Source organism: Methylobacter sp., assembly GCF_004322395.1.
Taxonomy (GTDB): Bacteria; Pseudomonadota; Gammaproteobacteria; order Methylococcales; family Methylomonadaceae; genus Methylobacter_A.
The window spans coordinates 1-46,619 of the sequence record NZ_SCTW01000039.1; the positions used below are offsets into that span (position 1 = coordinate 1).

Sequence of the window (46,619 nt, forward strand, 5' to 3'; positions counted from 1 at the left end):
GGTAAAGGCGTATTAACAGCTGTTAACAATGTTAATACTGAAATTCGCAATGCGATTGTCGGTATGGACGTTGCCGATCAAGCCGGCATCGATAAAAAAATGATCGCGCTGGACGGCACTGAAAACAAAGGCCGTTTAGGCGCTAACGCTATTTTGGCGGTATCAATGGCGGCGGCTCACGCAGCAGCTAAGGAAGCGGGCGTACCTTTATACCGTCATCTGAACACCAGCGGCAAATTCGTCATGCCGGTGCCGATGATGAACATCATCAACGGCGGTTCACATGCCGACAACAGCGTTGACCTGCAAGAATTCATGATCCTGCCGGTCGGCGCGCCGACTTTCCGTGAAGCGATCCGTTACGGCGCTGAAGTTTTCCATAACCTGAGCAAAGTTTTAAAAGCAAAAGGTTTGGCAACTACAGTCGGTGACGAAGGCGGTTTTGCACCTAATTTATCTTCTAATGAAGAAGCTATTGAAGTTATTTTGGAAGCGATTGAAAAAGCAGGTTACAAAGCCGGTGTCGATATTTTCTTAGGTATGGATGCAGCCAGCTCCGAATACTACAAAGACGGCCGTTATGAGTTATCGGCAGAAGGCAGAAGTTTCAACTCAGTTGAAATGAACGATTTCTTCGTTGAATGGGTTAATAAATACCCAATCATTTCTATCGAAGACGGTTTGGATCAAAACGACTGGACCGGCTGGAAAGATCAAACCGAAAAATTAGGCAACAGAGTTCAATTGGTCGGCGATGATTTATTCGTAACTAATCCTGCTACTTTAAAAGAAGGTATTGAGAAAGGCATTGCGAACTCAATCCTGATTAAAGTAAACCAAATCGGTACCTTAACTGAAACATTGGACGCGATTAACACTGCACACGCGGCAGGCTATACAGCTGTTGTATCGCATCGTTCAGGCGAAACTGAAGACACTACGATTGCCGACTTGGCCGTTGCCACAGGCACAGGGCAAATCAAAACTGGTTCTTTAAGCCGTTCGGACCGTGTTGCGAAATACAACCGCCTGATGAAGATTGAAGAAGAATTAGGTAGTTTGGCAGTTTACGCAGGTCGTAGCGCGTTTAAAATGCTGTAAAAAAGCAGGCGAAGGGCGAAAGGCGAAAGACAAAAGATGGAAACCATGAGTCTTGTGTCCTTAGCCTTTTGCCCTTAGCCTTTTGCCTCGTCCATGAAAATCTTCATTGCGATCATTATTCTGTTAATTATCCATTTTCAATATCGGATATGGATTGGCGACGGTAGCGTTGCGCAGATCGATGCTTATCAACAACGCCTTGATGATTTAAAAAAGCAGGTGGAAGAAAAAAGACAGCGTAATGAAGCGCTTTACGCCGAAGTGCTGGATTTAAGGAAAGGACAGGAAGCCATTGAGGAACGGGCAAGGGATGAATTAGGGATGATTAAAGAGGATGAAACGTTTTTTCATGTGCTTGAGTGATGAGACGAAAGGCAAAAGGCTAAGGGCGAAAAAAGCATGCGCCTTTTGCCTTTTGCCTTTCGTCTTTTATCTTTTTTCCAAATGACCAATTCAACAAAATTCTGGGCTATCGTCCCCGCTGCCGGTGTCGGCAAACGTATGCAGGCCGACCGGCCTAAACAATACCTGGAACTTGCCGGAAAAACGGTTATCGAGCATACCCTGCTGCGCTTGTTGCAGGCCGATGTTTTTGCCGCGATCGCCGTTGCGGTTTCAGAAGAAGACCCTTATTGGCCTGATCTGGCAATATCGCAGCATAAAAACATCATCACAGCTCCCGGCGGCAAAGAGCGGGCGGATTCCGTGCTTTCTGGATTAAAGACTATCAGAGAGCAAGCATCCGATGACGACTGGGTACTGGTGCATGATGCGGCCAGACCCTGCATTACGGCGGCCGACATTCGTCATCTTATCGATACGCTGGTTAACGACGACGTGGGCGGGATTCTGGCTTTGGCTTCTCCGGATACTTTGAAACAAGTTCAGGGTAACTCCATTACCGGAACGATGGATAGGAGCCATATCTGGCGTGCATTGACGCCGCAGATGTTCCGTTACGGCATGTTAAAAACTGCATTGGAACAAACTCAAGGCAACCCTGCCATCACCGATGATGCCAGTGCTCTGGAGTTACAGGGATTGCGGCCAAAAATCGTCGAGGGCCGTCCCGATAATATTAAAATCACCCGCCCGGAAGACCTGGCACTAGCGCAATTTTATATGGAGCAGCAATGATTAGAGTAGGCCAAGGTTACGATGTACACCGCTTCAAAGACGGCGGAGAAGTTATTTTAGGCGGCGTGAAAATAGACTACGAACAAGGCCTGGAAGCGCATTCCGACGGCGACGTGGTTTTGCACGCACTATGCGATGCGATATTGGGAGCTGCGGCCCTGGGCGACATAGGCAAGCATTTTCCCGATACCGATCCCGAATTTAAAGGTGCCGACAGCCGCGTTTTATTGCGCCATGTTTACGGCATCGTACAGGACAAAGGCTACAAACTGGTCAATGCCGACATTACCATCATTGCCCAGGCGCCGAAAATGTCGCCGCATACCGCCGCGATGTGTCGTAATATCGCCGATGATCTGCATGTAGATGTCGATTGCATCAACGTCAAAGCGACCACCACCGAAAAGCTGGGCTTTGAAGGACGCAAAGAAGGCATTGCCGTACAAGCGATAGTCCTGATCGAAAAATAGCCGGGCTATTTCCCCTAATTTAAAAATCGCAATTGTCCACGAAAAACACGAAAGGCACGAAATAAAACAGGGCGTTGCATTGACTGTACTTGCCCCCTTGGCGATGACCTCTAAAGGTTGCTAATTGAAAATTTTCGTGATTTTCGTGTTTTTCGTGGACGAAATGATTTATCTAAGCATATGCAAAACATTGAAATCCCCGTCTGGCCTTATGTTTACGGTGGGCCGTCCGGCACCGGCAAAATCCGAAGCTTGCCCGAAGACTTTATCGTTAAGGAAAACCTGTCCTTTGAGCCGTCAGGCGCTGGCGAACACGCTTTCTTGCAAATAGAGAAAAAAGGCGAAAATACCGAATATGTCGCCAGACAATTGTCCAGGTTTGCGAATGTCAGACAACGCGATGTCAGTTACGCGGGCTTAAAAGACCGGTACGCAGTCACGACTCAATGGTTCAGCGTCTGGTTGCCCGGTAAAGCCGATCCCGACTGGACACGGTTCGAATCGGACAGCGCCAAAGTGTTGCACGCTGTCCGCCATGCCAGAAAACTGAAGCGCGGCGTGTTGTCAGGCAACAGCTTTAAACTGAATATCCGCAACTGGCAGGGCGATCAAGCAGAAACTATTCAGCAACTGGAGCAGATTAAAGTCAACGGCATCGCCAATTATTTCGGCTCGCAACGCTTTGGAAATGAGGGCCAAAATGTTAGTAGGGCTTTGGCAATGTTTGAGGGGGCAAAAGTGGGTCGGGAGCAACGCAGCATTTATTTGTCGGCGGCTCGGTCTTATTTGTTCAACCTGATTTTGGCTGAGCGGGTTACACAAAATAGCTGGAACCAACCGGTTGCGGGCGATACTTACCAATTCGACTTGTCGCACAGTTGTTTCCAATCGTATCAGCCGGACGCGGAAATCATACGTCGATTAACGACAAAAGAAATTCATCCTACCGGGGTGCTATGGGGCAAGGGAGATGCCGATATTTCGGCTGATGCACTTGATATTGAGCAAGCTGTCATCGATGCCCACCAACAATTGGCTAAGGGTTTGATAGCGAGTGGTGTTGACCGGGACAGGCGCGCGTTAAGGGTTAATGTGCAGGATTTATGCTGGCAGTTCGTTGACAGCGCAACACTGGAGCTTTGTTTTACCTTGTCTGCGGGAAGCTACGCAACGTCGGTGCTGCGCGAACTTATCGTATGATAAGGCTATAAGCAGGGCTGTTACTGTTCTGGTATTTCCGTCTTGAGCAATCGCTCTTTATCGTTCACTTGAAAAAAGCAGTAAAATAAAATATTTAACTTAACCGTTTTGGCTGGTTTTGAATAAAAGATCCTGCCAACTCATCTGCGTTAGCAAATTGAAAGGGAAAATATCTTTTTTATAATATTTTTTAATAAAATAGTCAGGTTACTTTTTCTGTGCAATACTTGAACTGGTCATATAAAAATATATGAGTAATACATATAGGATCATGCGCTAAAAATTAAATTAAATTAAATTAAATTAAATCAATATAAATAAATTATGATTATGTACTATTATTTATTTTATTGATTTTTATCATTTTTCTGATCGTTTTTGGCAAGGGAATCGATTATGCCAACTCAGCTTGAAGTATTATTGGATAAAATGAAAGCCTTGGAAAATGAGCTGGTTGGTGAGTTACAAAAACAGCAAGAAGAATTTTTAAAAGAATATTCCAAACAATTATTAAAATATATAACTGATGCAAAATTAAAAAACATCATCACTATCCCATTTATATGGGGCTGTATTATTCCTGTAGCATTAATGGGCATAACTATCAGTCTATACTAAGCAATTTGTTTTCCTCTGTATGGTATACCGAAAGTAAAAAAGCATGACTATATTGTTTTCGATAGACAATATCTTAATTATTTAAATGCCATAGAAAAAATTAATTGCGCTTATTGTAGTTATGTTAATGGTTTGTTTGGTTATTTACAGAAAATAGCTGGGCGCACAGAGCAATTTTGGTGTCCAATTAAACATGCTAAACGTATTAAAAGCCTGAATAGCCGTTATCGCCGTTATCAAAAATTTTTCGATTATTGGAGATGCCAAAACATATCGATTTAAAATTGAAGAAACCCGGCATGATTTTAAAGATTTAGAGTAAAAATCAATCATACCGAGGATGTATTGGCAGCATAAAAACATAGAAAGTGTTCAGTAACATCCTGATTATGGATAAACAATGCTGGCTTTGGGCCCTTGATCGTCATCTTCTTCAATATAGCGTACTTCATCGCCAACTTTCAACGCGTCAAATCCATCTCCCGTGACACTGTTTCGATGGAAATAAACGTCATGACCGTCTTCTGCTGTAAGGAAACCGTGATCTTTTTCCGGCAACAACCGAATAACAGTTCCGGTAGATTGCAAGTCATGCGATTTAACTTTGCCTCGCTGAACTCGCGCGTAATCTTCCAGCTGTCTTATCGCCGCATTAAAGGCATCGCGTATGGCTATATAAATATCCTCGTAGGCTTTTTTGTCATGATGTTCCCTGCTGATGACCAGTTCTTTATGCGGAGTAGTGAGGTCAATACGAATATGATATTGATTACCTTGATGGTGGCGGTGGTGCTCGGCTTCCACCGCAACCCTGCAACTCATAATATGCGAATGGAATCTATCCAGCTTGCTTACTTTTTCGCGGATTTTAGCCTCAACAGCGTCAGAGTGGGGTATTCCGCGGAAAGTAATTTGTAACGGGATTTGCATAATTTAGCTGCTATATTAAGGTTAAACATGAGGATGAGTTGTCTATTGTGATATTAAAGAATTATTAAATCCTCAGCTTGCGGGCCTTTTTTTCCTTGCGTTATATTGAATTGCACCTTTTGCCCATCGCTCAATGATTTGAACCCCGTGGTGGTGATGTTGCTGTAATGAACGAAAACATCAGGGCCTTTTTCCTGTTCGATGAAACCAAAGCCCTTGCTAGCGTTAAACCATTTAACTGTACCGGTGTTAGATTTTGTAGACATAATAATATCCTAAATAATAATTTGTAATTGAGAAGTTGATTAATTTTGATTTTCGGTAAATGAAATATATTTACTCGACAGATAATAGAGCAGTATTATTTGGTTTTCATAATATCTCCAAAAACATATAAGTTAATTGAAAGAATTTAAATAAATTGTGATTAATGGGTATTTTTAATCTTCATTTCTCTAAATTCCAGTTCAGCCTCTATCCAGTCATCAAATTCATGGCCCGGTTCAAAACCTCTTTTCTCCGCCTTGTAAAAGGCAAGCTCAGCAATTTTGGTGTAACAGTCTGGAAGATTGATCGGCGTAGAATCCCCTTTGGGATTTAAATTTACTTCTTTAACAGCCGCTCTCATTTTCTTTCCCATTCATAGCTAAATTGCTTGATTAATCTAGCGTTTTAGACAAAGCGTAGAAAAATCTAACGGTAAGCATTTAAACAAAAAATCTACAATAAATATATTAGTGCAAATACTTAGTTTGGCCGTAATTTTACAAAAAATAAATAAATTAAACTTTATCTATGCAGTCTAAAGTTTGATGGGAATGATGCAAAATACGCGATTTTATATTGTGTAAGTAATTATACGTAGGCGGATTATGTAAGTAGTTATTCGTAAGCTGATTAAGATAAAACATAAGCAGGAATAAAGCTTTGTTAAAGGTTACAACAATGTTCTGGAAACATAGTTAAATTGCGGTTATGATCATATTATGATTTTATAATTATTATTAACTTAATAGTTATAGATAATTTTAATAAGGTATATTTTTTCACCAAGTGCAGATAGCGTACATTTAACGCTATCAATTATGAACTGAGTTTTCTACCTAGAGTATATAACTATGAAAAATACACCATTAAATCCTTCAGAACTCTATAAACCATGCAATGTTGAGCAATTAAAATTCAATTCCACCGAGGAGTTGGAAGACATCGATATTACCGTTGGCCAGCAACGCGCTGTGGAAGCTGTCAAATTAGGCATGCGCATGCATAAAAACGGTTACAACATTTTTGCAATGGCCCCTTCCGGCACCGGTAAACTGACTACCATACGACAATTAGTCGAACACGAAGCGAGTCGGCAAGACATTCCTTCGGAGTGGTGTTATGTAAATAATTTTAGCCAGCCGGCTAAACCGAAGGTTATTAACTTCACGCCGGGGCAAGGCAAGATTTTCCAACACGACATGACGCAGCTGATCGACGAGCTGAGCATTGCGATCCCTTCGGCGTTCGACGGTGAAGAATACCGTTCCAGAGCGGGCGAGCTTGAAAGCGAATCGCGGCAACGGGAAATAAATGAACTCAGTCAATTACGTGAAGAGGCAGCGAACGCCCATATTCTTCTCACAGAAACCGCAACCGGCTATGCGTTTTCACCTGCGAATGAAAATAACGAGATTATCGGCCCAGAGCAATTCAATAAGTTTGATAAAGACAAGCAGCACGAAATACAAAAAACCATTTTCGACTTGCAGGAACGCTTGGCAAAACTGTTAAAAAACTTTCCCATCTGGCGTAAGGAAACCAAACGTAAACTGCAAGCCCTTAATCGGGAAGTTGCGGAACAGGCTGTCAATCATTCCATAGACGACCTGATTGAAAAATACGCCAAACAGGAAACCGTTCTTAATTATCTGAATGATGCTCAAAAAGATATTATTGAGCATGTCCTGGATTTTCTTCCTCGTAGCGAAAAAATGCTGCCTTTTATGGAAATGGCCCAGGAATCCAATCCGTTTAAACGCTATTACGTTAATCTAATGGTGGATTTTAGCGGCAAGAAATCGGCGCCGGTCATTTATGAAGATCATCCGAATTACAACAATCTTGTAGGACGGATAGATCACCAAGCTTACATGGGATCGTTAGTCACCGATTTCACGATGATCAAGCCCGGTGCGCTACATAAAGCCAATGGCGGTTATTTGATTATCGATGCCCGGAAACTACTGTTTCAGCCATACGCTTGGGAAACTCTTAAAAGAACCTTGAAGTCGGGCGAAATCCGTATTGAATCGTTGGAACATACACTTAGCCTAATCAGCGCCACCTCGCTGGAGCCGGAACCTATACCACTTAATGTAAAGCTCATCCTGATGGGTGAGCCGCTAATTTACTATTTGTTAAGTCAATATGATCCTGAGTTTCACGATCTTTTTAAAATAGCGGCTGATTTTGACGAAACAGTTGCAAGGCAAGAGGGTGATCATGACTACGTCCGGTTATTGGCGACTATCGCCCGCCGCGAAAAATTGCGCCCGCTTAGCCAAAACGCTGTCGCCAGGGTTATAGAACATAGTTCAAGAATGGTCGGCGATGCGGAAAAACTGATAACCCATCTGCGTAGTATAAGAGACTTGTTAACAGAGTCGGATTATTGGGCGGGGCATAATGGGCACGAGCAAATTACCAACAGCGATGTGCAACAGGCCATTGATCATAAAACTCACCGTTTGGATAAAATCAGGGAAAAGCTGTACGAAAATATTCATCGAGGCACGGTATTAATAGATACTGAAGGCAAGGTTACCGGACAGGTTAACGGTCTTTCGGTAATGCAACTGGGTGAGTTCAGCTTTGGGCAACCTTCCAGGATTACCGCAACTACCCGTTTAGGCAGTGGAAAAATGGTGGATATCGAACGTGAAACTAAATTAGGCGGGGCTATTCATTCAAAGGGCGTATTGATATTGTCGAGTTTTATCGCCGCCCGGTATTGCAGAAAAACGCCGTTTTCTTTAGCGGCCAGTTTGGTTTTCGAACAATCCTACGGGCATGTTGAAGGCGACAGCGCATCTTTGGCTGAACTTTGCGCAATTTTATCCTCAGTCGCCCAAATTCCGTTACGGCAGGATCTGGCTATCACCGGTTCAGTTAATCAACTGGGGAATGTTCAGCCAATTGGCGGAGTTAATGAAAAAATTGAGGGATTTTTCGATATTTGCGTCAAAAAAGGCTTAACCGGTACCCAAGGCGTCATTATTCCCGCCACCAATATTAAGCATTTAATGCTGCGTTGGGATGTGGTGCACGCTGCTCAATCCGGTCATTTCAATATCTACGCAGTAACAACCGTGGATGATGCCGTTGAGCTGCTTACCGACATGAACTCGGGCGCTCTTAATGAACAAGGCGTTTACCAGCATGATTCGTTTAACGGTCAGGTTGAAGCTCAGTTATTGCAATTTACCAGAATTAAAAAAGAATTTATTGGTAGAGAGGATTATAAGTCAGGTAGTTAACGACTTAACCGCGATTTGAGAATGGACTGGTAGGGTGATGCTGGTGGGCTTTTAAACTTAGCAAGCGCTTAATTCTTTCTTCGGTGCCTGGATGCGTTCTAAGAATTGAAGGGGTTGATGGGTTATAGCCTCGGCCCAATAGAATGGCGAAAATTGAAGCTTCATAGGCATCCAACTTACTTAATGCCATCGCCAAGCCTTCGGGATCGCCGGTTAATAAAACGGCTTGACGGTCGGCATCGAACTCTCTCATTCGAGATAAGGAAAGTTGCAGGAAACTCATAATTGTCGGAGCCACAATGAGTATACCTAATGCAGACCAGGAAATCGTAACCATATTCAAAAAATATAGCGGCAAGTTTATAAGAATTAACAAAAATCCTGTTATGGATAAAGTGTTGGTGATTCGGCTGATCACATCGGCATAGGTCATCACACGCACATCATTATGCTGGATATGACTGATTTCATGTGCCAGTACCGCAATAATTTCCCGCATGCTTAGCCCATTCAGCAGCGCATCGCTAAGACCGATTGCCGAATTTGCGGAGGTGCCAACAGAAAAGGCGTTCATCAGTCGACTGGGCAGGTAGTAAAGCTTGGGCTGTGCGGGTAAGTCGGCGCGAACGGACAGATCCTGCATTATCTGGTAAAGGCCCGGTGCATTATTTTCAGATAGTAATTTGCCGCGGTACATCGAAAAAATAAAAGATGGCGGTATGTTCGGACTGATGATCAGTATCAGGACACCTAAAAAACCAGCCCATAAAATGCCTTCTATTCCGGCTAAAATAAAACCTACTAACGACAAAATGCCCCCCATACAAAGAAAAAGCACCAACGTATGTAGGAGGTTTTTTAATGTGTGGTTAACTGCCATTAAGAATCTTTTGCGGAAAGCGCTTCCGCATTACGTTTAACTAGCCCATCAATAACGGCGCTTAATGAACCTTTTGTTTGAATTTCGTCGTTAAATGTTGAACGGTAATTTGTCACTAAGCTCACGCCGTCAATTAAAATATCGTAGACTTTCCAGTCGCCTTTGCTCAGAAACATTCGGTAATTTACACTGACAGGCTGTTGACTTGGTTGAATAACTTCTGTTTTTACGATGACTTTGGTGGTTTCATCCGCCATTTCAAGAGGCAGGAAGCGTATTGTCCAGTCGTTATATTCTATAAATGCTCTGGAATAGGTTCTTACTATCAGTGTTTGGAATTCATGTTTAAAACGCTCCTGTTCGTCGGCCGTTGCTGCTTTCCAGTGTTTTCCAAGCACTAGAGGCGCAATTTTGTCGAAATCCGTATGTAAGGAAATAACGCCGTTAACGAACTCTGTAACCTGAGCAAAATTTTTGGTAAAGGTTTTGTCCTTCAGTTTTTGCTGTAATTGTGTTGAAACACTTTGTATGACTTGTTGTGGAGGCTGCAAAACTTCAGCAATTCCTTTATCAGTAAATATTAAACCGAATAATAAGGCAAAAAATAAAATAAATACTGTAGATTGTTTAGTTCGATTTTGCATAATTACCCGGTTCTCAAATAATCATCTGGATTAGTCTATTGAATAACGGCAAATAAGGAGAGTTATTTTATTTTTGTCATCTTTGCATGACTTTCCGCTGCTTTTTATTGTATTTCCAGTTTATATCATGATGCCGATAGATCTGATAGAGCGTCAAGCTGGGGCGATTGCGTATTGACAATTAGCTGCCGAAATGGTGGATTTATATTATGAGATATAGCGCTATCCTTTAGCATACTGTTTACCATGACAGTGAACTCAGCACGACAAATATCGCCAGTCCAAATGAAGTCATCCCCAATCCGGCCATAGCTAAGCGTGAACCGTGCAGCTTAGTCCATAACAAAAGGCCGGTCAGGGAAAGAAACACCAAGCCGCCGGCCAGCGTATCGGCCAGCAATATCCAAGCAGTTCCCATGCCGACGCCTTTATGCAATCGAGTAATGAATGCGAAAATGTTTGCATCCTGACGCTTTACCGAAACATAAGTATTACCAACCCAGTATTCGGCGTTCACTGAATGTTGCGGACTGTGAAAATCCACTCGCCACTGGCTGGGTTGTTGGATATTTTGACCAGCCCAAGTCACTGTTTTTGCCGGTTCAGTAGAAATCTTGCTGGGTTCCCGATTGATGTTTAACTGCGCTTGCAGCCATGTCGCCAAGGCTTTTGCGTCATTCGGAAGCGGCGTGGGTAAAGCCAGTTCGACTTGCGACTGTTCCATTTGCGCTGCCGGAATCTTCATCACCGTACGGTGGTTAAGTAAAATGCCGCTAACGCCGAACAACAAACCCAACGCCGCACCCCACAGCCCGACCCAAGCATGGATGCGGCGCAGCCATTTGAGCCATGGCAGTCGTTTAGGCTTCTGAACCAATGTCCCCGGATTTTGCACATTCATTATTATCATGATCTCCATAGATTAAATAAGACCGGGCGTTACGTATCCCGCCCGGCTGAAGAAAAACATCTGTACCGCGAAGCCGCTTTTATCGGACAACGCATTAGTACTTCCTAGAAAATGACAGAATTTGTTTTCTAATCCATTATCCTCGATTTTTATGAGGTTTGCGCTGATCATAAAAGACAGAGTCTCAGAACTTCACACTGATGCCTGCATTGACAGCGATCGGTGATCCCGGTGTGATATTGGTGTTGCTATTGGCCGAAGCGTAATACTTTTTGTCGAACAGGTTTTCGATATTCACTTGTAGTTGAATATTTTTATTGACCTTGTAATAAGTGGCTGCATCGAAGCGGAGGAAGCCGGGCAGGGTGACTGTATTATCAGTGGCCGCAAACATTTTACTGCGGTATACCGAGCCCAAGCCTACACCCCATTGCGATGTGATGTCATAACGATTCCACAGCGAGAAGGTATGTTCCGGTACTTGTGCCAAGGTGGCGCCAGCCAACGCGGAGCTTGAAATACTTTTGGTGATTTCGCCATTTTGGTAAGCATAGCCCCCGAAGACTTTCCAAGCGTCGGTAATGTTGCCGCTCAAACCCAGTTCTATGCCGCGTGTGCGCTGACCGTCGACTAAAAACGATACCGCCGGATTATTGGGGTTGGTAGCAAGGGCGTTTAGGCGGTCAAGCTGATATAAGGCCAGCGTTGCCGACAGATCGGGACGAATATCCCATTTTGTTCCCACTTCGTAATTTCTGAATTCTTCCGGTTTTAGCGCCGCGTTCGTCAACGAAAGCGATGCCAATTGTTCGCCCGCCCTCGGTACATAAGCGATGCTGTAGTTGGCATATAAGGAGAAGTTGTCGCCGAACGGTTTGTAAATTAAGCCTCCGCGAGGCGATAAAAGGTCATCGGTCGTGCTGATGATTTGGTTATTGCGATTATTGGTGAAGTCGACATTAAAACGGTCGTAGCGTAAACCAAAAATAGCCTGCCAATGTTTGGATAATTCGACTTGATCCTGCATATAGCCCGCATAGATATCCGTCACGCCATGGTTATTCGCGTCCGTAGCGTTTTGGCGAAATGTAATTGGGCCTGTATATCTTGGATTGGCCAACGGAACATTGACCGACGTAGCGTTAGGGCCCACAGCGGTAAAAAAGCCGGTTTCCCGGAAGTTATCGGTTTCCTGGCTGCCGAACTCGGCGCCGGCCAGCAACTTGTGCTTAAAAGGCCCGGTGTCCAGCGAAAACGTTAAATCGGTTTGGTTGAAGAAATTCTCGCGCTGGGTATCGTTGTTGTAAGCTGAGATTGCGACTTGGGTGCCGGTAGCATTGACCGCGCCCGGAAATATGTTCTGGTAGAACTTATCATACATGGCGTAACGGGTGCGGTTGCGAACCGAAACGCCGCCGCCGAAGTCGTGATCCAGAACGGCATTGAAAGAATCGACTATTGCCGAGGTTGGGCTGCGGTCCGGGTCGCCGAAAAAAGTAGATGGATCGGTGTCGACAGGACGGCCTCCGAACGAGGAAATGCCTCGGTCTGCGGTTCTGCTATCCTCATAATGTTCATAGCCTAACGAAACTTTGGTTTGCTCGGTGGGCATCCAGGATAAGGTTGGGTTGACGCCCCAGCGTCCTGCATCAAAATTGTCGCGGTAACTGCGGGAGTTCTCCCACATGCTGGTAAGGCGTACGGCGACGTTATCGTTAACGGCTTGGTCGAAGTCGCCGGTAAGACGGTATTTATCGAAGGAGCCGATCTGAAAGCTCATTTCGCGATTATTCTTCCAATCCGCCTGCTTGGTGGCGCGGTTAATCAAGCCGCCTGATCCGCCGCGACCGAAAATCATCGCGTTAGGGCCTCTAAGTACGTCGACCCTTTCGATATTGTAAAGATCGCGAAAATACTGCACGTCGTCGCGTATGCCGTCGACATACATATCTGAAGTCGAGCTATTGCCGCGAAAAATCGGGGTATCCCGATTACCTTCTCCTTGAGCGATGCCGACACCGGGTACATAGCGAATCGTATCGGCTATGCTCTGCATGTTTTGATCCTTGATCAATTCTTGCGTAATAACGGTGATTGACTGCGGGAGGTCGATCAGGGCCGTGTTGGTTTTGACTGCGGTTGAGTTACTTTTGGCCAGATAGCCTTTGGTTTCATTAGGTTTTTTCGCGCGCGCCGCTTTGACTTTGACAGTCGGCAGGGTGATTTCCTTTTTTTCTGTTGCAGGTGTTGCAATGGTAGGTTCGGCAGCCATCACTATACCGCTCAAAGCGATGCCCATTGGCAATGCAGTACACCGGACTAGGCGATGCTTGGTTCTTTTAATCATGTCTATTCTCGCAATTTTTGATGAAAAAAAATGGCTGCCTGGCTAAAACTGCTGGGTGGCTAAAGATATTCGCGGGCTCATTGAATCGGTTTGAAGGTTGAGCTTCGGTTCAAATAGTTGATGATAGGTTCAATGTAGGAGCCGCTATTTTTTAAGTTGAGGTTATGAATACGCTTGAAGCATTATTTTTTCTGCGTCGGATCGGTAATGAAGCCGATTTTGGCTATCCCGGCGCTCTGTGCAGCCGACATGATCTCTGCCAGTTTCTGGTAGGGTGTCACGCGCTCGGCGCGAATGTGCAGCTCAGGTTGGGGCTGTTTCTGCGCCTCTTGTTCCAGCCGTAAGGCAAGCTCCGTATCTTCAAATGCCGCATCGTTCCAAAACAGTTTGCCTTCCGCATTAATCGACAGGCTGACGATGTCGGGTTTTTCAGGGGTGGACTGGCTACCGGCTTGCGGCAGGTCGATTTTGATTGAATGGGTGAGCAGCGGCGCGGTAATGATGAAGATAACCAGCAATACCAGCATGACGTCGACCATCGGCGTCGTATTGATTTCCGCCATAGGCTGCGTATGGTGATTATCGCCGCCGAATCCGCCTGAGCCCATCATAATGACACCTCCACCGGTGTCATTTCCGCCGTATGCGCGGTGGCTAACGGTACGCCTGTGGTCAGATACGTATGCAGATCGTGGGCGAAAGTCTCTATTTCTCCCATTAACAGGCGGTTTTCGCGTACCAGAGCGTTATAGGCGAGTACGGCTGGGATGGCTACTGCCAGACCGAATGCGGTCATGATCAGTGCTTCGCCGACCGGGCCCGCGACTTTGTCTACCGTGGCTTGGCCGCCGACTGCGATAGTGCCGAGCGCATGGTAAATCCCCCAGACTGTACCGAATAATCCGATAAAAGGTGCGATGCTACCGACTGAAGCCAATAAGGTGAGGCCGGTTTCCAGTTTCATGGCTTCCTGGCCGATAACGCGACGTAAGGCCTGGGCAATAAATTCATCATGCCGGGAATGTTGCTGCAACGAGGCATTTCCACTCTCTGTGGCGGTAACTACGCGCTTCGCCAAGAGTTGTGCTGTGTAATGTTTATGATGATTGGCCGCGTTAATGCCTTGTATGGCAAGACGCGCAAACGGATTTTCCGCTTTTTGCAAATCTTCGTTTATGGCGGTCGCCATTGATGATGGGGTTGCCGCAGAGGCTTGCCAAAAACGTTCTAAAAAATTTGCGCTACTCCTTTTTATGCGCCGTGCCTGGATGACTTTTATGACCATTAAAGTCCAGCTTCCGATGGACATCGCCAACAGAGCCACCGCTACGGCCATGGATACTGCACCGCCCTGAGTGATGAATTTCAGGTTGTCTAAGAGATATTCGGCTTGCATGATGATTTTATCCTTCTTCTATTGAAAATCTGACCGGCACTACCACCGATGCGCTGACCGCTTGGTCGCCGCGTTTGGCAGGAACAAACCGCCATTTTTTGACGGCTTCCAACGCAGCCTCGTCAAGTCTGTCCGAGCCGCTGCCGGTTTGCAGTTCTACGGAACCGGCTGCGCCGTCCGCCGTTACCTGTACGTTCAGCAATACCAGGCCTTCTTCGCCCAATCGCCGTGAGACTGACGGATATTTCGGAGCCGGATTATTTAAATAAGCCGCATTGAAGTTAGGCGACTGGTATGACTGCGTTTCTGCCGGTTTGTTGCTTGTTGCTTTGGTTTTTTGTTGGGCAACAGGCGAATCTGTTGTTGCAGCGGGTGCGGATGTTTGTTCCACCGGCGGAGTTACTGGCTGACTTGTTTGTTTTACTAGCGGTACAACAGGTTTAGTAACCGGTTTGACTTTTTTCTTGACCGGTTTTTGCTCCTTTGCTACAGGCTGGGCGGTCGGCATCGGCTTTTCCGGCGTTGTTTGCGGCGCGCTCACCAAGCTAATCATAATGGGCACTGCAGGCGTCTCAATCGATAAAGACTCCGATTGCGGACGTAATGCCGCAAACACTGCCAAATGCGCGCACACCACCAGACCCAGTGCGGCCCATGGACGGTCATTGACGCGTGTAACCCCGCCGTAATTAATATTTCCCAGCCTGGGTGCCTGACTGTTTTCCAGCAAATAGAAAGTAGTTGCCGGGAAGATTATTTTAGTGAACACGGCCGAGCCTCATAGGATGGCTGCCATTTGCCGATGATGAATCCTGCATCTGGGCAAGTCGCACTTTGGCATGGTTTAAGACTGAGCTGAGTATGTGTAACGATTCGGAATTGGTGCGTATTGTCGATGTGCCCAGATTTATCTCTAATGTGCCGCAATCAGGACAAAATACCACGCGACAATCCCCGTTACCTGAAAGCCCTACTTTCTTGTGTCGTTTATTTGAATTCATTGATTTCGCCACCCAAATGTTAGGCAACTGCTATAGAGCAGTGCGCATCTTTGACATTGGCTGGCTAACAACACGTGAAAGTGTTGGGTGGCTGGCTATTCTTTATTTATTAGTTGCACTTTATTGTCGGCATGCTCATTCCTCAATATCAGGAGAGAGATGACGGCAAGAAAATAGCCTGCCGACAATAAAGTGCAATAACTAAATTATTTGGTCAGGATTAATTTACCCTGACGTGTCAAACGCAAACGGTATTCTTCACCGGCATGTTCGATGACAACCTCACGCCCGGTACCAAATAATTCCGCGCTATGTAATCGCTGTCGTAAAGCCGGTGTTATATCCTGCTTTGCAGAAAGCGCTAAATTCGGAGATTCGATAGTGTCGGATAGTTTTTTGTTCATGGATACAAATAATAATGATTATCATTTGGCGAGTCAACATTTGTTGGCTTTTTCTGCAAATCACTCAACAATTAGTATGTAATCCTATATCGGATAGCACATGTTTAATCGGTCATTGATGTCAATCAGTGTCGGAAAATAGTCAGATAATAGAGTGATAAACAGGAAATTCGACGACTAGCTTATTTAACACTTAATAATAATTATATATATGATTTATAAGTAAAATTTATAATATTTCTGATTTTAAGCCTATAGAAACAAAATCTAAGAGTATTTACGTATTGCCAAACTCTGAACTTTTCTTACAAGTTAGAATATATAAAGGTGGCTGTATCTTGCCAACGCGAGTATTTTAGTTTGAAATTACTTCCTGACTGGGCCATTGCAAGTTACACACGGCAATAATTATAAAAATAACCAAGAGTTAAGCGCATATGAACTATCAAGATATGACCTCTCCACCGGATCTGACATTAAGCACCGGAACTGGCCCGCTGCAACGGCGGGTGCCTGTTTATGAAGACTATCTGCCGCCCTGCAATAATGCTTGTCCGGCCGGTGAAAATATTCAGGCTTGGTTGGATTTGGCGCAAGCAGGGCGTTATCAGGAAGCCTGGAACCAACTGCTGGAGAATAACCCGATGCCCGCCGTGCATGGCCGTGTTTGTTACCATCCTTGCGAGTCGGCCTGTAACCGTGTTGTGGTAGACGGCGCGGTCAGCATTCATGCGGTTGAGCGTTTTTTGGGGGATATGGCTTTTGAACAGGGTTGGACGCCACAAATCGTCGGCGAAAAATCTAACAAGCGCGTGTTGGTAGTTGGGGCAGGCCCCAGCGGATTGTCGGCGGCTTATCATCTTGCCCGGTTTGGGCATGAAGTTGAAATCAGGGACGCGCAACCGATAGCAGGCGGCATGATGCATTTTGGTATTCCGTCTTACCGGTTGCCGCGAGAAGTGTTGGCGGCCGAAGTTAAGCGTATTGAGGATATGGGTGTAAAGATCACGCTGAATCGGAAAATTGAAGATTTAAAAGCTGAAAAAGAAGCCGGGGGCTTTGACGCGGTTTTTGTCGCGGTAGGCGCCCATATCGGACGCTCGATTGACATACCTTTATATAGTGAAAGCGACACCAGGGATGCGGTCACTTTCCTGCGCAATATCGGTTTGGGCAAACCGTCCAAAATCGGTAAACGGGTTGCCGTATATGGCGGCGGCAATACCGCAATGGATGCGGCGCGAACCGCTAAACGGCTAGGAGCGGAAACCATGGTCATTTATCGGCGCGACCGCAAAAACATGCCGGCGCATGATTTCGAAGCCGCCGAAGCAATGGAAGAAGGCGTGGTGTTTCACTGGTTGCGTTCCATCGTAGGCATTGATGGCAGTCACATTCAGGTTGAAATCATGAACCTGGACGATAAGGGGCGTCCACAACCCAGTGGCGAGTTTGAAATCATTGAAGCCGATACGCTGATTCTGGCACTGGGGCAAAATATCGATTCCGAGTTGTTAAAAACCTTTCCGGAAATTGAACCGCAAAGCGACGGTGTGGTTGCCGTTAACGAAAACATGATGACTGCTGCGGAAGGCGTTTTTGCCGGAGGCGATATGGTGCCCAGCTTGCGCACCGTTACCATTGCCACCGGACACGGCAAAAAAGCCGCCAGGAATATCGACGCATACCTGCGCGGCACCCAATATCAGCATCCCGGCAAAAAACACATTGTCCTGCATGAAGAACTCAATCTTTGGTACAGCACCGATGCCGACCAGTCGGAACAACCAACCATGTCGCCGCTAGTGCGAAATAAAAACTTCGACGAAGTGCTGGGCGGTTTAACTCAGGATGAGGCAACCTACGAAGCCAGCCGTTGTTATTCCTGCGGCAATTGCTTCGAATGTGATGGTTGTTACGGCGCCTGCCCGGAAGGCGCTATTATCAAACTGGGTAAAGGTAAATTCTACGAAGTGAATTATGCCCTTTGCACAGGTTGTACGGCCTGTACTTTGCAGTGTCCGACCGCTGCAATCCACATGATTGACAAATAGTAACTAAAGATAGAACGCGGATGGGACGGATAATCGCTGATTTCAAGAGCGCAAACTGCTTTAAAAATCCGTGTAAATCCGCTTAATCAGCGTCATCCGCGTTCATATTATTGAATAGTTACAAATAAACTTTAGTTGCTAGGAAATTCACCATGACCAAACAAGTTACTATCGATGGCGGCGAAGCGGCTGCCTATGTTGCGTACAGAACCAATGAAGTCTGCGCAGTATTCCCTATCACCCCTTCCTCATCCATGGCCGAGTTTTGCGAGCAATGGACGACGGAGCATAAAACCAATCTTTGGGGGGCCGTTCCCACTATCGCCGAAATGCAAAGCGAAGGCGGAGCTGCCGGAACCTTGCACGGTGCCTTGCAAACCGGCGCATTAGCCACAACTTTCACCGCATCACAGGGATTGTTGCTGATGATCCCCAATATGTACAAGATTGCCGGTGAGCTGACTTCGACCGTCATTCATGTCGCGGCGCGTTCGTTGGCGACACAAGGCCTGTCTATTTTCGGCGATCATCAGGATGTGATGAGCGTGCGCATGACCGGTTTTGCGCTGCTGGCTTCCTGTAATGTCCAGGAAGCTCACGATATGGCGTTAATCGCTCAAGCTGTTACTTTAAAATCACGTGTTCCGTTTTTGCATTTTTTCGATGGTTTCAGGACTTCGCACGAAATCAACAAAATCACCCTGCTGGAAGATGAGCAAATCAGGGCCATGATCGATGATGACTTGGTTTTTGCGCATCGGGAGCGAGCGTTAAACCCTGACCGGCCGATGATGCGAGGTACTGCGCAAAACCCTGACACTTATTTTCAGGGCCGTGAAAGTTCGAATATTTATTACGAACGCACTGTTGAGCTATTCGACCAGACATTAAAACAGTTTGAGCAGGTTACAGGCCGGGCCTATAAAGCCTTTGAATACTTTGGTTCCGAAACGGCCGAGCGCATTATTATCATGATCGGTTCCGGGGTTGAAACTGCTGTCGCTACCGCGGAAAAGCTTAACGCAAAAGGCGAGAACGTCGGCGTACTGAACGTGCGTCTGTATCGACCATTCAGTGCCAAAAATTTTCTGGCGGCGCTGCCGGAATCGGTGCGCCATATCGCGGTACTCGATAGAACCAAAGAGCCGGGCAGCAGTGGCGAACCGTTATATAAAGATGTGATTGCAGAGTTAAGCCAAGCTTTTGCCAATGGTCATCTTAAGACCATGCCGAAAGTGATAGGCGGCCGTTACGGTCTGTCCAGTAAGGAATTTACGCCATCGATGGTGGCTAGAGTTTACCGGGAACTGCAAGCCGAACATCCAAAGAATGGTTTTACGATCGGTATTAACGATGACGTGACTTTTACCAGTCTTGCAGTGACAGAGCAGATGGATATAGAGCCGGACAGCGTGGTGCGAGCGGTATTTTACGGTCTGGGTTCCGACGGCACCGTTGGCGCCAACAAAAACAGCATCAAAATTATCGGCAACGAACCTCAGTATTTCGCCCAGGGGTATTTCGTTTACGATTCGAAAAAAGCCGGTTCGCAAACGGTATCGCATTTGCGATTCGGCCCGGAACCCATCAAAGCGCCTTACCTGATTGAATCGGCCAACTTTGTTGCTTGCCACGACTTCAATTTTATCGAGACTACCGATATGTTGGAGCGGGCCAAACAGGGCGCAACGTTCCTGTTAAACAGCCCGTTCGATGCCGAGCATATTTGGCGGCATTTGCCCGCTTCCGTGCAAAAACAACTGATCGACAAAGACATTCAGTTTTATGTGATCGATGCGGTCAACGTAGCTCGGCAAACCGGCATGGGCAGACGCATTAACACAGTGATGCAGACCTGTTTCTTTGCGTTGTCCGGGGTTATGCCTAAAGATGAAGCCATCAAAAAAATCAAGCAATACGCCGAGAAAACTTATGCCCGTAAAGGCCCGGAAGTCGTACAGAAAAATTTTGAGGCGATAGACCAGTCGTTGGCGCATTTGGAAAAAGTAACGCTACCTTCAACAGTGACCGCGTTGGCCGATACCGGCCTCGGGAAATTCGCCAACGCGTCGCGCTTTGTGCAGGAAGTAACAGCAGAAATGACTGCCGGCCGGGGCGACTGGATTCCGGTCAGCTTTTTGCCGGTCGACGGCACTTATCCGACCGGCACTACCCAATGGGAAAAGCGCAATATTGCCCAGGATATTCCGATCTGGGAATCCGATGTGTGCATACAATGCGGCAACTGTTCTGCAGTTTGTCCGCATGCCGCTATTCGCGCCAAGTTTTACGCAAAAGATCTTCTGGAACAGGCGCCGGAAGGCTTTAAAACCACGAATGTCACCTCGCACGGCTTCCCCGACACCCGCTACACGCTGCAAGTTTTCCCGGAAGATTGCACCGGTTGCGGTTTGTGCGTAAAAGCTTGCCCTGCTGTTTCGGAAAACGACGCCAATATCAGAGCAATCAATATGACACCCAAGGCCGAGCATTTTGAAATCGAGAAAAGAGCCGTGGCTTTCTTTGAAAGCCTGCCTTACAACGACCGCGCTCGTGTCGATTTCTCGAATGTTCGAGGCGTGCAATTTCTACAACCGCTGTTCGAGTTTTCCAGCGCTTGTTCAGGCTGCGGCGAAACGCCTTATTTGAAAATGATCAGCCAGCTATTCGGCGACCGCATCCTGGCGGCCAATGCCACCGGGTGCTCGTCCATATACGGCGGTAACCTGCCGACCACGCCGTGGTCGCAGAACTCCGAAGGCAAAGGCCCCGCCTGGTCCAACTCATTATTCGAAGATAATGCCGAATTCGGCTACGGCTACAGGCTGACTACCGACCAACACGTTGCGATGGCGCATCGGCTATTAACTGAATTAAGGGATGAATTAGATTCAACGCTGGTAGATGAAATACTCGCAGCGCCCCAAAGCAAAGAAAGCGACATTCGCAAACAGCGCGCTCGGGTTACGCAACTGCGTGTGCAATTGGAAAAGCTGGGCAATCACAAGGCTAAGGAATTGTTATCGATCATCGATCATTTTGTACGTCGCAGTATCTGGATTATCGGCGGCGACGGCTGGGCGTATGACATTGGCTATGGCGGCATCGATCAAGTGCTGGCAACCGGCTCGGACATCAACATTCTGGTCATGGATACCGAAGTTTATTCCAATACCGGCGGACAGGCTTCGAAGTCTACGCCTATCGGCGCAGTCGCTAAATTCGCCACGGACGGTAAAGTAACGCCGAAAAAAGACCTGGCGCTGCAAGCCATAGCCTATGGAAATGTTTATGTCGCTAGGATTGCGCTGGGCGCGAGTCCGCAGCAGGCGCTGCAAGCTTTCCGTGAAGCCGAAGCTTACAACGGCCCGTCTTTGATTATTGCCTACAGCCCCTGCATCGCTCACGGTATAAATTTGGAAAACGGCTTGGAACAACAGGAAATGGCCGTAAAATCAGGCTACTGGCCACTATATCGCTACAACCCAACCCTGCGCGGCGAGGGCAAAAACCCGTTTGTCCTGGACTCCTTGCGTCCGACTATTGCATTGAGAGACTATGCCTACAACGAAACCCGCTACAGTAGCTTAAGGCGCACTAACCTGGAGCAAGCCGACCGGCTGATGGATTTTGCACAGAAAGTGGTCGATCAAAAATGGGCGCTTTATGAGGAAATGGCCACTCGCAGCGAGCATGAGTTTATGCCGGATACTCGGATAGCTAGGAAATTATAAGTCGGGTAAGTAGGACATAAAATGCATGTCATGCCTTAACTGTTTCGCTTTGGTTGGAACAGTTAAGGTAGGGTAAGCGATTTTATCGAGTTCGATTAGAAAGTTTTGGAGTTGTATTTTTAGCCTCCCTAAAAGGTTGCTATCAAATTTCAAATGCTATAGCATCAGGTCTAACGGATTGCTGGGGTGGCATTATACACCGGTAATTGAAATTTAATATCACCTAAAAAGGTGTCTACTTTACATTAGCTGACCAAATGATTACCTCATGGCTATCTTTAGCATTTGATGCTGCAAGGCATACGTTCGCAATCGTCTGTGTCTTTGAGGGTGTTCGCCGCATCAGCACCTTTGGCGTATCCAAAATTGCGGTGTTCTCTGCAGTATTTGGGCTTCTCTATTGCATTGGGTATGCTGGCTTCAGCTATTGGGCTCATAATTTCCAGCGCGACGCGTCAGTTCTTTTGCATAAAGGGGTGGTCGTTCCAGAGCTTCCAACTGATTGGGGTACAAACCTTCCTCCGCAGCAAAGAGCCAACTCAAGCCTTATGCTTGCCCGTGTGGCATTCAGTGAGTATGGCCAGCTTAGGTACTATTTCGACGAAACAGGAAAAAAACTACTGTTTTTGCCCACTCAAGCCGACCTCGACCACCGAGAACAAAAGGTCGCACAACTCGCACAGCTTGACTATGCCGCAAAGGAAAATTCAGAAAATCCTGCGCGGTGGTTATTCTTTGCTATCGCTGCAGCCCTATTTGGTTTTGGTTGGTCGCGGGGCGGGTCAGCAACCCTGCGCTAAATCGCGCCCCTTAGCTCCATGTGTGTGCCGGGCATGGCACGTTTAGTGAGACGGTTTTAACAGTAGGGCAGAGGAGTGAATTTGCAAACACACCCTCCGCCATTAATGATACTTACGGCGCGTAATGCGTTTCAATATACCGCTGTACGATTTCCTGAAACTCTTCGGCGATTCTGTCGCCTTTCAGCGTAACCGTTTTTTCGCCGTCTTCATAAACCGGCGCTACCGGGGTTTCGCCGGTGCCGGGCAGGCTGATGCCGATATTGGCGTTTTTACTTTCGCCGGGCCCGTTGACTACGCAACCCATAACCGCGACTTCCATGGTTTCAACACCCGGATATTGGGTGCGCCATACCGGCATTTGATCGCGTAAATAGCCTTGTATGTCCATCGCCAGTTTCTGGAAATAATCGCTGGTGGTGCGGCCGCAACCGGGGCAGGAGATAACCATCGGAGTGAATGAACGAAAGCCCATGGTTTGCAGGATTTCCTGGCCGACAATGACTTCCTGGGTTCTGGATGCGCCGGGTTCCGGCGTCAAGGAAATGCGGATAGTGTCGCCTATGCCTTGCTGCATTAACACTGATAAAGCCGCAGCCGATGAGACGATGCCTTTGGAGCCCATGCCCGCTTCGGTCAGTCCCAGATGCAATGCGTAATCGCAACGGCTGGAAAGGTCTTGATAGATTTCGATTAGTTCCTGCACATTGCTGATTTTGCAAGACAGGATGATTTTGTCTTTGCCGAGTCCAAGTTCCTCGGCTTTAGCGGCGCTTTCAAGTGCGGACAGCACTATTGCTTTGCGGGTGACAGCGGCTAAAGGCTCGGGTGTTGCAAGACTCCTGTTTTCATCCAGTAAACGGGTTAACACCGATTGATCCAAGCTGCCGCCGTTGACGCCGATGCGTACCGGTTTGTTGTATTGGCAGGCAAATTCAATCATTTGCTGAAATTGCGGGTCACGGCTTTTGCCGCGTCCTACGTTGCCTGGATTAATGCGGTATTTGTCCAAAGCCTGTGCGCAGTCCGGGTATTTTTCCAGCAGTTTATGGCCGTTGAAATGAAAGTCGCCGACTATCGGGGTCGAGTTACCTTTTTTGTCTAGTTGATTGCGGATTTCGGCGACGGCTGCTGCCGCTTCTTCGGAATTGACGGTGATGCGGACAAGCTCGGAACCGGCTGCGGCCAATTCGATAATTTGGTTGACGGTTGCAGTAACGTTGGCGGTATCGGTATTGGTCATCGACTGAACAACGATAGGCGCGCCGCCGCCGACTTTAACATCGCCGATTAAAACTTGATGGGTGATTTTTCTAAGGCTAATAGACATATACGAAATCTTTTTGAAAAAGGTTACAGTTATCTGGATAAAATTTTGTTAAATTATACGCCGATACAGGCTATTAAGTAGAGTTTAGTGTGAGGATTAATTATTTTTCAGATGTACATTTGGAGTTTGGGTCGCTGGAAGCGCCGAATAATGACGCCGACATCATTGTCGCAGCTGGCGATATTGGCGTTGGTACACAAGGCGTTGACTGGCTGAAGGCATTAAATAAGCCTGTTATTTATATTGCGGGTAATCACGAATTTTATAATCATGAATATCGGCAAACGCTACAGTCGATCCGTAGGCAATGTGTAGGCAGCAATATCCATTTTCTTGAAAACGACAGCTTTATATTTCAAGACGTGCGTTTTTTGGGTTGTACGTTATGGACCGATTTGTTTGTTGAAGGTGATAATAAAGCGGAGGCTTTAGGCAAGACTTTAAATGATTTCAGGCGGATTCGATTCATCGAAAAATCTTTTGATTCGGTAGAGTTTAGTCATTTGCATCAAAGTTCGAAAGAGTGGCTGAAACAGCAATTAGCTCAGCCGTTTTCAGGAAAAACTGTCGTCATAACGCATCACGCTCCTTCCTTGTGGAGTTGGAATGATTTGGCTTATGAGCTAAAAAAACTGGCTTATTGTAATGACTTGAAATCGTTGCTGCATGAATACGAGATTGCGGCCTGGTTCCACGGTCATGTGCACAGTCCGGCGGATTATCGCATATCCGGCGCTAGAATATTGTGCAATCCCAGAGGCTATTTCGGTAAAAAAGTTGTACCCGGTTTTGACCAGAACAAAATTGTGGAGGTTTAGACTTATGCAAAACTGCTTTGATAATTTTATAGCTTGTTTTATGAGTTAATATTAAAAAACATTGACTTATAAAGCCTGTTTTTCTACTGTTCGACAAATAGCTTTCAGCGACGGGCGGACGATATGAAATCGGAGTATACAGCTGAGTTTCGTTTCTATGGAGAACTGAACGATTTTTTTCCGCCTCAGCAGCGTAAGCGAACTATCCTTTATCGCTTTAGCAACCATCCAGGAATCAAGGATCCCATCGAAGTCTTCGGGGTGCCTCACACCGAAGTAGAGTTGATCGTCGTCAATGGTCAATCGGTAGGATTCGGCTATCAACTGCAGGACGGCGACCGTGTTGCCGTTTACCCCGTTTTTAGTAGTTTGGACATCAGTTCATTAATCAGTTTGCGCGAAAAAACTTCGCACAATCCCCGCTTCATTTTGGATGTGAATCTGGGCAAACTTGCCAAACTCATGCGTTTGTTGGGTTTCGATAGTCTCTATCGCAACGACTACCGGGATGCGGATGTAGTGAATATTGCGGTGAATGAGCAGCGCATCGTGTTGACCAGAGACCGCCGCCTTTTGTATGTCAAGCATATCAGTCATGGTTATTGGGTGCGTGCGGTAGACGTTAAAAGTCAGATCGATGAAGTTCTGCGCCGCTTCGACCTGCACGGCTTGATCCATCCTTTTGCCCGATGCCTGATTTGCAACGGTGTGATAATGCCGGTTGCTAAAGCGGATATTTTAGATCACCTCAAACCTAAGACCCGGCTTTACTATGAGGTCTTCCATCAATGCGCAAATTGTCGACGAATTTATTGGGAAGGTTCTCATATGGAGGATATGTGGCAACGCTACGCCGGGTATCTGGTACCGAAAGATGCAAATGCGATATTTTAATAATTGATGTTACGCGGTTAATCGAATTTAGCCGTTATTAATATTTATTTAAAGTGTCGCTAGCGCGACGATTTATTTAAATCGGGTTCTCGCACGCGAAGGCGAGTTACTTTCTTTTGCGTCGCCAAAAGAAAGTAACCAAAGAAAAGGCGAGCCGGGTTGCCGCTTAGCTCCTGCGCTCCTCGCTTTTGCCGAGGGTCAGCAGAAGGGGCTCCTGCCCCTCTGCTGACGTGCGGCATCCCTGCCGCACCCCTCACGGGCTGTTCTCGGCAAAAGCTCCGGTGCTCGGCGCGGCAAACGGGAGAGATACCGTCCGTGCATACATCAATGAATAATTTATTACTTGAAAAATTGTAGTTAGTCCACGAAAGGCACGAAAAGCACTAAATTTCGAGGTTTAAATTATTTTATAGATTTATGTGAGCATTCAACGCAATAGAAGATAAAAGTGACGAACTTTTGAAAGGTGATGAGTATAATCAAATTATGGCGTTAAAAAGTTCAGAGGTTGTGGATTATGGATAAGATCAATAAAACTAAAACTGAAGATCGAAGAGGTTTTTTTCGGATTAATGATGAAGTTAATCTTTTTTATAACAAAATAGATGAAAAACTGGTGACTGAACCGCACCATGTTTCCGACAATATCTTGAATAGCTGTTCATTGTCTACAGCGCTTGAAACGGTGTCCCAGGATTCCCTTGTACTGTTGCGCAGACTGGAAAAGAATCTACCGGATGTAGCGGATTATTTAAGATTAATGGAAACTAAAATCGACCTTCTTGCTCAGGCCATTATGATGCAAGGCTTTCAATTCAAGGAAAACGATACTCGCAACGTAAACATCAGCGCAACGGGCATGGCTTTTAATTGCGAAAAAGCGCTTAAACAAGGCGATTATCTGGAAATCAAGATGATGCTGGTATCCAGCATGATTGTGATTGTGACTTACGGCAGGGTTGTTTACTGCACAAGCAGTCAATCAAGCGATAGTCAGTATAATTATTTTGTTGGCGTTGATTTTATCAATATGAAGGATGATGATAAGGAATTATTAATTAAATATGTTATCAAAAAACAATTGAAACAGATCAGGGATAAAAAACAGGTTACCAATAATTCATAAGCGAATTGTGAATATTTCAGATAAGCAAAAAAAAATTCTTACCCTATTGGCAGACGGAGAATTTCATTCCGGCACTGAGTTAGCCGAGGCCTTGGGTATCAGCCGGTCAGCCGTTTGGAAGCAGCTGAACGGCTTGGCCGAATTTGGTCTCTCGCACTCGGCGGTTAGCGGTAAAGGTTATCGGCTCGATAAATCGCTGGAGTTGTTAGTAACGTCAAAAATCAATGAAGCCGTCAGTAGTCAGGCCGGCGCGCTGATTTCATCGCTGGAAATTCACGATCAAATCGATTCAACCAACCGCTATTTAGTCGAATGTTCTCAAAATAATGCGCCTTCAGGCTCGGTCTGTTTCGCCGAATATCAAACGGCGGGCAAAGGCAGGCGAGGACGCCAATGGGTTTCGCCTTACGGGTGCAATATTTATATGTCGATACTCTGGCGCTTCCAGCAGGGGCCTGCTGCCATTTCAGGCTTAAGTCTGGCTATCGGAGTAGCGGTCATCAGGGCTTTAAAGCAGCATCAAATAGACGATATAAACCTCAAATGGCCTAATGACATCTATAGCCAAGGCAAAAAACTGGGCGGTATTTTGGTTGAGGTTTCGGGCGAGACTGAAGGTCCGTGCGCCGCTGTTATCGGCTTGGGATTAAATTTGTTTGTAGCGGAAGCGGAAGCTGAAAGCATCAACCAAGCCTGGACTGATTTAAGTAAAATCACCGGGCGAACCCGGCTGTTCAGGAACAAGTTGGCCGGCACTTTGTTAAACCATCTGATGCCGGTTATTGCCGAGTATGAAAGCGTCGGCATTGCCGCTCATCTCGATGAATGGCGCAGCTACGATTGCCTGACCGGAAAATCCGCAACTTTGTTTATCGGCCAGCAACAATTTGAGGGCATCGTGCAGGGTATCGACGATAACGGCATGTTGTTGATTGAACGTCCCGATGGCAGTGTGCAGACTTTTGCCTCCGGCGAAGTCAGTTTTAACGGTTCATCGCCGCAATGAATTTGCTGATTGATATGGGCAACACCCGGTTAAAGTGGGCGATGACGACCGCCGGTAAAATCATGACCGGATCGACTTTAATGAATGACCAGATTAATCGGGATAATCTGTTTCGGCTTTGGAAAGGCGTCTACCGCCCTAGGCGTATTGCCGTTTCCTGTGTAAGTGCAAACCGGCTGTTCGAACTTGTCCAGTCGGTAGCGCATGAACTTTGGCTTGATGTGGATATTATTCCGGTTAAATCCCAAGCCCAAGCATTTGGCGTAATTAACGCTTACCAACAGCCTGAAAAGCTGGGCGTTGACCGTTGGCTGACTTTAATTGCCGTTTGGCAGAAATATCAGAGCCAGGCCTGCATTGTCGATTGCGGAACGGCGTTAACCGTGGATTTAATCGACGCCTATGGCAAGCATCAAGGAGGTCTGATTTGCCCCGGTTTGACACTGATGAAAAAATCTCTCGGTCAAGGAACCGAGGCGTTGCCATATAGCGAAGCAAGCCATGAACTCGGTCCGGCTAACTTTACCGAAGCCGCAATTTACAGCGGCACCTTAATTGCTGCGCTTGGTTTGATTGAACATGTGCTGGCAAAACAACCCAAAAATATGCAACTGATTTTAACCGGCGGCGATGCCGGACTTGTCGCCGGACAGCTCGGTAGAGCATCCATCGTTGAGCCGGATTTGGTGTTGCAGGGATTGCTGTGCGTTTTGGAAGGACACCTATGAAGATCCTGTTTTTTCTGGCGGTATTGGCTAACGTTGTGCTGTTTATGTGGGAATTCAAATACGGCGCGTTTGAACGGGCTAACCGCGCTTCGCAACAAGAAGGTCAAGAGCGGATCTTATTGATCAGTGAGTTGCAAGTTGACCGAGCGGTTTCGGATGGGTCTATAACGGATGTTGATTTTACCTCATTATATCCGCCGGATTTGGATCCGTTGGCCGATAATTTATTGACTGAGCAATTAGAACTTGAAGATTTCACCGGCGAACTTATGTTCTCCGCTCAATCGCAAAACGAGATAATCGTCCCGCCAAAGCCCTAGAACTTAATTTACTTATCGTGCTAAACATCATCTGGATTTGCTTTTTCCTCGCCGCTTTTTGCACCGCGCTGTTCAAACTGGTTTTTTTAGGCGACCAACAGGTTTTTGCGCAAATCATGGAAGCCATGTTTGCGTTGTCGAAATCGGCTTTCGAAATATCGCTAGGCCTGACCGGCGTACTGGCTTTATGGCTGGGCGTTATGCGCATCGGCGAAAAAAGCGGTTTTATTTTGCTGTTAACCAAAGGCCTCACGCCGCTATTTAGCCGGTTAATGCCTGATGTGCCTAAAGGCCATCCTGCTTTGGGCGCTATCGTGATGAACATTTCCGCCAATGCGCTGGGCCTGGATAATGCCGCAACGCCCCTCGGCATCAAGGCGATGCAGGAACTGCAAATGCTCAATCCCAATCCCGAAACCGCCAGCAACGCGCAAATTCTGTTTTTGGTGATCAACACCGCGGGCGTTACGTTGTTTCCGGTGACGATTTTTACTTACCGCGCCCAACTGGGGGCTGCGAATCCGACCGACGTATTCATCCCAATCCTGATCGCCACCTATGTCGGTACGATGGTAGGGTTGTTTACCGTTGCCTATGTGCAAAAAATCAACCTGCTGGATAAGGTTATCCTGGCTTATCTTGGTGGCTTTTCGTTAGTTGTCGGCGGCATACTGGCTTATTTTTCAGGCTTACCGCAACAGCAGATGCTCGAGCAATCCGCGCTTATCAGTAATTTCATCTTGTTTTCTTTGGTCATCACTTTTATTCTCGGTGCGATTAACAAAGAGATTAATGCCTACGAAGCTTTCATTGAAGGCGCCAAAGAAGGCTTTCAAACCGCAGTTACGATTATCCCTTATCTGGTTGCGATGCTAGTTGCGATAGGCGTGTTCAGGGCCAGCGGCGCCCTGGATTTACTGGCCGATTTAGCACGAGCTGCCGTGCATTATTTCATGCTCGACGACCGCTTCGTCGATGCGCTGCCTACCGCATTAATGAAGCCGTTCAGCGGCAGCGGGGCCAGGGCGATGATGATCGATACCATGAAAACCATGGGCGCTGATTCATTTGCCGGGCGCTTATCATCGATCGTGCAAGGCAGCACCGAAACTACGTTTTATGTACTGGCGATTTACTTCGGTTCGGTCGGCATCAAACATATTCGCCATGCGGCCGCGTGTGGGATAATAGCCGACTTTGCGGGCATTGTTGCGTCCATTTTTGTCGCATATTGGTTTTTTGGCTAAAGGCTAAAGGCTAAAGGCTAAAGGCGAAAGGCGAAAGGCGAAAGGCGAAAGGCGAAAGGCGAAAGGCGAAAAAACCATCCTTTGCGCTTTGCCTTGTGCCTATAAAATTTTATGAAAAAGCCCGGTTTTATCCGCGCCATCCGTATTTTAATTTTTATCATTATTGCTCAATGAAAGTACACCTTAAAACCCTCGGTTGCCGTCTTAACGAAGCGGAACTCGAAACTTGGGCGCAGGCGTTTCAAAAATCCGGCCATCAAATCACCAAGCAAGCCGAAGCCGCTCATCTAATAGTAATTAATTCCTGCGCGGTGACCCAGGACGCCGCCAGAAAATCGCGCCAGCTGATACGCCGTATCCACCGCGATAACCCGCAAGCCAAGCTTGTCGTCAGTGGTTGTTACGCGACTTTAAACGAAGATGAAGCAGCGTCTTTACTGGGCGTTGATTTGATAGTCAGCAACAAGGACAAGGATCAACTGGTCGATAAAACTCTGACGGAACTGAATATGGACAGCATGCCTGTCCTGTCCACCGAGCCTGGAGAAATTTCGTTGTTCACGCGCGGCAGACAACGCGCTTTCGTTAAAGTTCAGGATGGCTGTCGTTACCGCTGCACATTTTGTATCGTTACTGTGGCGCGCGGCGAAGAAAACAGCCGTCCCGTGCAAGCGGTCATTGATAAAATCAATGCGCTGCATCAACAAGGCATCACCGAAGTTATTTTGACCGGCGTACATTTGGGCGGTTACGGTAGCGATTTGGGCAACAACCTGTCCGACTTAATCAAAGCCATATTGGCCGAAACCGATATTCCGCGACTCAGGTTAGGTTCGCTGGAGCCCTGGGAATTGCCGGATGATTTTTTCGAATTGTTCCGCAATCCGCGCTTGATGCCGCATCTGCATCTGCCTTTGCAAAGCGGCTCGGACACTGTGCTGCGCCGTATGGCAAGGCGTTGTAAAACCGAAGAGTTTTCCGCGATAGTCAACCAGTTGCGGGCGCAAATCCCGCACTTTAATATCACCACCGATATTATCGTCGGCTTTCCCGGCGAGACCGAGCAGGAATGGCAGGACAGTTATAATTTCATCAAGCAGACCGGTTTCGGGCATATCCACATCTTCACCTATTCCAGCCGCGAAGGCACCAAAGCCGCGGGCTTGCCGGATCAGGTGAACAATGAAGTCAAAAAGCAGCGCAGCAGGCAGCTGCATGAGCTGGCCGAAGAAATGAAGCTGAAGTTTTTTGCGGACAATGTTGGCAATGAGTTCCCGGTGCTATGGGAAGGCTACAGCGAAGCTCTGACAGATGACAAGCAACGGGTGTTCGGATACACGCCGAATTATCTTCGGGTTGGCTGTGTGATCGGCAACGATGTGCCGGTGGAAAATCGGACGATTAATTGTATGGTAACAGCGGTTGAGGAAGGTTATGTTGTTGGGGAGCTTGTGATGTGATTGAAAGTGCGGTTTTTAGAAGATTATCACCCCGCATCTATCTTTTGAGAGTTTCGTCAAAAACAACCTTATCGTTCCCACGCTCTGCGCTCGTCGTTATACATAAGTATCTGCGGGCTGTCATCATTCCGACGGTTCCTTACCTGGTGTTAGGCGGGAAACATGCGGAGATGTAGACCTTCCAGGTTTTTAAAACCTGGAAGGTCTAACTTGCAACGTTCTGAACAGGTGGGACGTTTCGAATGGAACAATATGCCCCATCTTGCTTGATTCGAAAGAAACTTGTGGAGTAATTCAAATTACATGGCTATCCTAAAAACAGCAAAACGCGCTCTGCAATTCTTCCATATCGGACTCGCGGCCAAAAAACTTCAACGCACCCAAGACGAGACCGAACATCTGCTCGCCAAACAGGCGCTCGCAGGACTATTTGCCGATGCGCGCGGAATTACGATGAAAGTCGGCCAGTTGTTTGCGGGCAACGATGGCACGACTCCGTTTCAGGAGCTTGTCGAAGGCATAGAGCCTTTGCCGCTAAAAGCGATGATCCCGTTGCTTGAAGCGGAACTCGGACAAAAAGTCAAAAGCGTTTTTCGTTCTATCGAGCCAGCCATCGCGGCGGCGTCCTTAGGACAAGTGCATCTTGCGGTGCTTAAAAACGGCGACCAGGTCGCGGTAAAAATCCGCTATCCCGATATAGCCGATGCGGTCGATGCCGAATTGCGTCTGGTCGGCTTGATGCCCGGTGTTGGGCCGGTCAATCGCTGGGGTTTTGATCTTGATGCGTATAAAAAAAGCCTGCGCGATAACATGCGCCGCGAGCTCGATTATCGCTCGGAAGCCCAAAGGCAGGACGTTTTCGGCCGCAGCGTACAAGTTCCTGGACTGAAAGTTCCGAAAGTATATAGCAATTTATGCAGAGAACGCGTTCTGGTGCAAAGCAGGGCGCAAGGCGTGTTGATCGACAAGGCCGCTAGCTGGTCGGAACAGGATCGTTTGGCTATCGGTCAAACGCTGATGATGACGCTGTTTAAAAGCCTGTTTGTCGCAGGCGAAGTGCATGGCGACCCGCATCCGGGTAACGTCTTTTATAGCCATGACGAGTATGGTCAACCGCAAGTTACATTGCTCGATTACGGCTGTACAATCAACATTGCCGAACAGCGCAGATTGGCGCTGCTCAAGTTGATTGTGGGTTGTCGTGAACGAAGCTCTACTAAACCGCTGGATTGTTTTGCGGCGCTGGGTTTCGACAGCAAAAAACTCATCCCTATCAGCGGCTCGTTGCCGGCTTTATGCCAAATATTGTTCAGGCCTTTTTTAATAAACCATCCGTTTGATCCCGAGCAATGGCAACTGGGTAAGTCATTTAACGACCTGCTTGGCGATTACCGCTGGTGGTTTAGGTCTGCCGGGCCTTCCGACCTGTTTTTACTGATGCGCGCCTTTCAAGGGCTGATCCAGCAGTTGCAACAACTGGATGTTAATCTGCCTTGGTGGACGCTGCTGCAACAAGCGGTCGGTAGGGAGTTTATTCAGCAGGCGATGGCTTTTGAGTTGCCCATAATCAAGTGTGCCCCGACAGCCAAGGCGCTGAGTTTTGATCAGCAAGCAACCGTGCTCTGTGTACGCGTCAGCGAAGGCGGCGAGCAGCGTATTTCTATTAAAATGCCGGCCGAAGCGGTGCTGGATTTGGAGCATCTGATTCCTGAAGATGTATTGGAGCGAATTATAGCTTCCGGAAAAATCGATCTTAAACAATTGAGCGATTCAATCCGCGCTAATGGAATTGTTCCTCAGCAATTGTTTACTTTTGAAGACGGCAGAAAAACCTATAGGGTATGGCTGAGCAATTCAGATTGAAGGTAGCTGGAGTTCAACTGCATAGCTGTAGAACTCCAGTTTTTCATGCTCTCAATTGTCATAAGTTGATGCAGGGGGATCGGCCTAAAGGCGAATGATTAAACTATTTTTGGGGCGATTTTTAGCATTTGTGCGGTTGTGACGTTATTTTTTACAGCAGCCTGTTTAAGTATTCAATGTATCCATAAGATCGATCATAAATTCCATCTCTTCATCTTCAATACCAACCCAGGCATCAATCCCCAAGCCCTCCAAAACGCCTTTTCCTTTTGCATCGTTACTCATATCTACTAGCAGGCTTTGGAATTTATCCCTTTTTTCGACCAGTTTCGGCCCAATCATCAGTGAATGATGGATAACGCTAATTTGGCTGCGAACTAAAATTTTCAGCTGACTTTTAATCATATTCGATAAATTATCGTAAGCTTCAGCCAGGAAAATGCCTACATCGGCATCACCGCGTAACAAATGTTTTGCAACTAGAACATAAGTATCACAAACATTGATATTCACGTTGTTGGCGTCCAAATCGCCAGGTTCCAGCATGATCATGCCCATCAAGTGAACATCAGGGTCGTCAGTAACGGCAACCCTGATACCGGGCAACAAATGGGCTACGTCTTCCACGGTATTTTCGGCATTGACGGCGATAATAGCTTCATCTGCTCTGCCTAAAGGTTTCACTAAAGGTAAAAAGCCTTTTTCGCGAACCAGCATTGCGGCATCAAAGGGATTAGCATAAATTAAATCAACTTTATCGCTTTTGATGGCTTCTCTCTGACTATGAAAATCGTTATACATTTCCAAATGGATAGCTTCTCCTGTCTGCTTTTGCAGCCAAGTATTAAAGATATACCAACCGGAAATATGATCAGGTGAAAAATCTGGACTGATTGTAAATAAATTCGACATGATGGATTCCGTATGGATTAAAACAAAGTTGGATATAGTTTGATGCATTCTTCCACTTTGGTTCGAGAGGGTTTTCGACGTACAGAGGTATAGCCCGTTACTTTACCGTTCCGGACATTTGGGATGACTGTAGCTTTGACCCAATAATAACCGCCGTCTTTACGTAAATTTTTTACAAAACCTTGCCATTTATTACCTTTTTGTATGGTATCCCATAGATCTTTGAAGGCCGCCGGCGGCATATCCGGATGTCTTAATATTGAATGCGGGGTATTGAGAAGTTCATCTTTAGTATATCCCGACATTTCAATAAAGGCCTGATTAACATGAGTGATCACGCCATTCGGGTCAGTGGTCGATACGATAAGTTTACCGTCAGGATAAGGTGTTTCAATTTGGGTATATAAAATCTTGCGAGTCAAATTGCCAAATAAGTTTAAGGTAATCTCTTGATAATCTCCGACTATATCGTCATGTTTCATATCGTGAAGCATTTGCTGTCCTCTTAATAAAGTGGTTTATAACAAATCAGCAATACTCTCTGCTGCCCGTTTTACATCCAGAAAAATCAGGCCTAATTTAGCATTAGGTTTTGCCATGACCGTTAATACCGCTTCATCGCCGGCATAAGTCATCAGTACATATCCCAATGCACCTTTAATCAGTACCTGCTCCAATGTACCTCTTGCCAATTCCTTAGCCGTCCTGTCTCCTAAAGAAAGCATTGCAGCGCTCATCGCACCCACTCTGTCTTCGTCCAAACCGGCGGGTAATACGGAAGCCATCATCAGTCCATCGGTCGATATAACGCCTGATGCCTGTATATCTGCTGAAGTACCATTAAGTTCTGTTAACACAGAAGTCAGCATATCTGCTCGCATTTTAATTTCCTCTTCTCTTTGGTAAGATTATGTTAGTAAGTTTAGATTTAAAGCTATTTAATTGCATAGCGCATGCTGAGCGCCCAAACCAGAGAAACAAATTCCGGCTGGTTAAAATGGGGAATTCCGGAAATGGCGACAACAAAGCGATTATTGCCGATAAATAATGGCCAGAATCCAACCTGACTATTGCCTGCTGCATCAATTACTGCCCAGGCATGGCTTGCCAGTCCCATGTTGTTCATCAATAAACCGGATCGGCGCTCGTGCACGGTTGCTATTTCAGCGCTTAATGCCGATAGCTCTTCGGCAGTTTCATGTGGAAATCCATGACTGGACAAGTAAAAACCCTGGCTATCGGCTAATAACACCTTGCCATGTTCTGAAATCTTACTTAACCATTCAGGCAAAATTTCTTCTAATGCGCCCTGCGGATATTGAAGTACGGTATCAAGTCCCTGAATCCAGCCTAATTTCTGGCAATGATGCAGCAACTCCATACATTTTTGTTCTTCATCCTGATTCATCAGCAGCTGCAGATTGGCTATATTGAGCGCATAGGTTTGCTTCTGTTTTAGTAGCGCTCTTAAAAATTGGCGCGGCTTATCCGTTTCCACAGAGCAGGCCGCATAATAAGCGCCGGCCGGCGTTGGATACAGGTATAACCCTTCTGTTAACGAATAGGCGCTCATGTATCATGCCTCAATTTCAGGATCCAGAGAATACAGTAATGACTGCACTAAAAGCGAAACATCATTTTTGACTCTGGCATCAACAGAAAACACCGGTGGATTTATCCCTATCCCTTGCAGTTGGATATGGTAATCGTCAATAGTAGGCTTATTACTCAGATCCATTTGTGTTACTCCAATGGCTACATTGGTTTCAGCTATAAATTTCTGAAATGAATCCAGAAAAAATTTCATATCTTGAAAAGGATCCGCTCTTGTATTATCAAGCAGCAAAATCAAACCGATGCCGCCTGTTGTCAGGATATCCCACATAAAATCAAAACGTTCTTGCCCGGGCGTGCCATAAAGATGGATTTTTTCACCGCCGGTAAGATTCATAATGCCATAATCCATCGCTACAGTTGTTGACGATTTTTTGGTTTTTGTCATGTCACTGGCGGAAGCATCCGTTTTAACCGGCGGTATATCGCTGATTGACTCAATGGCCGTTGTTTTGCCCGCGCCTACCGGCCCTGTAAAGATGATTTTGTATTGACTCATATGGCTCCAATTCTATGATTTATTTAAGCTTAATTTTCCAATAATTCTATTTAACAATCCTTGTTGCTCACTTTTTTTGATAGCTGATGGTTGAATGATTTCATCCGCTTTTCTTTTAGCCTGCCCAATCAACCCGAGCGCATAAGCTGCGCTGATGAAAACAAACACATATTGCGGTTTGATTTTTAAAATGTCAGCGATTTCAGGCAGGGTTCTGGGGCTAGCTATCAGCAATGCTGCGATCCTTAATGCATGAGGAGTGATAACAAGGCGAGTAAAATTTGGCCAGTGTTTTAAAAAAACCGGTCTATGTATATCCAGAGCGTCTGGATAACGTCCTTTAGATGTCCATGCAGCGAGCTTCCAGAGGAAGGCATCCTTGCTATGAAACTTTTCTAAATCTTTCTGAATTGATGAAGTAGCTGACTCCACCGGAGTAAGGGTTATCGCAGGGACTGAAATTTTATTCATCACTACGCTAGCAAAAGCCCTCAGCTGTTTGTCGTCAGCGTCAAGCCAGATTTCATAGTTATGAGGAAAAATAATAAGCGGCTTCCAACTCGAATTTAAACACATCACCTGTTTTTTGGCTTCGGCTACCATTAAGGCCGACTGAACGTATCCCTGAAAATACTGTTTGGGGTTATAAGTCGCAGCGGTAAATTGCTTCGGATCATTTACATCCAGACCTGGAATTGACCCTATATATGAGTTAAATTTCCCTTCATCAAGCTGCATTGCAGTTTGATGTTTTGAGGTTTTTTTCTGTTCATCAGTGGTAAGCTTTTTAACCTGATCTTTTACTGATGGTAGAACATTTTCAGTTTTGGGAATTAAGCTTTGTGACTGACGTATAGCTGTATTTTCCATATTAGAATTGACATGATTACTCGATCTTTTCTTTACGGATAAAATTGCAGCGGCTTCGCTCAGGGCGAACAGCATATCGTCGACCTTGACAGGCTTTTTTACATAGAGAATGTTTTCGAATGTCAGTTCCTGTAAGGATAATGCAATAATCGGTTTTGCAGATTCAGCCAGTTTTCGTTCAAGTAGTGTTTTGGCTTCTAGGGAATCAGCATCGATAATATCAATTTCAGCATTTAGGTCTTCAACAACAGCGGCAGCTCCTTTACAAGGGCCTTGAAGATACATCACCATCATTTTATTAGTTCGCCCATCCATGCCGTGGAGAGCGACTTTTAAAGGGCTTTTGCTTTTATCTTTCATTGGTTACGCTCATTAAAAAATGCTTGTAATATATTCCAGTCATTGGGCATAACTACATCCAAAGTGGTTACAATATTAAACATTTTTGTAAATCCCGAGCTATCGAAAGTCGATTTATACAGTTCTAATAAGCACTGATGGAGCTCCAGCCTCTGGGGTTGAATTACTATGGCTTTTTCCAGAACCTCTTTTGCTTCATTCAATTGGCTGTATTCAATATAATCGTAAGCCAAGTTCAGCGGGTCATGCTCCTGCTCATCAGGCACTTCAATCTGTTGAACCAGATTTCTGGTGCCAATCAGACCTTTTGTAAAAACAGAGTATTCATTTCCGGCCAACAGTGCGACATCAATGTTCTCAGTCATATATTTCAGCAGTTTCTTATATTGTTCATCGGATAATTTCGATTTTGTCCCGGTTATCATCCGCCAGCTGATGGCTTTTCCCCGTCCATTTAAAATAACCAGTAAATCAACTAGTGCTGCAAAAAGCTGTTCTTGTAAATTTGCCTGGTAGCAATGATAAATACGCTGAATATGTGCAATTAATCGTTTGGGTTTTCGGGTGATAAGTAAAACAAATTCCTTTAAGAGATTATTTGGCAATTTGTCGTCGGTAAAATTAAAGGCATTTGAGTCCGACAATAAAAACATATCAGACTTCGCAGATTCCTTTATATTATTTTGTTCGTCATGACAAACAATCAACTGGCTGTATATAGTCATTCCTTAATTCTCAAGTAAATTCTGATAAAAGAATAGATGGAATCCGGTTATTTACTAGTTTTAACGCTAATAAAATTAGGGTATTAGAATTACAGTCGAGATATCAGTTCTCGAAAGATAAAAGACGTGAGACTGGCAATATTTGCCGCTGTTACCGGGCAGTTTTTGAAAGTGGTGGGCATCATCCCTCCCTCATTGATGAAGGGAGGGATGATGCCCTGTAGTTCGTTATTTGCTCTTTGCCAACCTAATCATATTTGATGTATTTAAACCTCGGGTCATCGGGGGTGCCTTCTAATGCGCCGCCCTCTTTGCCGGGCTGCCACATGATCACTTCTTCGATTTTACGGGCTAATTCAAAATCCTTATTAGTAATGCCTTTAGCCGCATGATTCATTAGTTTAACGATCACAAAGGCATAAGAAACGGTAAGGTCCGGATGATGGAACGCCGCCTCAGCCAAATGTCCTACAGTATTAACAACCATTAACGTCGCTTTCCAGCCGCTGGTTTTGTATTTACGCCGAATCCAGCCGTTTTCTAAATACCAGTGCGGCAGTTCTTCTTTTAACCGTTGTTCGACGTCTTCATCGGAATAATTATCTTCGTGCTTGCGTTCTCTCCAACCCATAATAAACACCTCGTACTTGGTTATGAATGATGAAGGCTAAAAAATTCAGATAGCCTTGTTATTTTCGTTTTCCGGTTCCAGATGTGTGATTTCACAGCCTTGTTGATAAAAAATAAATGATGGGGCAAATGGAACAACATTAATAGTCATTGTTGTTTCTTCTTGAAACAGTTTAAGTGGATTAGCTATGCTGCTACGGAAATTGTTAGACAATTGTTTAGTCAGTTTCTCTTGTGCTTCATCAGCGCCCAGGGAGAAGGGATCTTCATTAAGATTGGTTGCATTAATGGCTTCCTGCAACGCTTGTGTCGAAAAAGTTTGAATTTTATTTTCGAAGTCACTAAAAATTTGTGGTCCTTTATCCTCTTTAATCCGTTTTATATCGACTGGATCGGCATAGATCAGAAATGAGCCCTTAGCCCCTTGAAAATCGTTTTTGCAGGCCCCTCCATCCATGATTCTGACCAAGTTTAATGTTTTGTCCTCTTTAATCAGGGTCAGCGGTGGATTTTGACCTGATTTTTGCGATGAATCATCGGTTATTGGGGGTAATTTTTCAGGAGTCGATAAAGGCTCTGTTTCCTGCTTGGCTTGTTGAGTCGAGCATGCTGTCAACGCAATAAATGCTATACCGATTAAAAATTTCAAGTTTGATTTCATAGATAGATAGGATGTATTTTAATTCAGGTTCGAGCATTGTAATCCTTAAAAGGCGTGGGGTAAAAAAATATGGCTGGTGAGTTAAAAGGCGCGTTATAACCGGTAAAAATGAAAAAATGTTGATCATGTATAGCCTTGCCAAACAATTGATATATTTAAAAAGCCTCGTCTGAGTTATCGTTTATCATGAGGATTTATTACGGATACATTAAAATTTCGCTTTACAAGATTGCCATAAATAATTAAAAAGTGAGTTTTTAGGCTAGCTTAATTATGACAATGAAAGTATCTAAATCTGTATCAGATAAATCCGCGCCTGAGGCTGGTGTTGACAAAAACAAAGATGAAGTTGATCTTGATATTGAAAGCTTCGATTTGGGTTTGAGCAATGAATATATAACGCTTCCTAATGAAAGTGAGCGAGCTGCAAAAAAGATGGCTGCACGCAGAAAAATTGAGCTGTACTGGGAGAAAAAGCGTTTGCAAGAACAACTCGGTGATTTTGATGAGGAGGATCTCGATTTCTAATTTAGCAATATCAACGCGCGCCGTTGATTTATTGCCGTAATATGATTTTTTAATTAACAGGTTGTTGGGCGGATTTTATGGTCGAGAGTCGGCTGTGCAATCATGTTCAACCGATTATTCAATCCGGTTTGCACTTTTTTCAGTTAATATAGTTACCCGTTGGTAAGTTCTTCTTTTGCAATCCGGATATCATGATTTTTTTTACCCCCGTTACTGCGGCAGTCAACTACTTTAAAAAAACGTGTCTGCTGATTTTCCTGATCGGTTTTTTCGGCACAGCATCGGCTAAAGAACAACACTTTCTGGTTCTCAATTATCACGACATCGTCGGAGCGGAAGGCGCTAAACCGCCTTTCAATTCGATGGATGTCAGTGTCGATCATCTTGAAGAGCATCTGGGCTGGTTGAAAAAAAACGGTTACAAGATTGTCAGTGTGCAAAATATTGTCGATGCAGCCGCAGGCCAGGATGATACCTTACCCGATAAAGCGGCGTTACTGACTTTTGACGATGGCTATCTAAGTTTTTATACTCGAGTCTTTCCGATATTAAAAAAACATCATTATCCGGCTACGGTTGCCTTGGTTGGAACCTGGATGGATGGCAACGTCACTGCCGACGAACCGGGCAAACCCTTGCTCAATTGGGATCAGGTAAGAGAACTGGTGCAATCCGGCTTAGTGGAGGTCGCCTCCCACAGTTACGATCTGCATAAAGGCGTGAATGCCAATCCGCAAGCCAATTCACAGGCAGCGGCGGTTACCCGGCTGTATGACGATTCGATGCTGGTTTACGAAACGGATGAACAGTATCACGAACGCATTCATGCAGCTTTGCTAAAAAGCGCCGAGTTCATCTTTCAACATGCCGGCATCAGACCCAGAGTTATGGTTTGGCCGTATGGGGAATACAATCAAATTGCTGTGCAGGCCTCGCGCGAAGCCGGAATGCCTATGACGATGGGGCTGGCGGACGGCTTTAACACAGTGGCCGATATAAGCGCTTTGCGCCGTTTGATTATGGTGGATAATCCCGATGTCAGCCAATTTGCAGAAATTGTTACCGGGCTGCGCGCCGGTAGGACTTTACGGGTGGCGCATCTGGATATGGATTATCTTTACGATAAAGACCCTGAGCAAACCGAGCATAATTTGGATGCCGCGATTCAACGCATCAAAGACATGCATATTAATACAGTTTATTTACAGGCCTATGCCGATCCTGACGGCGACGGCAATGCCGACGCGTTATATTTTCTTAATCGGCATTTACCGGTAAAACAGGATTTGTTCAGCCGGGTTGCTTGGCAATTAAAAACAGTAGCCAGAGTGAAAGTGTATGCCTGGATGCCGATTATGGCTTATCAAGGCAAAGCGCCTAAATCTTGGTATGTTCAGGAATGGCTGGACGGCAAGGCACAAAATGCCAGCCATATTTATACCCGGTTGTCGCCGTTCAATCCCGAAGCGCGTCAATATGTGGCTGAAATTTACGAAGACTTGGCTAAATATTGTAATTTTGACGGCATCTTATTTCATGATGACGGAATCTTATCGGATTATGAAGATGTATCGCCGGTAGCACTTAGCTTTACGAAAGAGGCCTGGGGCCTGCCCGATCAATTCGAACAACTGCATGCAACCAGCAAAATGCGCATGGTTTGGGCGCAACACAAAACCGAATTAATTAACCAATTTACTGATGAGCTGGCGGATAGGGTGCGTATTTACCGCCCCGGTATAAAAACTGCGCGTAATTTTTATGCACTGCCTTTGTTAAAGCCCTACAGTGAAGAATGGTACGCACAGTCGTTCCAATCCTTTTTGGCGCATTACGATTACGTAGCCATTGAAGCCATGCCGTTTATGGAAGAGGCGGAAAGTCCCAAGCAATGGCTCACGCAGTTGGTAAAAGCAACGGCCAAGCAGCCTGATGGGCTTAAAAAAACCGTGTTTGAGTTGCAGTCGGTTAATTGGAAAAACCAAGAAAAAATTCCGATGCCGGTCTTTATCGAACAACTGGAGTTATTGAAAAAATTGGGTGTCAATCACATTGGTTATTATCCGGACAACGTGTTTGAGGATCAGCCGCGCTTGAGCGATTTACAACAACATTTTTCACTGCCTATCCAGCCTTAGCCATGAATTCTGTTTTAATCCGCCTGAATAAGGCGGGCAACGCCGCTTGTCGTGAAAAATCATGAATACTTCATTACAAAATTTAAATTTAATATTACAAAACCAGTGGCGCGATTTTATGTCTGTATTGGAACCGCTGGATGGCTTAATTGAAGGATTCATTTATTACTATCCTTTGTTTATGGCCTACATCTGGATGTTTGGCGCGATCATTTTTTATTTTCGTTATGAATGGCGTCAGCAAGGTAATGCCGAACACCTGCCTGAATTAACCGAGCAACCGCCCGTTTCCATTTTGATTCCCTGTTATAACGAAGCGGACAATATTCGCGAAACTGTGGAAATTTTGCTGCGCCAAAAATATCCCGCCTTCGAAATTATCGCCGTTAATGACGGTAGTAAAGACAACACCTTGGCGATATTACAAGAGTTGGCCGAACAACACGATCAGCTTCGTGTGGTCAATTTACATACTAATCAGGGCAAGGCAATGGGCTTGCGTACCGCCGCGTTACTGGCCAACAGTGAAATCCTAATTTGCATTGACGGCGATGCGCTGCTGGCTCCCGAAGCCATTGCCTGGATGGTGCGGCATTTTCTGGATAACCCGAATGTCGGCGCGGTCACCGGTAACCCGCGCATTCGCAATCGATCTACGTTATTAGGCAAGATTCAGGTTGGGGAATTTTCAGCCATAGTCGGCATGATCAAACGGGCGCAACGCTCTTACGGAAAAGTATTCACCGTCTCCGGCGTTATTGCGGCATTTCGTAAATCCGCATTGCACGATGTCGGTTATTGGAGCAACGACATGGTTACCGAAGATATAGACATCAGTTGGAAACTACAGCTGGCCGGTTGGTCGATCTATTTCGAGCCGAACGCCTTGTGTTGGGTATTAATGCCGGAAACCCTGCAAGGCTTATGGAAGCAGCGAATGCGTTGGGCGCAGGGCGGAACCGAAGTGTTGCTGCGTTATTTTCGCGATCTGTTTCGCTGGCCGTCCCGCGGCATGTGGTTGCTCTACGGCGAATGCCTGATCAGTATCTTCTGGGCGTTTTTGATATTGCTGCATGTGCTTTACGCCCCCGTGGCATTATTCAACGAATCGGCAGACGAATCATTGCACGATCTTAGCCCTAATTGGACCAGCATGTTGCTGAGCCTGACTTGTCTTATACAATTCGGCGTCAGCCTGTTCATCGATTCGCGCTACGAATACCGTACCGGAGGCGTCGCCCGTTATTATTACTGGATGGTATGGTATCCCATCGTGTATTGGCTGATAAATGTCGGCACCACCATTATCGGTTCGATTCGGGCAATAAAAAAGAAACGCGGACAACGCGCCATCTGGGTCACAGTAGATAGGGGCCTGCGGGAAAAATGAAAGAATACATTATTAACGCACCGCAATTGCAAAGTCTGCAAAAACGGGCAGGGGCTTTATTTGCTTGGGCCGTCTGCTGGGTGATGTGGATTTATTTATTGGTTCCATTGGTCACTTTAAGCAGTTGGGTGTTGGGCGACAGAAAGATGATCAATGAAATGCGCTGGTTTGGCGGTTACAAAAGCCTGTTGGAACTGATGCAGATCTACGTTATAACCTTGCTGATTATGGTTGCGCTTTGGTTATGCTGGGTTTTTTATCGCATGTTGCGGAGCAGGGCGATACTATCGATAGCCGATAAGATTGTTAGCGACACGGAACTATGTGAGTTTTATCAGGTAAAAGCCGATGAATTGCAACAGTGCCGAGACGCAGCAATGATTACCGTTTATTTTGACGATCACGGACATATAGTTCATCTTGACCCGCATATAAATCGTTAGTCTCTTTAATTCACTGTCCACGAAAAGCACGAAAGCCAAAAGTAGGCGCCTCTAGGCGACACGAAAAATGTAGAGCCGTATGTTTCTGTATTTACGGCGTCATATCAAATTATTCATACCTTCTCGCTTATGCTCAGGACAAGCATGGACGACTGCTATCGACATCCATATGTTTCTGTATCCAGTTTTTTCGTGCTTTTAGTGCCTTTCGTGGACTTTGTTATATATGTGCGTAACATCAATTAATCAGAAGAGGGCATCCCAATTGAGCCTTAACCGGTAACTCATAACCAGCCTTTTCGTTTAAAAAACCAGTACGGTGCAATACCTGATAGCAGCATTAATCCCAACGCACCAGGATAGCCCAGCTGTAAGTTGAGTTCCGGCATGTGTTGGAAATTCATGCCGTAAATGCTGGCAACCAGGGTAGGAGGCAGAAATACTACGGCCGCAATCGAAAAGATTTTAATAATCTTGTTTTGAGTAATATTAATAAAGCCTTGGGTTGAATCCATCAAGAAGTTGATTTTATCGAACAGGAACGTAGTATGCGACATCAGCGTATCCACGTCGCGCATGATCTCCCGCGCCGTTTCCTGCAACTCGGGGTGGTTGCGCAAATGCCGTTGCAGAAAAGAAATGGAGCGCTGCGTATCCATCAGGCACAGGCGAATTTTCCCGTTGCTATCTTCCAATTTGGCCAGTTGATCAATAGCATTTTCAAGGTCGGAGTCTATTTCTTCGAGCACCAGATAACTGACGTCTTCCAGTTTACGATGAATATCCTCCAGCGCATCGGCGAGATTTTCCACTTTTTGCTCGAATATAAGCACCAGTAATTCCTGCGGCGAATGCGCCGCTACCTGTCCATGCCGGGCGCGCATACGCAGCAGGCGAAAATCCGCTAACGCACCTTCACGCAGAGTAATTAACCGGTCGTTTTGCAAAATAAAAGCGACGGTGGCTGTACTGTGGCGTCCTTCGCTTTGGGCAAGAAACAAAGAGCGTACATGAACGCCGGTGTTATCGGTAAAGTAACGCGCCGAAGACTCGATTTCCTCCACATCATCCGATTCAGGTAATGTCGTGCGAAGAAATGCTTGCAGCTGAGAGCGTTCATTGTCGCTGGGATCGTGAGCGTCAATCCAGGAAGCTTTAGCGACGGCCTGCTTGATCTGGTCTTCAGGCGGTGTTTGCTCTTTGAGGCGCCCCTTGTCGAAATTGAATAGTCTTAACATTATGGATTTCCGTTTTTTAATTATACCCAGAGGGCATAAGTTTCGTTTGAGCAGGCGAGCTGCTCAACTCAGCTTTACACAGACAAACTATCGGGGTGAATCAGCGCGACTAATTTGGCGGTGCCTTCGGTCAATTCTGTCCAATCGCTTTCAAAAGCCAGTTGGGCTAAAGCGGCTGTAGGCAGGTGCTTTCCGTTAGCCGATAACGGAACCGAATGGGGGACTAATTTCAATAACAACTCTTCCAAGCCGGGATTATGGCCGACCAACAGCACTCGCCGTTTATGGCAGCCGGTTTTTAATATCGCAAGTAATGTTTGAGCATCAGCTTCATAAATACGAGGGTCGCAGACAATAGCAGATTTGGCTATGTTTAGCTGTCTGCAGACTCGTTGCGCCGTTTCCAGTGCGCGTGTCGCCGGAGAACTGAGTATGGTGTCGGGTATCAAACCCTGTTCATACAGCCAGCGTCCAATCTGTTTTGCAGCGCGCCGGCCGCGTTTTTTCAGGGGACGGGAAAAATCATTCGTATCGACAGACCAATCCGATTTGGCATGCCGCATTAATAAGAGCTCGTGGGTCATGAAATATTTTCGTCTATCAAGAGTAATGGCCGGACGCTTGTTTGCGTAATACTATACCAGTTAATTTTTAAAAATTTATTAAATC

The 46,619-nt window shown here is 45.9% G+C and carries 47 protein-coding genes; 23 read left to right on the forward strand and 24 right to left on the reverse strand.

What is annotated here, in order from left to right:
- The 6 genes from eno to EPO18_RS05530 all read left to right on the forward strand — a co-directional run.
- Nucleotides 1-1,101: phosphopyruvate hydratase (gene eno / locus EPO18_RS05505; RefSeq protein ID WP_292431643.1), on the forward strand; the 1,101-nt coding region annotated here is incomplete at its 5' end.
- A 93-nt stretch (nucleotides 1,102-1,194) separates the two neighbouring features.
- Nucleotides 1,195-1,464, forward strand: coding sequence for a septum formation initiator family protein (locus EPO18_RS05510; protein WP_292431646.1), 270 nt, complete (start codon nucleotides 1,195-1,197; stop codon nucleotides 1,462-1,464).
- A gap of 81 nt (nucleotides 1,465-1,545) precedes the next feature.
- Complete coding sequence (gene ispD / locus EPO18_RS05515) at nucleotides 1,546-2,238, forward strand: 2-C-methyl-D-erythritol 4-phosphate cytidylyltransferase (RefSeq protein ID WP_292431648.1); 693 nt, start codon at nucleotides 1,546-1,548, stop codon at nucleotides 2,236-2,238.
- A complete protein-coding gene (ispF, locus tag EPO18_RS05520; protein ID WP_292431651.1) occupies nucleotides 2,235-2,708 on the forward strand; it encodes a 2-C-methyl-D-erythritol 2,4-cyclodiphosphate synthase in 474 nt (157 codons plus the stop codon). Before ispD ends, ispF begins: the two co-directional genes overlap by 4 nt.
- 180 nt (nucleotides 2,709-2,888) lie before the next feature.
- The gene (gene truD / locus EPO18_RS05525) at nucleotides 2,889-3,908 is read left to right on the forward strand and encodes a tRNA pseudouridine(13) synthase TruD (protein ID WP_292431654.1); all 1,020 of its coding nucleotides are present in this window, start codon (nucleotides 2,889-2,891) and stop codon (nucleotides 3,906-3,908) included.
- A 396-nt stretch (nucleotides 3,909-4,304) separates the two neighbouring features.
- Nucleotides 4,305-4,526, forward strand: a complete 222-nt coding sequence (locus EPO18_RS05530; protein WP_292431657.1) for a hypothetical protein — start codon at nucleotides 4,305-4,307, stop codon at nucleotides 4,524-4,526.
- Nucleotides 4,527-4,913: 387 nt separating this feature from the next.
- Here EPO18_RS05530 and EPO18_RS05535 read toward each other — a convergent pair whose 3' ends face one another.
- The 3 genes from EPO18_RS05535 to EPO18_RS05545 all read right to left on the reverse strand — a co-directional run bounded on the left by EPO18_RS05535 (nucleotide 4,914) and on the right by EPO18_RS05545 (nucleotide 6,096).
- Nucleotides 4,914-5,456 (reverse strand): HPF/RaiA family ribosome-associated protein, encoded by a 543-nt coding sequence (locus tag EPO18_RS05535; protein WP_292431660.1) that lies wholly within the window; start codon nucleotides 5,454-5,456, stop codon nucleotides 4,914-4,916.
- A gap of 53 nt (nucleotides 5,457-5,509) precedes the next feature.
- On the reverse strand, nucleotides 5,510-5,722 hold the full coding sequence (locus EPO18_RS05540; RefSeq protein ID WP_292431663.1) for a cold-shock protein: 213 nt from the start codon (nucleotides 5,720-5,722) through the stop codon (nucleotides 5,510-5,512).
- A 161-nt stretch (nucleotides 5,723-5,883) separates the two neighbouring features.
- Nucleotides 5,884-6,096, reverse strand: coding sequence for a DUF2934 domain-containing protein (locus EPO18_RS05545; RefSeq protein ID WP_292431666.1), 213 nt, complete (start codon nucleotides 6,094-6,096; stop codon nucleotides 5,884-5,886).
- Nucleotides 6,097-6,574: 478 nt separating this feature from the next.
- On the opposite strand from EPO18_RS05545, the gene EPO18_RS05550 reads away from it, so the two are divergent.
- Complete coding sequence (locus tag EPO18_RS05550; protein ID WP_292431668.1) at nucleotides 6,575-8,980, forward strand: Lon protease family protein; 2,406 nt, start codon at nucleotides 6,575-6,577, stop codon at nucleotides 8,978-8,980.
- 4 nt (nucleotides 8,981-8,984) lie between these two features.
- On the opposite strand, the gene EPO18_RS05555 is transcribed toward EPO18_RS05550, so the two are convergent.
- The 9 genes from EPO18_RS05555 to hemP all read right to left on the reverse strand — a co-directional run bounded on the left by EPO18_RS05555 (nucleotide 8,985) and on the right by hemP (nucleotide 16,562).
- Nucleotides 8,985-9,860 (reverse strand): zinc metalloprotease HtpX, encoded by an 876-nt coding sequence (locus EPO18_RS05555; RefSeq protein WP_292431671.1) that lies wholly within the window; start codon nucleotides 9,858-9,860, stop codon nucleotides 8,985-8,987.
- Nucleotides 9,860-10,504, reverse strand: a complete 645-nt coding sequence (locus EPO18_RS05560; protein WP_292431674.1) for an MlaC/ttg2D family ABC transporter substrate-binding protein — start codon at nucleotides 10,502-10,504, stop codon at nucleotides 9,860-9,862. Before EPO18_RS05560 ends, EPO18_RS05555 begins: the two co-directional genes overlap by 1 nt.
- Nucleotides 10,505-10,745: 241 nt before the next feature.
- Entirely contained in the window at nucleotides 10,746-11,414 is a 669-nt protein-coding gene (locus EPO18_RS05565; protein WP_292431675.1) for a PepSY-associated TM helix domain-containing protein, read from the reverse strand.
- Nucleotides 11,415-11,598: 184 nt separating this feature from the next.
- Nucleotides 11,599-13,761: a TonB-dependent receptor gene (locus EPO18_RS05570; protein ID WP_292431678.1), complete on the reverse strand. Its 2,163-nt coding sequence runs from the start codon at nucleotides 13,759-13,761 to the stop codon at nucleotides 11,599-11,601.
- 182 nt (nucleotides 13,762-13,943) lie between these two features.
- Nucleotides 13,944-14,372 (reverse strand): ExbD/TolR family protein, encoded by a 429-nt coding sequence (locus tag EPO18_RS05575; protein WP_292431681.1) that lies wholly within the window; start codon nucleotides 14,370-14,372, stop codon nucleotides 13,944-13,946.
- A complete protein-coding gene (locus EPO18_RS05580) occupies nucleotides 14,369-15,157 on the reverse strand; it encodes a MotA/TolQ/ExbB proton channel family protein (RefSeq protein WP_292431684.1) in 789 nt (262 codons plus the stop codon). The genes EPO18_RS05575 and EPO18_RS05580 overlap by 4 nt, the downstream gene beginning before the upstream one ends.
- A gap of 7 nt (nucleotides 15,158-15,164) precedes the next feature.
- Nucleotides 15,165-15,926 carry an energy transducer TonB gene (locus EPO18_RS05585; RefSeq protein WP_292431687.1) on the reverse strand — a complete coding sequence of 254 codons (762 nt, stop codon included), beginning with the start codon at nucleotides 15,924-15,926 and terminating at the stop codon, nucleotides 15,165-15,167.
- Entirely contained in the window at nucleotides 15,916-16,158 is a 243-nt protein-coding gene (locus EPO18_RS05590; protein WP_292431690.1) for a hypothetical protein, read from the reverse strand. Before EPO18_RS05590 ends, EPO18_RS05585 begins: the two co-directional genes overlap by 11 nt.
- 206 nt (nucleotides 16,159-16,364) lie before the next feature.
- Nucleotides 16,365-16,562, reverse strand: coding sequence for a hemin uptake protein HemP (gene hemP / locus EPO18_RS05595; protein WP_292431693.1), 198 nt, complete (start codon nucleotides 16,560-16,562; stop codon nucleotides 16,365-16,367).
- 437 nt (nucleotides 16,563-16,999) lie between these two features.
- Between hemP and EPO18_RS05600 the strand changes: the two genes are divergently transcribed.
- The 3 genes from EPO18_RS05600 (at nucleotide 17,000) to EPO18_RS05610 (ending at nucleotide 23,150) form a co-directional block, all read left to right on the forward strand.
- A complete protein-coding gene (locus EPO18_RS05600) occupies nucleotides 17,000-18,616 on the forward strand; it encodes an NAD(P)-binding protein (protein WP_292431695.1) in 1,617 nt (538 codons plus the stop codon).
- 152 nt (nucleotides 18,617-18,768) lie between these two features.
- Entirely contained in the window at nucleotides 18,769-22,350 is a 3,582-nt protein-coding gene (gene nifJ, locus EPO18_RS05605; protein WP_292431698.1) for a pyruvate:ferredoxin (flavodoxin) oxidoreductase, read from the forward strand.
- A gap of 257 nt (nucleotides 22,351-22,607) precedes the next feature.
- Nucleotides 22,608-23,150 carry a hypothetical protein gene (locus EPO18_RS05610; protein WP_292431701.1) on the forward strand — a complete coding sequence of 181 codons (543 nt, stop codon included), beginning with the start codon at nucleotides 22,608-22,610 and terminating at the stop codon, nucleotides 23,148-23,150.
- Between the two features lie 112 nt (nucleotides 23,151-23,262).
- Here the strand turns inward: EPO18_RS05610 and ispG are convergent, their stop codons facing one another.
- Nucleotides 23,263-24,480 carry a flavodoxin-dependent (E)-4-hydroxy-3-methylbut-2-enyl-diphosphate synthase gene (gene ispG, locus EPO18_RS05615; RefSeq protein WP_292431704.1) on the reverse strand — a complete coding sequence of 406 codons (1,218 nt, stop codon included), beginning with the start codon at nucleotides 24,478-24,480 and terminating at the stop codon, nucleotides 23,263-23,265.
- An 89-nt stretch (nucleotides 24,481-24,569) separates the two neighbouring features.
- On the opposite strand from ispG, the gene EPO18_RS05620 reads away from it, so the two are divergent.
- The 9 genes from EPO18_RS05620 (at nucleotide 24,570) to EPO18_RS05660 (ending at nucleotide 33,942) form a co-directional block, all read left to right on the forward strand.
- Nucleotides 24,570-25,298 (forward strand): metallophosphoesterase, encoded by a 729-nt coding sequence (locus tag EPO18_RS05620; RefSeq protein WP_292431707.1) that lies wholly within the window; start codon nucleotides 24,570-24,572, stop codon nucleotides 25,296-25,298.
- A 123-nt stretch (nucleotides 25,299-25,421) separates the two neighbouring features.
- Nucleotides 25,422-26,192, forward strand: a complete 771-nt coding sequence (locus tag EPO18_RS05625) for a Mut7-C RNAse domain-containing protein (RefSeq protein WP_292431710.1) — start codon at nucleotides 25,422-25,424, stop codon at nucleotides 26,190-26,192.
- A gap of 517 nt (nucleotides 26,193-26,709) precedes the next feature.
- Complete coding sequence (locus EPO18_RS05630; RefSeq protein ID WP_292431713.1) at nucleotides 26,710-27,318, forward strand: PilZ domain-containing protein; 609 nt, start codon at nucleotides 26,710-26,712, stop codon at nucleotides 27,316-27,318.
- A gap of 7 nt (nucleotides 27,319-27,325) precedes the next feature.
- Entirely contained in the window at nucleotides 27,326-28,324 is a 999-nt protein-coding gene (gene birA / locus EPO18_RS05635; protein ID WP_292431716.1) for a bifunctional biotin--[acetyl-CoA-carboxylase] ligase/biotin operon repressor BirA, read from the forward strand.
- Entirely contained in the window at nucleotides 28,321-29,052 is a 732-nt protein-coding gene (locus EPO18_RS05640; protein ID WP_292431719.1) for a type III pantothenate kinase, read from the forward strand. Before birA ends, EPO18_RS05640 begins: the two co-directional genes overlap by 4 nt.
- A complete protein-coding gene (locus EPO18_RS05645) occupies nucleotides 29,049-29,372 on the forward strand; it encodes a hypothetical protein (RefSeq protein WP_292431722.1) in 324 nt (107 codons plus the stop codon). Before EPO18_RS05640 ends, EPO18_RS05645 begins: the two co-directional genes overlap by 4 nt.
- Nucleotides 29,373-29,389: 17 nt before the next feature.
- Nucleotides 29,390-30,619: a nucleoside recognition domain-containing protein gene (locus EPO18_RS05650; protein ID WP_292431726.1), complete on the forward strand. Its 1,230-nt coding sequence runs from the start codon at nucleotides 29,390-29,392 to the stop codon at nucleotides 30,617-30,619.
- Between the two features lie 170 nt (nucleotides 30,620-30,789).
- Nucleotides 30,790-32,079, forward strand: coding sequence for a tRNA (N(6)-L-threonylcarbamoyladenosine(37)-C(2))-methylthiotransferase MtaB (gene mtaB / locus EPO18_RS05655; RefSeq protein WP_292431728.1), 1,290 nt, complete (start codon nucleotides 30,790-30,792; stop codon nucleotides 32,077-32,079).
- A gap of 303 nt (nucleotides 32,080-32,382) precedes the next feature.
- Nucleotides 32,383-33,942: an ABC1 kinase family protein gene (locus EPO18_RS05660; RefSeq protein ID WP_292431730.1), complete on the forward strand. Its 1,560-nt coding sequence runs from the start codon at nucleotides 32,383-32,385 to the stop codon at nucleotides 33,940-33,942.
- 165 nt (nucleotides 33,943-34,107) lie between these two features.
- Here the strand turns inward: EPO18_RS05660 and EPO18_RS05665 are convergent, their stop codons facing one another.
- From EPO18_RS05665 to EPO18_RS05705, 9 genes are all read right to left on the reverse strand, one after another.
- On the reverse strand, nucleotides 34,108-34,854 hold the full coding sequence (locus EPO18_RS05665) for a phosphate/phosphite/phosphonate ABC transporter substrate-binding protein (RefSeq protein ID WP_292431733.1): 747 nt from the start codon (nucleotides 34,852-34,854) through the stop codon (nucleotides 34,108-34,110).
- A 17-nt stretch (nucleotides 34,855-34,871) separates the two neighbouring features.
- Nucleotides 34,872-35,348, reverse strand: coding sequence for a PAS domain-containing protein (locus EPO18_RS05670; protein ID WP_292431736.1), 477 nt, complete (start codon nucleotides 35,346-35,348; stop codon nucleotides 34,872-34,874).
- Between the two features lie 24 nt (nucleotides 35,349-35,372).
- Entirely contained in the window at nucleotides 35,373-35,735 is a 363-nt protein-coding gene (locus tag EPO18_RS05675) for a roadblock/LC7 domain-containing protein (protein ID WP_292431739.1), read from the reverse strand.
- 53 nt (nucleotides 35,736-35,788) lie between these two features.
- Nucleotides 35,789-36,427: a hypothetical protein gene (locus tag EPO18_RS05680; protein WP_292431741.1), complete on the reverse strand. Its 639-nt coding sequence runs from the start codon at nucleotides 36,425-36,427 to the stop codon at nucleotides 35,789-35,791.
- A 3-nt stretch (nucleotides 36,428-36,430) separates the two neighbouring features.
- A complete protein-coding gene (locus EPO18_RS05685) occupies nucleotides 36,431-36,967 on the reverse strand; it encodes a GTP-binding protein (RefSeq protein WP_292431744.1) in 537 nt (178 codons plus the stop codon).
- Between the two features lie 12 nt (nucleotides 36,968-36,979).
- Nucleotides 36,980-38,197, reverse strand: coding sequence for a hypothetical protein (locus tag EPO18_RS05690; protein WP_292431747.1), 1,218 nt, complete (start codon nucleotides 38,195-38,197; stop codon nucleotides 36,980-36,982).
- On the reverse strand, nucleotides 38,194-38,922 hold the full coding sequence (locus tag EPO18_RS05695; protein ID WP_292431750.1) for a type IV pilus assembly protein FimV: 729 nt from the start codon (nucleotides 38,920-38,922) through the stop codon (nucleotides 38,194-38,196). The genes EPO18_RS05690 and EPO18_RS05695 overlap by 4 nt, the downstream gene beginning before the upstream one ends.
- Nucleotides 38,923-39,169: 247 nt before the next feature.
- Nucleotides 39,170-39,553, reverse strand: a complete 384-nt coding sequence (locus EPO18_RS05700; protein ID WP_292431753.1) for a 4a-hydroxytetrahydrobiopterin dehydratase — start codon at nucleotides 39,551-39,553, stop codon at nucleotides 39,170-39,172.
- Between the two features lie 45 nt (nucleotides 39,554-39,598).
- Nucleotides 39,599-40,201, reverse strand: a complete 603-nt coding sequence (locus tag EPO18_RS05705; RefSeq protein ID WP_292431755.1) for a hypothetical protein — start codon at nucleotides 40,199-40,201, stop codon at nucleotides 39,599-39,601.
- Between the two features lie 285 nt (nucleotides 40,202-40,486).
- Here EPO18_RS05705 and EPO18_RS05710 point away from each other — a divergent pair, with 285 nt between their 5' ends.
- The 4 genes from EPO18_RS05710 to pgaD all read left to right on the forward strand — a co-directional run bounded on the left by EPO18_RS05710 (nucleotide 40,487) and on the right by pgaD (nucleotide 44,712).
- Nucleotides 40,487-40,741 (forward strand): PA3496 family putative envelope integrity protein, encoded by a 255-nt coding sequence (locus tag EPO18_RS05710; protein WP_292431758.1) that lies wholly within the window; start codon nucleotides 40,487-40,489, stop codon nucleotides 40,739-40,741.
- Nucleotides 40,742-40,932: 191 nt separating this feature from the next.
- Nucleotides 40,933-42,879, forward strand: coding sequence for a poly-beta-1,6-N-acetyl-D-glucosamine N-deacetylase PgaB (gene pgaB / locus EPO18_RS05715; RefSeq protein ID WP_292431761.1), 1,947 nt, complete (start codon nucleotides 40,933-40,935; stop codon nucleotides 42,877-42,879).
- Nucleotides 42,880-42,940: 61 nt separating this feature from the next.
- Nucleotides 42,941-44,269 carry a poly-beta-1,6-N-acetyl-D-glucosamine synthase gene (pgaC, locus tag EPO18_RS05720; protein ID WP_292431763.1) on the forward strand — a complete coding sequence of 443 codons (1,329 nt, stop codon included), beginning with the start codon at nucleotides 42,941-42,943 and terminating at the stop codon, nucleotides 44,267-44,269.
- On the forward strand, nucleotides 44,266-44,712 hold the full coding sequence (gene pgaD / locus EPO18_RS05725; RefSeq protein WP_292431765.1) for a poly-beta-1,6-N-acetyl-D-glucosamine biosynthesis protein PgaD: 447 nt from the start codon (nucleotides 44,266-44,268) through the stop codon (nucleotides 44,710-44,712). The genes pgaC and pgaD overlap by 4 nt, the downstream gene beginning before the upstream one ends.
- A 284-nt stretch (nucleotides 44,713-44,996) precedes the next feature.
- Here the strand turns inward: pgaD and corA are convergent, their stop codons facing one another.
- Both corA and EPO18_RS05735 read right to left on the reverse strand, forming a co-directional pair.
- Entirely contained in the window at nucleotides 44,997-45,950 is a 954-nt protein-coding gene (gene corA, locus EPO18_RS05730) for a magnesium/cobalt transporter CorA (RefSeq protein WP_292431768.1), read from the reverse strand.
- A gap of 74 nt (nucleotides 45,951-46,024) precedes the next feature.
- Nucleotides 46,025-46,534 carry a SixA phosphatase family protein gene (locus EPO18_RS05735; protein WP_292431771.1) on the reverse strand — a complete coding sequence of 170 codons (510 nt, stop codon included), beginning with the start codon at nucleotides 46,532-46,534 and terminating at the stop codon, nucleotides 46,025-46,027.
- Between the last annotated feature and the right edge of the window lie 85 nt (nucleotides 46,535-46,619).

What these genes read in the sequence shown, in the direction of transcription:
- EPO18_RS05510 (WP_292431646.1), top strand. Translation starts at nt 1,195, where the DNA reads ATGAAAATCTTCATTGCGATCATTATTCTGTTAATTATCCATTTTCAA.
- ispD (WP_292431648.1), top strand. Translation starts at nt 1,546, where the DNA reads ATGACCAATTCAACAAAATTCTGGGCTATCGTCCCCGCTGCCGGTGTC.
- ispF (WP_292431651.1), top strand. Translation starts at nt 2,235, where the DNA reads ATGATTAGAGTAGGCCAAGGTTACGATGTACACCGCTTCAAAGACGGC.
- truD (WP_292431654.1), top strand. Translation starts at nt 2,889, where the DNA reads ATGCAAAACATTGAAATCCCCGTCTGGCCTTATGTTTACGGTGGGCCG.
- EPO18_RS05530 (WP_292431657.1), top strand. Translation starts at nt 4,305, where the DNA reads ATGCCAACTCAGCTTGAAGTATTATTGGATAAAATGAAAGCCTTGGAA.
- EPO18_RS05535 (WP_292431660.1), bottom strand. Translation starts at nt 5,456, where the DNA reads ATGCAAATCCCGTTACAAATTACTTTCCGCGGAATACCCCACTCTGAC.
- EPO18_RS05540 (WP_292431663.1), bottom strand. Translation starts at nt 5,722, where the DNA reads ATGTCTACAAAATCTAACACCGGTACAGTTAAATGGTTTAACGCTAGC.
- EPO18_RS05545 (WP_292431666.1), bottom strand. Translation starts at nt 6,096, where the DNA reads ATGGGAAAGAAAATGAGAGCGGCTGTTAAAGAAGTAAATTTAAATCCC.
- EPO18_RS05550 (WP_292431668.1), top strand. Translation starts at nt 6,575, where the DNA reads ATGAAAAATACACCATTAAATCCTTCAGAACTCTATAAACCATGCAAT.
- EPO18_RS05555 (WP_292431671.1), bottom strand. Translation starts at nt 9,860, where the DNA reads ATGGCAGTTAACCACACATTAAAAAACCTCCTACATACGTTGGTGCTT.
- EPO18_RS05560 (WP_292431674.1), bottom strand. Translation starts at nt 10,504, where the DNA reads ATGCAAAATCGAACTAAACAATCTACAGTATTTATTTTATTTTTTGCC.
- EPO18_RS05565 (WP_292431675.1), bottom strand. Translation starts at nt 11,414, where the DNA reads ATGATAATAATGAATGTGCAAAATCCGGGGACATTGGTTCAGAAGCCT.
- EPO18_RS05570 (WP_292431678.1), bottom strand. Translation starts at nt 13,761, where the DNA reads ATGATTAAAAGAACCAAGCATCGCCTAGTCCGGTGTACTGCATTGCCA.
- EPO18_RS05575 (WP_292431681.1), bottom strand. Translation starts at nt 14,372, where the DNA reads ATGATGGGCTCAGGCGGATTCGGCGGCGATAATCACCATACGCAGCCT.
- EPO18_RS05580 (WP_292431684.1), bottom strand. Translation starts at nt 15,157, where the DNA reads ATGCAAGCCGAATATCTCTTAGACAACCTGAAATTCATCACTCAGGGC.
- EPO18_RS05590 (WP_292431690.1), bottom strand. Translation starts at nt 16,158, where the DNA reads ATGAATTCAAATAAACGACACAAGAAAGTAGGGCTTTCAGGTAACGGG.
- hemP (WP_292431693.1), bottom strand. Translation starts at nt 16,562, where the DNA reads ATGAACAAAAAACTATCCGACACTATCGAATCTCCGAATTTAGCGCTT.
- EPO18_RS05600 (WP_292431695.1), top strand. Translation starts at nt 17,000, where the DNA reads ATGAACTATCAAGATATGACCTCTCCACCGGATCTGACATTAAGCACC.
- nifJ (WP_292431698.1), top strand. Translation starts at nt 18,769, where the DNA reads ATGACCAAACAAGTTACTATCGATGGCGGCGAAGCGGCTGCCTATGTT.
- EPO18_RS05610 (WP_292431701.1), top strand. Translation starts at nt 22,608, where the DNA reads ATGATTACCTCATGGCTATCTTTAGCATTTGATGCTGCAAGGCATACG.
- ispG (WP_292431704.1), bottom strand. Translation starts at nt 24,480, where the DNA reads ATGTCTATTAGCCTTAGAAAAATCACCCATCAAGTTTTAATCGGCGAT.
- EPO18_RS05625 (WP_292431710.1), top strand. Translation starts at nt 25,422, where the DNA reads ATGAAATCGGAGTATACAGCTGAGTTTCGTTTCTATGGAGAACTGAAC.
- EPO18_RS05630 (WP_292431713.1), top strand. Translation starts at nt 26,710, where the DNA reads ATGGATAAGATCAATAAAACTAAAACTGAAGATCGAAGAGGTTTTTTT.
- EPO18_RS05640 (WP_292431719.1), top strand. Translation starts at nt 28,321, where the DNA reads ATGAATTTGCTGATTGATATGGGCAACACCCGGTTAAAGTGGGCGATG.
- EPO18_RS05645 (WP_292431722.1), top strand. Translation starts at nt 29,049, where the DNA reads ATGAAGATCCTGTTTTTTCTGGCGGTATTGGCTAACGTTGTGCTGTTT.
- mtaB (WP_292431728.1), top strand. Translation starts at nt 30,790, where the DNA reads ATGAAAGTACACCTTAAAACCCTCGGTTGCCGTCTTAACGAAGCGGAA.
- EPO18_RS05660 (WP_292431730.1), top strand. Translation starts at nt 32,383, where the DNA reads ATGGCTATCCTAAAAACAGCAAAACGCGCTCTGCAATTCTTCCATATC.
- EPO18_RS05665 (WP_292431733.1), bottom strand. Translation starts at nt 34,854, where the DNA reads ATGTCGAATTTATTTACAATCAGTCCAGATTTTTCACCTGATCATATT.
- EPO18_RS05670 (WP_292431736.1), bottom strand. Translation starts at nt 35,348, where the DNA reads ATGCTTCACGATATGAAACATGACGATATAGTCGGAGATTATCAAGAG.
- EPO18_RS05675 (WP_292431739.1), bottom strand. Translation starts at nt 35,735, where the DNA reads ATGCGAGCAGATATGCTGACTTCTGTGTTAACAGAACTTAATGGTACT.
- EPO18_RS05680 (WP_292431741.1), bottom strand. Translation starts at nt 36,427, where the DNA reads ATGAGCGCCTATTCGTTAACAGAAGGGTTATACCTGTATCCAACGCCG.
- EPO18_RS05685 (WP_292431744.1), bottom strand. Translation starts at nt 36,967, where the DNA reads ATGAGTCAATACAAAATCATCTTTACAGGGCCGGTAGGCGCGGGCAAA.
- EPO18_RS05690 (WP_292431747.1), bottom strand. Translation starts at nt 38,197, where the DNA reads ATGAAAGATAAAAGCAAAAGCCCTTTAAAAGTCGCTCTCCACGGCATG.
- EPO18_RS05695 (WP_292431750.1), bottom strand. Translation starts at nt 38,922, where the DNA reads ATGACTATATACAGCCAGTTGATTGTTTGTCATGACGAACAAAATAAT.
- EPO18_RS05700 (WP_292431753.1), bottom strand. Translation starts at nt 39,553, where the DNA reads ATGGGTTGGAGAGAACGCAAGCACGAAGATAATTATTCCGATGAAGAC.
- EPO18_RS05710 (WP_292431758.1), top strand. Translation starts at nt 40,487, where the DNA reads ATGACAATGAAAGTATCTAAATCTGTATCAGATAAATCCGCGCCTGAG.
- pgaB (WP_292431761.1), top strand. Translation starts at nt 40,933, where the DNA reads ATGATTTTTTTTACCCCCGTTACTGCGGCAGTCAACTACTTTAAAAAA.
- pgaC (WP_292431763.1), top strand. Translation starts at nt 42,941, where the DNA reads ATGAATACTTCATTACAAAATTTAAATTTAATATTACAAAACCAGTGG.
- pgaD (WP_292431765.1), top strand. Translation starts at nt 44,266, where the DNA reads ATGAAAGAATACATTATTAACGCACCGCAATTGCAAAGTCTGCAAAAA.
- corA (WP_292431768.1), bottom strand. Translation starts at nt 45,950, where the DNA reads ATGTTAAGACTATTCAATTTCGACAAGGGGCGCCTCAAAGAGCAAACA.
- EPO18_RS05735 (WP_292431771.1), bottom strand. Translation starts at nt 46,534, where the DNA reads ATGACCCACGAGCTCTTATTAATGCGGCATGCCAAATCGGATTGGTCT.